Annotated in this window: 50 protein-coding genes, 2 tRNA genes and 1 pseudogene (1 of these 53 running past the window's edge); 18 read left to right on the plus strand and 35 right to left on the minus strand. The window is 63.1% G+C overall.

What is annotated here, in order from left to right:
- Positions 1-225: 225 nt before the first annotated feature.
- From NJLHNGOC_RS06495 to NJLHNGOC_RS06515, 5 genes are all read right to left on the minus strand, one after another.
- Complete coding sequence (locus tag NJLHNGOC_RS06495; RefSeq protein WP_113595645.1) at positions 226-420, minus strand: hypothetical protein; 195 nt, start codon at positions 418-420, stop codon at positions 226-228.
- A gap of 14 nt (positions 421-434) precedes the next feature.
- Positions 435-1,670, minus strand: a complete 1,236-nt coding sequence (locus NJLHNGOC_RS06500) for a tyrosine-type recombinase/integrase (protein ID WP_113595646.1) — start codon at positions 1,668-1,670, stop codon at positions 435-437.
- A gap of 115 nt (positions 1,671-1,785) precedes the next feature.
- Positions 1,786-1,860, minus strand: a tRNA-Thr gene (locus tag NJLHNGOC_RS06505).
- A 103-nt stretch (positions 1,861-1,963) separates the two neighbouring features.
- Positions 1,964-2,377 carry an RNA polymerase-binding protein DksA gene (dksA, locus tag NJLHNGOC_RS06510; RefSeq protein ID WP_113595647.1) on the minus strand — a complete coding sequence of 138 codons (414 nt, stop codon included), beginning with the start codon at positions 2,375-2,377 and terminating at the stop codon, positions 1,964-1,966.
- Between the two features lie 131 nt (positions 2,378-2,508).
- Positions 2,509-4,071: an efflux transporter outer membrane subunit gene (locus NJLHNGOC_RS06515; protein WP_113595648.1), complete on the minus strand. Its 1,563-nt coding sequence runs from the start codon at positions 4,069-4,071 to the stop codon at positions 2,509-2,511.
- 213 nt (positions 4,072-4,284) lie between these two features.
- Here NJLHNGOC_RS06515 and NJLHNGOC_RS06520 point away from each other — a divergent pair, with 213 nt between their 5' ends.
- The 3 genes from NJLHNGOC_RS06520 (at position 4,285) to NJLHNGOC_RS06530 (ending at position 7,219) form a co-directional block, all read left to right on the plus strand.
- Positions 4,285-4,992 (plus strand): TetR/AcrR family transcriptional regulator, encoded by a 708-nt coding sequence (locus NJLHNGOC_RS06520; protein WP_113595649.1) that lies wholly within the window; start codon positions 4,285-4,287, stop codon positions 4,990-4,992.
- Positions 4,993-5,171: 179 nt separating this feature from the next.
- Complete coding sequence (locus tag NJLHNGOC_RS06525) at positions 5,172-6,389, plus strand: Tm-1-like ATP-binding domain-containing protein (protein ID WP_113595650.1); 1,218 nt, start codon at positions 5,172-5,174, stop codon at positions 6,387-6,389.
- Positions 6,389-7,219, plus strand: coding sequence for a phosphoenolpyruvate hydrolase family protein (locus tag NJLHNGOC_RS06530; RefSeq protein ID WP_113595651.1), 831 nt, complete (start codon positions 6,389-6,391; stop codon positions 7,217-7,219). Before NJLHNGOC_RS06525 ends, NJLHNGOC_RS06530 begins: the two co-directional genes overlap by 1 nt.
- A gap of 166 nt (positions 7,220-7,385) precedes the next feature.
- On the opposite strand, the gene NJLHNGOC_RS06535 is transcribed toward NJLHNGOC_RS06530, so the two are convergent.
- The 3 genes from NJLHNGOC_RS06535 to NJLHNGOC_RS06545 form a co-directional block, all read right to left on the minus strand.
- A complete protein-coding gene (locus NJLHNGOC_RS06535; RefSeq protein WP_133258679.1) occupies positions 7,386-7,856 on the minus strand; it encodes a hypothetical protein in 471 nt (156 codons plus the stop codon).
- A gap of 129 nt (positions 7,857-7,985) precedes the next feature.
- The gene (locus tag NJLHNGOC_RS06540) at positions 7,986-8,492 is read right to left on the minus strand and encodes a MarR family winged helix-turn-helix transcriptional regulator (RefSeq protein ID WP_113595653.1); all 507 of its coding nucleotides are present in this window, start codon (positions 8,490-8,492) and stop codon (positions 7,986-7,988) included.
- A 31-nt stretch (positions 8,493-8,523) separates the two neighbouring features.
- On the minus strand, positions 8,524-9,480 hold the full coding sequence (locus NJLHNGOC_RS06545) for a S41 family peptidase (protein ID WP_165837859.1): 957 nt from the start codon (positions 9,478-9,480) through the stop codon (positions 8,524-8,526).
- A gap of 371 nt (positions 9,481-9,851) precedes the next feature.
- Between NJLHNGOC_RS06545 and NJLHNGOC_RS06550 the strand changes: the two genes are divergently transcribed.
- Positions 9,852-11,345 (plus strand): FAD-dependent monooxygenase, encoded by a 1,494-nt coding sequence (locus NJLHNGOC_RS06550; protein ID WP_113595749.1) that lies wholly within the window; start codon positions 9,852-9,854, stop codon positions 11,343-11,345.
- Positions 11,346-11,349: 4 nt separating this feature from the next.
- Here NJLHNGOC_RS06550 and NJLHNGOC_RS06555 read toward each other — a convergent pair whose 3' ends face one another.
- Complete coding sequence (locus NJLHNGOC_RS06555) at positions 11,350-11,952, minus strand: TetR/AcrR family transcriptional regulator (RefSeq protein WP_113595655.1); 603 nt, start codon at positions 11,950-11,952, stop codon at positions 11,350-11,352.
- An 88-nt stretch (positions 11,953-12,040) separates the two neighbouring features.
- Between NJLHNGOC_RS06555 and NJLHNGOC_RS06560 the strand changes: the two genes are divergently transcribed.
- Both NJLHNGOC_RS06560 and NJLHNGOC_RS06565 read left to right on the plus strand, forming a co-directional pair.
- Positions 12,041-13,474, plus strand: coding sequence for a coniferyl aldehyde dehydrogenase (locus NJLHNGOC_RS06560; protein ID WP_408890642.1), 1,434 nt, complete (start codon positions 12,041-12,043; stop codon positions 13,472-13,474).
- A gap of 138 nt (positions 13,475-13,612) precedes the next feature.
- Positions 13,613-14,932: a S41 family peptidase gene (locus NJLHNGOC_RS06565; protein ID WP_113595657.1), complete on the plus strand. Its 1,320-nt coding sequence runs from the start codon at positions 13,613-13,615 to the stop codon at positions 14,930-14,932.
- 258 nt (positions 14,933-15,190) lie between these two features.
- On the opposite strand, the gene NJLHNGOC_RS06570 is transcribed toward NJLHNGOC_RS06565, so the two are convergent.
- Entirely contained in the window at positions 15,191-16,357 is a 1,167-nt protein-coding gene (locus NJLHNGOC_RS06570) for an acyltransferase family protein (RefSeq protein WP_165837860.1), read from the minus strand.
- 609 nt (positions 16,358-16,966) lie between these two features.
- Here NJLHNGOC_RS06570 and NJLHNGOC_RS06575 point away from each other — a divergent pair.
- Positions 16,967-17,665 carry a DUF3047 domain-containing protein gene (locus tag NJLHNGOC_RS06575; protein ID WP_239021375.1) on the plus strand — a complete coding sequence of 233 codons (699 nt, stop codon included), beginning with the start codon at positions 16,967-16,969 and terminating at the stop codon, positions 17,663-17,665.
- 71 nt (positions 17,666-17,736) lie between these two features.
- Positions 17,737-18,297 (plus strand): GNAT family N-acetyltransferase, encoded by a 561-nt coding sequence (locus NJLHNGOC_RS06580; RefSeq protein ID WP_239021376.1) that lies wholly within the window; start codon positions 17,737-17,739, stop codon positions 18,295-18,297.
- Positions 18,298-18,350: 53 nt separating this feature from the next.
- On the opposite strand, the gene NJLHNGOC_RS06585 is transcribed toward NJLHNGOC_RS06580, so the two are convergent.
- Together NJLHNGOC_RS06585 and NJLHNGOC_RS06590 are read right to left on the minus strand one after the other, a co-directional pair.
- Entirely contained in the window at positions 18,351-18,830 is a 480-nt protein-coding gene (locus NJLHNGOC_RS06585) for an Hsp20/alpha crystallin family protein (protein WP_113595661.1), read from the minus strand.
- A gap of 425 nt (positions 18,831-19,255) precedes the next feature.
- Positions 19,256-19,498: a hypothetical protein gene (locus NJLHNGOC_RS06590; protein WP_110531820.1), complete on the minus strand. Its 243-nt coding sequence runs from the start codon at positions 19,496-19,498 to the stop codon at positions 19,256-19,258.
- 423 nt (positions 19,499-19,921) lie between these two features.
- On the opposite strand from NJLHNGOC_RS06590, the gene nhaA reads away from it, so the two are divergent.
- Positions 19,922-21,094, plus strand: a complete 1,173-nt coding sequence (gene nhaA, locus NJLHNGOC_RS06595) for a Na+/H+ antiporter NhaA (protein WP_113595662.1) — start codon at positions 19,922-19,924, stop codon at positions 21,092-21,094.
- Positions 21,095-21,139: 45 nt separating this feature from the next.
- On the opposite strand, the gene NJLHNGOC_RS06600 is transcribed toward nhaA, so the two are convergent.
- A complete protein-coding gene (locus tag NJLHNGOC_RS06600) occupies positions 21,140-22,513 on the minus strand; it encodes an MFS transporter (protein ID WP_113595663.1) in 1,374 nt (457 codons plus the stop codon).
- A gap of 72 nt (positions 22,514-22,585) precedes the next feature.
- Here NJLHNGOC_RS06600 and NJLHNGOC_RS15630 point away from each other — a divergent pair, with 72 nt between their 5' ends.
- Together NJLHNGOC_RS15630 and NJLHNGOC_RS06610 are read left to right on the plus strand one after the other, a co-directional pair.
- Positions 22,586-23,131, plus strand: a complete 546-nt coding sequence (locus NJLHNGOC_RS15630) for a hypothetical protein (RefSeq protein ID WP_133258681.1) — start codon at positions 22,586-22,588, stop codon at positions 23,129-23,131.
- 203 nt (positions 23,132-23,334) lie between these two features.
- On the plus strand, positions 23,335-24,045 hold the full coding sequence (locus tag NJLHNGOC_RS06610) for a hypothetical protein (RefSeq protein ID WP_133258682.1): 711 nt from the start codon (positions 23,335-23,337) through the stop codon (positions 24,043-24,045).
- Between the two features lie 178 nt (positions 24,046-24,223).
- Here NJLHNGOC_RS06610 and NJLHNGOC_RS06615 read toward each other — a convergent pair whose 3' ends face one another.
- From NJLHNGOC_RS06615 to NJLHNGOC_RS06630, 4 genes are all read right to left on the minus strand, one after another.
- Positions 24,224-24,736 carry a M23 family metallopeptidase gene (locus NJLHNGOC_RS06615; RefSeq protein ID WP_165837861.1) on the minus strand — a complete coding sequence of 171 codons (513 nt, stop codon included), beginning with the start codon at positions 24,734-24,736 and terminating at the stop codon, positions 24,224-24,226.
- A gap of 521 nt (positions 24,737-25,257) precedes the next feature.
- On the minus strand, positions 25,258-26,535 hold the full coding sequence (locus tag NJLHNGOC_RS06620) for an outer membrane beta-barrel protein (protein ID WP_408890658.1): 1,278 nt from the start codon (positions 26,533-26,535) through the stop codon (positions 25,258-25,260).
- 267 nt (positions 26,536-26,802) lie between these two features.
- Positions 26,803-28,125 carry an ammonium transporter gene (locus tag NJLHNGOC_RS06625; RefSeq protein ID WP_275399388.1) on the minus strand — a complete coding sequence of 441 codons (1,323 nt, stop codon included), beginning with the start codon at positions 28,123-28,125 and terminating at the stop codon, positions 26,803-26,805.
- A gap of 59 nt (positions 28,126-28,184) precedes the next feature.
- Positions 28,185-28,523: a P-II family nitrogen regulator gene (locus NJLHNGOC_RS06630; RefSeq protein WP_110531372.1), complete on the minus strand. Its 339-nt coding sequence runs from the start codon at positions 28,521-28,523 to the stop codon at positions 28,185-28,187.
- 335 nt (positions 28,524-28,858) lie between these two features.
- Between NJLHNGOC_RS06630 and NJLHNGOC_RS06635 the strand changes: the two genes are divergently transcribed.
- Positions 28,859-30,214 (plus strand): chloride channel protein, encoded by a 1,356-nt coding sequence (locus tag NJLHNGOC_RS06635; protein WP_239021377.1) that lies wholly within the window; start codon positions 28,859-28,861, stop codon positions 30,212-30,214.
- A gap of 148 nt (positions 30,215-30,362) precedes the next feature.
- Here NJLHNGOC_RS06635 and NJLHNGOC_RS06640 read toward each other — a convergent pair whose 3' ends face one another.
- The 4 genes and pseudogenes from NJLHNGOC_RS06640 to NJLHNGOC_RS06660 all read right to left on the minus strand — a co-directional run bounded on the left by NJLHNGOC_RS06640 (position 30,363) and on the right by NJLHNGOC_RS06660 (position 36,380).
- A complete protein-coding gene (locus NJLHNGOC_RS06640) occupies positions 30,363-30,836 on the minus strand; it encodes a hypothetical protein (RefSeq protein ID WP_113595668.1) in 474 nt (157 codons plus the stop codon).
- 8 nt (positions 30,837-30,844) lie between these two features.
- Positions 30,845-32,563 carry a putative bifunctional diguanylate cyclase/phosphodiesterase gene (locus tag NJLHNGOC_RS06645; RefSeq protein WP_113595669.1) on the minus strand — a complete coding sequence of 573 codons (1,719 nt, stop codon included), beginning with the start codon at positions 32,561-32,563 and terminating at the stop codon, positions 30,845-30,847.
- Between the two features lie 138 nt (positions 32,564-32,701).
- Positions 32,702-34,968 (minus strand): annotated as a pseudogene (locus NJLHNGOC_RS16290) (EAL domain-containing protein).
- 242 nt (positions 34,969-35,210) lie between these two features.
- Positions 35,211-36,380, minus strand: a complete 1,170-nt coding sequence (locus NJLHNGOC_RS06660) for a lysophospholipid acyltransferase family protein (RefSeq protein ID WP_113595670.1) — start codon at positions 36,378-36,380, stop codon at positions 35,211-35,213.
- A gap of 420 nt (positions 36,381-36,800) precedes the next feature.
- Between NJLHNGOC_RS06660 and NJLHNGOC_RS06665 the strand changes: the two genes are divergently transcribed.
- The gene (locus NJLHNGOC_RS06665) at positions 36,801-38,057 is read left to right on the plus strand and encodes an ABC transporter substrate-binding protein (RefSeq protein ID WP_113595671.1); all 1,257 of its coding nucleotides are present in this window, start codon (positions 36,801-36,803) and stop codon (positions 38,055-38,057) included.
- Between the two features lie 145 nt (positions 38,058-38,202).
- On the opposite strand, the gene NJLHNGOC_RS06670 is transcribed toward NJLHNGOC_RS06665, so the two are convergent.
- The 6 genes from NJLHNGOC_RS06670 to NJLHNGOC_RS06695 form a co-directional block, all read right to left on the minus strand.
- On the minus strand, positions 38,203-38,826 hold the full coding sequence (locus NJLHNGOC_RS06670) for a peroxiredoxin (protein WP_113595672.1): 624 nt from the start codon (positions 38,824-38,826) through the stop codon (positions 38,203-38,205).
- A 117-nt stretch (positions 38,827-38,943) separates the two neighbouring features.
- A complete protein-coding gene (locus NJLHNGOC_RS06675) occupies positions 38,944-40,128 on the minus strand; it encodes a lytic transglycosylase domain-containing protein (RefSeq protein WP_113595673.1) in 1,185 nt (394 codons plus the stop codon).
- Between the two features lie 144 nt (positions 40,129-40,272).
- A complete protein-coding gene (locus NJLHNGOC_RS06680) occupies positions 40,273-41,331 on the minus strand; it encodes a CorA family divalent cation transporter (protein WP_113595674.1) in 1,059 nt (352 codons plus the stop codon).
- 233 nt (positions 41,332-41,564) lie between these two features.
- Positions 41,565-41,981, minus strand: a complete 417-nt coding sequence (locus tag NJLHNGOC_RS06685) for a DUF3597 domain-containing protein (protein ID WP_113595675.1) — start codon at positions 41,979-41,981, stop codon at positions 41,565-41,567.
- A 79-nt stretch (positions 41,982-42,060) separates the two neighbouring features.
- Positions 42,061-43,353, minus strand: coding sequence for an adenosylhomocysteinase (gene ahcY, locus NJLHNGOC_RS06690; RefSeq protein WP_113595676.1), 1,293 nt, complete (start codon positions 43,351-43,353; stop codon positions 42,061-42,063).
- Positions 43,354-43,475: 122 nt separating this feature from the next.
- Positions 43,476-44,513, minus strand: coding sequence for a dipeptidase (locus NJLHNGOC_RS06695; RefSeq protein WP_206059729.1), 1,038 nt, complete (start codon positions 44,511-44,513; stop codon positions 43,476-43,478).
- A gap of 181 nt (positions 44,514-44,694) precedes the next feature.
- Here NJLHNGOC_RS06695 and NJLHNGOC_RS06700 point away from each other — a divergent pair, with 181 nt between their 5' ends.
- The gene (locus tag NJLHNGOC_RS06700) at positions 44,695-45,525 is read left to right on the plus strand and encodes an aldo/keto reductase (protein WP_113595677.1); all 831 of its coding nucleotides are present in this window, start codon (positions 44,695-44,697) and stop codon (positions 45,523-45,525) included.
- A gap of 219 nt (positions 45,526-45,744) precedes the next feature.
- On the opposite strand, the gene NJLHNGOC_RS06705 is transcribed toward NJLHNGOC_RS06700, so the two are convergent.
- The 3 genes from NJLHNGOC_RS06705 to NJLHNGOC_RS15880 all read right to left on the minus strand — a co-directional run bounded on the left by NJLHNGOC_RS06705 (position 45,745) and on the right by NJLHNGOC_RS15880 (position 48,445).
- Entirely contained in the window at positions 45,745-46,293 is a 549-nt protein-coding gene (locus NJLHNGOC_RS06705; protein WP_113595678.1) for a hypothetical protein, read from the minus strand.
- A 313-nt stretch (positions 46,294-46,606) separates the two neighbouring features.
- Positions 46,607-48,004 carry a siroheme synthase CysG gene (gene cysG / locus NJLHNGOC_RS06710; protein ID WP_113595679.1) on the minus strand — a complete coding sequence of 466 codons (1,398 nt, stop codon included), beginning with the start codon at positions 48,002-48,004 and terminating at the stop codon, positions 46,607-46,609.
- 291 nt (positions 48,005-48,295) lie between these two features.
- Entirely contained in the window at positions 48,296-48,445 is a 150-nt protein-coding gene (locus NJLHNGOC_RS15880) for a hypothetical protein (protein WP_165829365.1), read from the minus strand.
- 225 nt (positions 48,446-48,670) lie between these two features.
- On the opposite strand from NJLHNGOC_RS15880, the gene panC reads away from it, so the two are divergent.
- Positions 48,671-49,537: a pantoate--beta-alanine ligase gene (panC, locus tag NJLHNGOC_RS06720; protein WP_113595680.1), complete on the plus strand. Its 867-nt coding sequence runs from the start codon at positions 48,671-48,673 to the stop codon at positions 49,535-49,537.
- Positions 49,538-49,712: 175 nt separating this feature from the next.
- Here panC and NJLHNGOC_RS06725 read toward each other — a convergent pair whose 3' ends face one another.
- The 3 genes from NJLHNGOC_RS06725 to NJLHNGOC_RS06735 are packed head-to-tail and all read right to left on the minus strand — an operon-like array spanning position 49,713 to position 51,664.
- On the minus strand, positions 49,713-49,907 hold the full coding sequence (locus NJLHNGOC_RS06725; protein ID WP_113595681.1) for a Trm112 family protein: 195 nt from the start codon (positions 49,905-49,907) through the stop codon (positions 49,713-49,715).
- A gap of 33 nt (positions 49,908-49,940) precedes the next feature.
- A complete protein-coding gene (locus NJLHNGOC_RS06730; RefSeq protein ID WP_113595682.1) occupies positions 49,941-50,690 on the minus strand; it encodes an LON peptidase substrate-binding domain-containing protein in 750 nt (249 codons plus the stop codon).
- The gene (locus tag NJLHNGOC_RS06735; RefSeq protein WP_113595753.1) at positions 50,687-51,664 is read right to left on the minus strand and encodes a tetratricopeptide repeat protein; all 978 of its coding nucleotides are present in this window, start codon (positions 51,662-51,664) and stop codon (positions 50,687-50,689) included. The genes NJLHNGOC_RS06730 and NJLHNGOC_RS06735 overlap by 4 nt, the downstream gene beginning before the upstream one ends.
- A gap of 246 nt (positions 51,665-51,910) precedes the next feature.
- Between NJLHNGOC_RS06735 and NJLHNGOC_RS06740 the strand changes: the two genes are divergently transcribed.
- Positions 51,911-51,985, plus strand: a tRNA-Gly gene (locus NJLHNGOC_RS06740).
- Between the two features lie 170 nt (positions 51,986-52,155).
- Here NJLHNGOC_RS06740 and NJLHNGOC_RS06745 read toward each other — a convergent pair.
- Complete coding sequence (locus NJLHNGOC_RS06745) at positions 52,156-53,064, minus strand: LysR family transcriptional regulator (RefSeq protein ID WP_113595683.1); 909 nt, start codon at positions 53,062-53,064, stop codon at positions 52,156-52,158.
- Between the two features lie 159 nt (positions 53,065-53,223).
- Entirely contained in the window at positions 53,224-53,466 is a 243-nt protein-coding gene (locus NJLHNGOC_RS16295) for a hypothetical protein (RefSeq protein WP_239021378.1), read from the minus strand.
- Position 53,467: 1 nt separating this feature from the next.
- Here NJLHNGOC_RS16295 and NJLHNGOC_RS06750 point away from each other — a divergent pair, with 1 nt between their 5' ends.
- Entirely contained in the window at positions 53,468-55,762 is a 2,295-nt protein-coding gene (locus tag NJLHNGOC_RS06750) for a TonB-dependent receptor plug domain-containing protein (protein ID WP_239021379.1), read from the plus strand.
- Positions 55,763-55,803: 41 nt separating this feature from the next.
- Positions 55,804-57,312, plus strand: the 5' portion of a protein-coding gene (locus NJLHNGOC_RS06755; protein WP_113595685.1) for an NAD(P)-binding protein. 366 nt of this gene lie beyond the right edge of the window; the window shows 1,509 of its 1,875 coding nt (coding positions 1-1,509); it begins with the start codon at positions 55,804-55,806; the stop codon falls past the right edge of the window.

The raw sequence follows: 57,312 nt of genomic DNA on the forward strand, positions 1-57,312 counted from the left end.
CAAGGCTCCATCCCATATGTTTTAGGAGATAGGAGGCAAGGTCCTGGGCATATGAACGCTNNTCATGCCCCCTACAGGGGTCATTTTCAAAAAGGCATGCCTACCTAACGCACATACCCCTTATTTTTTTGTGCGCGGTTTTTTTTGAAAAGTGGTTTCTTGGCAGTTATCCGGGAATAAATCGACGGACCAAGACTAAAGCCAATCCTGCCACATGTCTGTGGTTCATGCGCCAGCCGGGGACATCCCCGGCCATGGCTTGCCAGTGAGCAAGGGGTAGTTCTTAACCGGGTCTTCGGCAATCAGAGCCAAGGCAGTTGCCAGATATCCGCTCATGGTCCAACCGTTTTCCTTGAGGATGGCTTTAGCCTGTTCTTTGGTCTCACGCTCTATCGTGAAGCGTATGCGTGCCGTCTTCATTCCAATCCCCTATTTCAATATGAGGTTGCCCGAGGTCTCAAATCCTCACGCATGGATTCAAGCGTTACATGCGAATAGAACCGCTCTATCATATCAACCGATGTCCCGCAGTTTTTCGCCAATTTGTAAACACTCACGTTCATGTTGAGCATGCTTGTGATATGATAATGCCGAAACGAATATGCCGTGCGATTAACACCGCGATAATCCTTTTTCAGATTACATTCTTCAAGGAGCGCATTAAGGCCACTGTTATATGATTTGACTTGCTGTGCGTTTTCATCAGCAAAGACATAATCGTCAGACAGTGGGTCTCGCTGCCATATTTCTTTCTGGACAGTCCATATCAGACCAAGGTCGGGAAGGATGTTATCCTGCGGTATGAATTCACGGAATTTTCCTTTCCCATAGACTCGAATCGTGACCTTCTGCCCTTCATATTTCCTATCGGCATTGAACCCAAGAATATCACTCCATTTGAGCCTTTGGGCTTCGGTCGGGCGCATTCCTGTGCCTACCATTATGCCAATGTAGGCATACAGCATGGTGCGGTCGAATTTAACGCGAGGATGATGCTGGGCTTCGAGAATCCGCCTATAGGCAGTCGCTTGTAGAGTTTGGATTTCCGCAGGCGCAAAGGAAGGACGTGCGTTGTCAGTCGCCGTTACCTTATCAAAGGTGGGAACAGCTACGATATAGCCGTGATCCTTACAGTAGGTCAGAAACTTTTTTAAAATGACCTGTTCACCATATAGCGTCGAATCACTGGGTTCGATTCGACGCGGAGGGCGCGAGATACGCTTGCCTGCCCTCATATAGATGATCAATTGAATATCCTTGCCTGGGCCAGTGATCCAATAGGCTTTTCGCCAAGGCAAGAAATTGCTCAAGGTTTTGGTGGTAAGATGTGCGACTTCCTTACGACCACAAAATTCCACCACGTAGCGGCGCAGGAAAGCCGCGTGCGTGTCCTTTAGCGTTTTGGCCTGTATGTATTCCTCAATCACTTGGGCAACGGTCTTGGCGCGGGCCTCGAGCCCCGCTTCGGCACGGGCTTGTGCCGCATAATAGACTTTTGCTGCCCGCCGGTTAGCTTCTACCTCGTCTGCGGTTTTGAGGGATTCGCGTATCTGTCCCTGACCGGGAAGGGAAAACCGAACGGACCAGTTTCGGGTGCCCGGACGCCTGAACACGACCCATTCATTTTTTGAGAGTGCTACCGGACTGTGCTTGAAACTGTGCTTTTCCATTACCAACCCGTTGAAAACACTAGGCACAAAATCCTGTGCCAAGACTGTGCTAGTGTATTTCCAACGGCTTAAAGAAAAAAGCCTCTGCCTAATTGACTGTTTTCATTAGGTTTTCTGGTGCTGCTGGACAGGATTGAACTGTCGACCTCTCCCTTACCAAGGGAGTGCTCTACCACTGAGCTACAGCAGCGACGCCGTTGGGCGGTTGGTAGCTTTTCCCGTCCCGCGTTGCAACCCCTTTTCACGGGATTTTATGCATCCTGCGCCAACGCGGGACGGGAACGGGGCTGGAATCAGTCGTCGCGATGGATTTTTTCCATGCGTTCGTGGCGTTCCTGCGCCTCGATCGACAGGGTGGCGATGGGACGCGCCTCCAGCCGTTTCAGGCCGATCGGCTCGCCCGTTTCCTCGCAATAGCCATAGGTGCCGGCCTCGATGCGCTGCAATGCCTGATTGATCTTGGAAATCAGCTTGCGCGCGCGGTCGCGGGTGCGCAGTTCAAGCGCCCGGTCGGTTTCCACGCTGGCGCGGTCGGTAATGTCGGCTTCGTGGATGCCGCCTTCGGACAGGCTGGCCAATGTCTCGTCCGCTTCCTTCAGAAGTTCCGCCCGCCACCGCAGCAGCTTGTGACGGAAATATTCCACCTGAAGGGGATTCATGAACTCCTCAGAGTCCGAGGGATGATAGTCGGGTGGCAATGTAAGCATGTTAACTGGTCCCTGCGCCTCGGCTCCGGCATGCGGCCCCCGCGTCGGGACCGGCATGGCGGAACCGCGCGGCTTATATCAGGCGAGTTCAGGCCGCGCCAAGCATTTCCGCACGATCCGGGTCTTTTCCGCTATGCCGGGTGCGATGCGGCCGGGGGTGTGGCGGGTGTTGTGGCGGCGGTTTTCACGGCGGCCTTCTTCTTTGGCATGTTCTCGGGATAGGTCGTCTCCCACCCGCCGCCAAGCGCGTTGTACAGCCGTACGAGGTTGCCTGAAATCGCTGCGGTGCTGGTGGTCAGGTCGGATTGCGACGACAGCAGCTGGCGCTGCGCGTCGAGCACCGTCAGGTATGTCACCATCCCCCTGCCATACTGGTCCTGCGCCAGACGGAGGGAGGCACGGTTGGCCTCCACCTGGGCTGCGATGAAATCATGCCGCCGCTGTTCATCGGTATAGGCGGTCAGCGCGTTGTCCACGTCATGCCATGCCTGCAGCACCGTCTGCTGATAGGCGATGGCCGCCTCCTTCTGTTCGGACTTGCGCAGTTCCAGCTGCCCGCGCAGGCGGCCGCCCTGGAACAGCGGCAGGGTGATCGACGGGCCGACGTTCCATGCCTTTGCGTTCCAGAAGCCAAGGTCGCGGAACGACAGGGATTCGAATCCGAAACCGGCATTGATCGTCACGCGGGGATAGAATTCGGCCACGGCCTCGCCCACCTGCGCGGTGGCGGCATGCAGGCTGGCCTCCGCCCGGCGGATGTCGGGCCTGCGCCGCGCCAGTTCCGACGGCACGCCGATCGGCACGCTGGGCGGTACGGGCGGGATGGCCGACGCCACCAGCAGCTTGTCCGCCAATGCGCGCGGCGGCTCGCCCATCAGCATGCTCAGCGCGTTGACCTGCGTCACCAGCTGCTGTTCCAGCCGGGGGATGCGCGACACCGTCCCCTCCAGCTGCGCGCGGGCGCGTTCGACGTCGAGGTCGCTGCTCATGCCATGGTCGTAACGCTGCTGGTTCAGTTCCAGCATGCGTTGCGCCACGTCGCGGTTTTCCATCACGATGCGCAGCTGTTCCTGCACCCCGCGCAGTTCCATGTAATCGCGCGCAACCTCGGACTGCCGGGAAATCAGCATGCCGCGCCGTGCCTCACGCGTGACCTGCGCCGATGCGGCCGCCGCCTCGTACTGGCGGCGCACGCGGCCCCACAGGTCCATTTCCCACGTCGCGTCGATGCTGTCGCGCCACTGGTTGAACAGGGGGATCTTCGCCTGTCCGGGGGGCACGGCGCCCATGCCGGGGATCAGGCCGTCGGGATGTTCCTGGTCGATGTCGGTCACGATGCGCTGCAGGGTCTTGGTGCTGTACTGCTGGCGCGCGTACGATCCCGCGGCCGACATGGCGGGAAAGCGCTCGGCGCCGGCGATGCGCAGCTCGGCGCGGCTTTCGGCCATGCGGTAGGCAAAGCGCCGGACGTCGAGGTTGTCCGTCGCCACCCTGCGTTCCAGTTCCGACAGGACGGGATCGTGGAAACAGTCCCACCATGCGGGATCGGGCGTATCGTCCGTCACCTGGCTTGCAACCGGCTTTTCCCCGGCTGCCGTCGTGGTGTGCATGGTGGCGGGGCCGCCATACTTTTTGGGCGTCCACGGAGTCGGCTTGTGAAAATTGGGGCCGACCGCGCATCCGGCCGTCACCATCGACAACCCGACCACGGCGGTGCGCCATGAAAATCCCCTAACCACCAACGCGGCCCCCTGTTGTCCTTGTCGTCAATACGATAAACCTGTTCGTACGCAACGGTTACGCGATATCATTTACCATTGACCGATCAGTTCGGTCAGCTCCATAACCTATCCGCTTTACGCATCGGGTCAATCGAAACTAACGGACAAAAGGTCAGGATACGTCTGATGGCTGCAGCGCCCCCACCCCCCGGCCGGGATCACCCGCCGGTCCAGCCAGTGGGCACCACCGCGACGGGCACGTCACCGGCCAAGCGCGCGCAGATCCTTGCTGGCGCGGCGCGCATCTTCGCCGAACATGGATACGAAGGGGCCAGCATGTCGTGCATCGCGCGCGACGCGGGCGTGTCCAAGGGGACGCTCTACAACTATTTCGACAGCAAGGCGGTGCTGTTCTGCGCCTTCATCGAACAGTGCACGCGCGAAAAACTGCCGCTGATGTTCCGCCGCATCGACGAGGGCGCGACCCTGGCGGAATCGCTTGAACACGTGGCCACGGCGCTGATCCAGCTCATCATATCGCCCATTTCGCTGATGCTGAACCGCGTCATCGTGTCAGAGGCGGGGAATTTCCCCGAACTGGCGCAGACGTTCTGGACGCACGGCCCGCAGCAGGCCACCAGCATCCTTGCCGCGTGGCTGGCCCGCGCACCGCAGAGCGACCTGCTCGACGTGCCTGACCCGCTTTTCGCGGCGGAACAGTTCTATGCCCTGTGCCAGACGCACATCGCCGGGCGGGCGCGCATGCAGCTGCCGGTCGATACCTCCGACGAATATATCGCCTTTGTCGCGCGTTCGGCGGTGCGGGTGTTCCTCAATACCTATCAGCGCGATGGACAGCGTCTGCCGCCCCTGCCCTATCGCGCCACGCCGTGACGCCGCGGTGACAACGCGCGGCGGCGGGCCATCGGGCGCCCGGAAAACCGCGATCGGGATGACATAATATTGCTCCGTCCTTTTTCACGAAACCGTGTCCCCGCCGGGCCGGGGACGGGGGTTGCGCCGTTGTCGCCTATACGCAGACTCTGGCGCCGGACAAGGATCAGGAGGGTGACGTGGGACGTGTATATGTGGTCGGCACATGCGACACCAAGGCCATCGAGCTGCGCTATGTCCACGACCTCCTGACGGGACAGGGCGTGTCCGCCGTCATCGTGGATGTCAGCACCGCGCTGCGCGCGCCATGTTCGGAACAGTCCGATACGATCGACCCGGCCACCGTCGCCGCCGCCCATCCCGATGGCCCGCAGGCGGTGTTCACACGCCGGCGCGGCAGCTCCATCGCCGCCATGGCCACGGCGCTGCGCCGGTTCCTGTGCGCGCGCGACGACGTGGACGGGGTGCTGGGAATCGGGGGGTCGGGCGGCACCGCGCTGATCGCGCCCGCGCTGCAGGCCCTGCCGCTGGGCCTGCCGAAGATGATGGTCTCCACCGTCGCGTCGGGCAATGTCGCGCCATATGTCGGCGGGTCGGACATCGCCATGGTCTATTCCGTGACGGACATGGAGGGGCTGAACCGCCTGTCGCGCCGCATCCTTGCCAACGCCGCCAACGCCATGGCGGGCATGGCGGCCCACCTGCCGCCCGCGATACACGATACGCGCCCGGCGGTGGGGCTGACGATGTTCGGCCTGACCACGCCATGTGTCGAACGCATCGTCAGCGACCTGGAGGACACGTTCGACTGCATGGTCTTCCACGCCACCGGCACCGGCGGCCGCGCGATGGAACGCATGGCCGATTCGGGGCAGCTGGCGGGCATCATCGACGTCACGACCACCGAAATCTGCGACTTCCTGTCCGGCGGGATCTTCCCGTGCGATGACGACCGGCTGGGGGCCGCCATCCGCACGGGCGTCCCCTATGTCGGCAGCTGCGGCGCGCTGGACATGGTCAATTTCGGCGCGATCGATACCGTGCCCGCCCATTACCGCGACCGCGTGCTGGTGGAACATAATCCGCAGGTCACCCTGATGCGGACCTCGGTCGAGGAATGCCGCGCGATGGGCGAATGGATCGGCCACCGCCTGAACCAGTGCCAGGGCGAGGTACGGTTTTTCCTGCCCGAAGGCGGCTTTTCCCTGCTGGACCGCATGGGGGAACCCTTTTACGACCCGCAGGCGGACCAGACCCTGTTCGAGGCACTGGAACGCACGGTGGAACAGACACCGCGACGCCGGTTGATCCCCCTGCCCTATGGGGTGAACGACACGGCGTTCGCTGATACGCTTGCGGCCACGTTCCGCAGCCTCTTTAACGGAGAACACAGCTGATGCCTTCGATTCCACGCGCAGAAATCCTGAAGAAATTCCGCAAGATGATTGCGGACAAACATCCTATCATCGGTGGTGGCGCCGGCACGGGCCTGTCCGCCAAGTGCGAGGCGGCGGGCGGCATCGACCTGATCGTCATCTACAACTCGGGCCGGTATCGCATGGCCGGTCGCGGGTCGCTGGCCGGGGTGCTGGCCTATGGCAACGCCAACCAGATCGTCATGGACATGGCGCGCGAGGTCCTGCCGGTCGTCCCCCACACGCCGGTCCTGGCGGGGGTGTGCGGCACCGACCCGTTCGTCGATTTCGATGTGTTCCTGGATGATGTGAAGCGGATCGGCTTTTCAGGCATCCAGAATTTTCCGACCGTGGGGCTGATCGACGGGAATTTCCGCCGCAACCTCGAAGAAACCGGCATGAGCTATGCGCTGGAGGTCGATGTCGTCGCGCGCGCCCATAAAAAGGACCTGCTGACGACGCCCTATGTCTTTGACGCGGAACAGGCACGCGACATGACAAGGGCCGGGGCCGACGTGCTGGTGGCGCATATGGGCCTGACATCGGGCGGGGCCATCGGGGCGGGCACCACCATGACGCTGGAGGATTCGATCACGCTCATCAACGAGATTTCCGAGGCCGCGCGCTCCATCCGGCCGGACATCATGCTGCTGTGTCATGGCGGCCCGATCGCGATGCCCGACGACGCGCAGAAGGTTCTGGATAACTGTCCCGACTGTCATGGCTTCTATGGCGCATCCAGCATGGAACGCCTGCCGGTGGAGGTCGCCCTGACCGAACAGACCCGCCGGTTCAAGAACATGAAGCGCTGAAAGGCGGCACCCGTGGGGCCGTGCGTGCTGCGCGGCCCCGACCATGCCCTGGAATCATAAAAGTTTCCGGGTGCTACCTTTTCCCCAAAATGCCGCGTCTTTCAAAGCTTTTTGCAAAAAGCTTCACCAAAAACCTTTCGACAGCATGCAGGGGGCTGCGTGACGTCTATTTGTGGGATGGGTGAAAGATGGTGAATTGCGCATGGCAGATGGTCATGCGGCCATGTTCCGGCTGTCCCACCCATGTTCCGATCAGGGTCGTCTCACGCCCCGCATGTGCTGGATCCTGCAGGGTGTAATGCAGCTGCTCCGTCACAAGCGGCACCCCGTTGATCGAGACATCGCTCAGGATTTTCCTGTCCAGTCGCACCGCGCTGCGGTTTTCCGGCGCATAGAAGGACAGGACCTGCGCACGGTCATCAATGTCCCCCACCGGGGAAATTTCATGATACCCGGCACACAGCAGGGGGGCCATGTCCGATGGACGGAATTCGTCCTCGGCCGTCAGCAGGTGATCGACCGCCTCCGACAGGGGGGATGCGTCCGCCCGGCCTGCGAACGCCACGCAGGCCAGCGAAAGCATGAAGGCAACCGGCAGGACACGACAGCGGAACCCTGAAACACGACGTCTGTGCATAAACCGGCTTTCCTGAACCCATGAACGGACATTCAGCACGCCGCAGGAACGGCTGAACTCCTCCCGCACCTTACCCCGATTCATTTCTGTCTTGCAACAAGGCACATGAAACCGCCGGATGCCGCCCGTTCAGCCATCCGCTGTGCCAACCGGTCGGTCAAGCAGGGCGGAGATGCGGTCGAACAGCGACATCCGTTGCAACGCGTCATCCAGGCGGTCGAAGACATCCACCACGCCCCCCGCCTCCCTGTCGAGCATCGCCGCCGCCTGATCGAATACCTCCCACAGCGGCGTCAGTTCACGGACCCGGCCCTGCCCCTCGGGCGTCAGGAAAAGGACCCGGCGACGCCCGTCGTCGGGATCCGGCCGGGATGCGACAAGGCCCGCGGCCTCCAGCGAACGCACGGCCTGGCTGACGGAGACATGCGTGATATGCAGCCGTTCGGCGATCTGCCCGATCGACAGGGGGCCATTTCGCACGATCTGGTTGAGGGGACCGAACCAGCGCTGCTCGAACTTTATGCCAAGCGTCGCGTAAACGCGTGTCGCATCGCGATCTATCTGCTCCGACAGGCGCCGCAGCCGCGCGCCCAGCGCCTTGCCACGCGCATCGCGGCTGAAATCATGCCCGCTCATGACCACACCGCGACGGATATCGGGGAGGTCGTCATTTCTTCCCGCCTTCCAGTTTCTGCCTCAGAAACTCCCATGCCAGCATTTTCACGTCCGCCGGGTCCGCCTCCACGTCCGGTCGCACGCCAACACCTTCCCAGTCCGCGTGGCTCATGCGGCCCTCCTGCCGGTAGCGGGGAAGATAGAGCGTAAAGCCGCCGGGCAGCAAAACGCCGTCGCGCACCACATGCGCGGCCCCGGCGGTGCGACCGCCGACAAGGGTTGCCCGATGCTCCTCCCGCAGGGAAAAGGCCAGCGATTCCGAACCGGACGCACTGCCTCGGTCGATCAGGATAACCAGCGGCATGTCCTTCGGAAAGCGCGGCCATGCGGGTTCCCTGACGTCCTCCACACTGACCGGCTGTCCGGCGCGGTCGAAATCCTGAAACGTGGGGGGCGCCCCGTCCGGCAGGAATGTCCGTTCCACCATGCTGACCGTGCCGCCATCGCCGCCCGGATTGCCACGGACATCGATGATCAGCCCCCGTGAATCGCGCAACAGCGCGAAAGCGTTCGCCAGCCGCGCCTCCACCCACGGGGCCGGGGCCCATGCCGACAGGCGCAGGTAACCGATCCCGCCGGGCAGGCGGCTGACATCCCTGATGCCGAAATTGTCGGCCAGCGCGTCCGCATCCGGCCGCGCCGGGGGCGTAAGGGGATCGGGCGGCCCGGGCGCCACACGCAGGTGCAGGTCATTGAGCGCATCGCGCGTCATATCCGTCAGGATCGCGGCCTGTGCCGGGGCATCGCCACAGACATGCGACACATCCCGCTCACGCACGCCATGTCGCAGTCTGTCCGCTGCCTCCGCCCCCCGCGCGGGCAGGACATAGCCGCGTTCCAGCGCATCGGCGATCGCATTGACGGTGGGGCGCAGATCCGGGCATGGCGTCGCGGGGCGCGCGGCCGCGACTGTCGCCACCATCAACGTGGTCGCAAGGGACCCCGCCATCACAATTCCGCTTCGGGCGCGTGACATATGAAAAGGTCCCCGTTCATGGATCAATATACGTAGGTGCCTACATATACAGACCGGACACGTCAATCCCCCACCCGGCCCGTCAAGGCCCCCTGTCCCCCGTGGGCATATGTACGTAACTGGCGGGGCGCCGCACATGGCTGAAAGGATCTTGCAGAACCCCACCCACGAAACATCCTGTCATCATAAAGAAGTTTTTGGTGAAGCTTTTTGCAAAAAGCTTCGAAGAACGCAGGTTTCCTGGAAAAAAGGCAGCGGCCGGAACGGGCCGGACGCGTCCGGCGTTACCGGCGGGACGGTTGCCCGGACATCGGGACAGCCATTTTCCCCTGCGGGTGACAGCCATGATGAAGCCTGTTCTTGTCGTTGGCGCGGGACCTGTCGGCCTGACCATGGCTGCCGAGCTTGCACGGTATCGCATTCCCGTCCGGATCATCGACAGGGCGCACGGGCGCACCGATCAGTCCAGGGCCCTTGCCATCTGGCCACGGACCCTTGAACTCCTCAGGGCTGCGGGGTGCGTTGATGCCTTTGCCGCCACCGGGCTGCATGCCAGGGCCGTCAGCATTCATTCGGACGGCAGGGTCCTTGGCCGCGTCGCATTTGGCGAAATTGCATCACCCTTCAATTACCTGCTGATGATCCCGCAATCGGAAACCGAACGACTGCTTGAGGCGCATCTGCTGTCTCTTGGCGGAAAGGTCGAACGCGATGCCGAACTGACGGCGTTCGTCGATACGGGCGATGGCGTGTCCTGCACCATCACGCGTGCCGGAAACGGAGACGAGGTCGTGGAGGCCGCCTGGCTGATCGGATGCGACGGGGCGCATTCGTCCGTCCGCCACCGGCTTGGGCTGGCGTTCGAGGGGGATATCCTCTCCACCGCCTTCATCATTGCCGATGTCCGCGTGGCGGGCCTGCAAGTTCCGTCCGACGAACCGGCGATCTTCTGGCATCCTGACGGGGCCGTCATGTTTTTTCCGATATCGCCCGACCGATACAGGATCATTGCCGATATCGGTTCTGTCCCATCATGCGAACCGACCCTGCGGCAGGTGCAGGCGATCGTCGCGCGGCGCGGGCCGGGCGGCATCACCCTGTCCGATCCCGTCTGGCTGTCGCATTTCGGGGTCAATGAACGCAAGGTCGCGGATTACCGCGTGGGGCGGGTGTTCCTTGCGGGGGATGCCGCGCACGTCCACAGCCCCGCTGGCGGACAGGGCATGAATACGGGCATGCAGGATGCCTTCAACCTGGCGTGGAAGCTGGCGCTTGTCATGCGGCAGGAGGCCCGCGCGGGCCTGCTGGACAGTTATGGCCCCGAACGCGGCCCGGTTGCCCGGCAGGTCCTGACCGGTTCCAACCGCATGACCAGGGTTGTCCTGCTTAAAAACCGTCCGGCCCGGCTGCTGCGCGGCCTGGTCGTGCGGGCGCTCTTTCGCATCCCGGCAATCCGTCGCGCCCTTGCCAACGCGCTTTCCGGGGTCATGATCCACTATCCCGACAGCCCCCTCAACACAGGGGGGGCCACAGGGTCGCGGCACCCGCGTCCGGGGCGGCGCCTTGATCCCGGATGTGGCGTCGGCGCGGGCGACCTTCCGCGTTTCACGCTGGTGGCCCGGGACGATGCCGGGGCGCGGGCCATGATCGCGCGGCATTCCACCCTGCTGAAACCCGATCTCTGCCCGCCCCCGGATGGCAACGGCATATGGCTGGTGCGCCCCGATGGCTATGTCGCGGCGGCGGCGCGCGGCGGGGACTGGCCGGTGATCGACGCGGCCCTGACACGGCTGGCGGCAGGGACGCGCGCCGCAACAGCCCTGAAACAACGGTCCTGAAACATCAGCCACACATCCCATCAAGCAGCACGTCCAGCGCGGCGCGGACCGGCTCCGTCCCGACCTTTTCCTCCAGCAGCTGTCCGTCAATCGCCAGCATCGCCAGCCCATGCACCTGCGCCCAGCCCGCCGCCGCCAGGGCGCTGATGGCGACCGGCCGGAAACTTCCGTCACGCTGTCCCTCCTGCAGAAGATGCAGAAGAATCCCGAATGTTTCCATGGCCGCGTCATGCAGGCGCGGGTCCGCCGTCCTGTCGGCATCCGTGCTGAACATCAGGCGGTAAAGGCCGGGGTCACCCAGCGCGAAATCGATGCAGGCCCGCGCGCCGGCGATGAACTTCGCCCGCGTCGAAAGACCGTCCGACGCCATTGCCGCCGTCATCGCGCGTCCCAGCCGGACGAAACCGATCCGCGCCAGTTCGCGCAGAAGCTCCTCCCTGTCGTGAAAATGCTTGTAGGGCGCCGCGTGGCTGACGCCGGTGCGCCGCGCGACCTCGCGCAGGGTAAAGGTCCAGTTCCGGCTGGCGGCCAGCATGGCAAGCGCCGTGTCGATCAGCGCGCGGCGCAGGTCGCCGTGGTGATAGGGCCGGTCCGTTGTTTCACTCATCCGTGACACCCATGTTTACAGAAGAAACTTTCATTGACACCGGATCATTGCGCTCCATATCCTGCCCTGAGAAGTTTCTCCTGTAAACATGGAGGGCGCAATGCCCGACACGCCCCTGGCACACGCCACATCACCCGACCTGCCGGGCATCCTTGCACGGCAGCGTGCCGCCTTCATGCAGGACGGGCCGCCTGGTGCCGCGCGGCGCCGGGCCGACCTGCGCCGCCTGAAGGCCGAAATCCTGCGGCGGCGGGGCGATATCGTCCGCGCCCTGAACACGGATTTCGGCCAGCGGTCGGAACGCGAAAGCGCCATCGTGGAACTGATCCCGCTGGTGCAGTCGATCAATTACCTGACCTGCTATCTCGGTCACTGGATGAAGCCGAAGCGCCGGCATGTTTCCGCCTATTTCCAGTGCGGCGGCGCCTGGGTGGTCCGTCAGCCGATTGGCGTCGTGGGCATTATCGCGCCGTGGAACTATCCGCTTTCACTTGCCCTCGTGCCGCTGGCGACCGCCATTGCCGCGGGCAACCGCGCCATGATCAAGCCATCGGAGCTGACACCCGCCACGGCGGCGCTGATCGGGGAGATCGTGCGGGCGGTCTTTCCCCCGGAACAGGTTGCCGTCGTCACGGGGGATGCCGAACTGGGGGCCGCGTTCTCGGCCCTGCCGTTCGATCATATCCTGTTCACCGGCAGCACGGCGGTCGGCAGGAAGGTCGCTGCCGCCGCCGCGCGCAACCTGACCCCGGTCACGCTTGAACTGGGCGGCAAGTCCCCCGTGGTGATCGAACCCGGCTTTCCCATGGAACGCGCGGCGGACCGGGTGGCGTACGGCAAGCTGACGAACGCGGGACAGACCTGCATCGCGCCGGATTACGTGCTGCTGCATGAAGCGGACGAGGACGCGTTCGCCCGCGCCTACCGGCAGGCGGTGGAAAGGCTTCATCCGGGCGATTACGCAGGGTCGCCCGATTATACCGCCATCCTGAACCAGCATCATTACGAACGGTTGCGCGGCCTGATCCGCGATGCGGAGGAACACGGCGCGCGCGTCATCCGCCTGGGGGCCGATTCAGATACAGGCCATGTCCTTGCCCCCGCCCTGGTGCTGGGGACGACACCCGAAATGGCCATCATGCGGGAGGAGATTTTCGGCCCCGTCCTGCCGGTGCTGACATACCGCAACCCTGACGAGGCCATTGCCTTCATCAACGCCCGTCCCCGGCCCCTGGCGCTGTATTACTTTGGCGACAGGCGCGCGCAACGCGACAGGCTGCTGGAACGCACGGTTTCGGGGAATGTCACGATCAACGGGACATTGCTGCATTACGCCCAGGATGACCTGCCGTTTGGCGGCGTGGGCGACAGCGGCATCGGAGCATATCATGGAAGGGAGGGTTTCATGGCGCTTACCCATCCACGCGGCATTTACCGACAGGGCCGCATCAACGCGGCGACGCTTCTGCAGCCGCCGTTCGGGAAACTTACTGATATCATCACGAATTTCATCCTGAGGTAAGTGAAATCGGCTTTATGCCCGCGCATATGCGTCCGTCATAACGATACGGTTCGTGAATGAAATGTCATGCCGCGCGCCGGGGAAATGCGATAACCTCGGCATTGCTTCATCAGGGCTCATTACACGACGGGATATCGCATGAAATTACTGAAGCTGCTGGTTCTTGCCGCAGGCTGCACCATCCTTGGCCAACCCGCGCTGGCGTCATCCCCATGCCCGTCCGCCAGCGAGGGGGCACAGCTTCCCCCCCCCACCCTTGACCAGAAGATCTGGGTGGCGACGCGCATCTATGACACTGTCGGGAAATATTTCGCCCATTGGGAGGGGCTGCCGGTCGATTATGATTTCGACAGGCAGTACAAATCCTACATAACCGAGGCGGTTGCCAGTAAAACGCGCCTTGAATTCGACCTCGCCACGATGAAGCTGTTCGGGAGCCTTGCCAACGGACATACGCGTTTCTTTGACACGCGCCTGATGTGCGCGCCAAAGCTGCCGTTCCTGGCACAGCGCCTGCAGGGGAAATGGGTCGTCGTGCGATCCGCCCAGAAGGGGCTGGAACCCGGCGATACGATCGTGACGATTGACAATGTACCATTCGGTCAATGGGTGGACACGAAACTGCCCTATGTCCGGGGAAGCAACCTGACCGGAAGCGAAAGCACCCTGTTCTACCGCGCACTTGTCTGGCCGGTGCGTTTTATGTTGAAAACGCAGGATGGCCATGAGGTCAGGATCGATCGGGACAACCCGGCAACCGAACCCCCACGGGGACTGCCGACACCGCCGGGGGAGACACGCGTTTCCATGCCGGATGGTCGCATCCTGCGCATCGAAATCCCGAGTTTTAGCAAGCCGGAATACGAACGTTCGGCCGTCGATGCCATCCGGACGCACGCATCCGTACCGGTGCTTCTGCTTGACCTGCGTGGCAATGGCGGGGGCGCGAGCCCGATGGACCTTGTCCATGCGCTACTGGAACATCCGATCCGCGACATGCTTGACGCCACGCCGTTGCGCATCGGCACGATCGAGGCATGGCAGAAGGCGGGGATGACCGATTACGACGCCCTGTCGCATGCGATGCTGCGCACTGGCGGGCAGATGATCCAGCCTGACAATCCCATCTTTCACGGTCGCGTCTATCTTCTTACGGATCGCTACTGTGCCTCGGCATGCGAGGATTTCGTGACCTATATGCGTATTGCCCATCGGGCGAAAATCCTGGGCGAGACGACCGAGGGCACAACGGGACAACCCTACAGGGTCGATTTCCCGGACCTTGGCATGAATCTGATCGTCAGCACGCGTCGGGAATATTTTCCGGACTTCACACCTTTCGAGGGGATGGGGGTAAAACCGGACGTGGAGATACCTGTCACGCCGGAGATGCTGAAAGGCGGGCAGGATACTGTCCTGACGCAGGCTGAAACGATCATTCGCAACGACCTCCACTGACCCGTGGCGTGTTGCGTCCTGCGTTACGGGATTTCTGATTTTTCATGGCCGTAATGCTATGGTTTTGGTCTTGGCCCGCGCTTCGGGTATCCACCCATGCCCGCCGGTTTGATGGAAGCAGGCATAAAAGAGGTTTTTGGTGAAGCTTTTTGCAAAAGCTTCGAAAGACGTCGCCTTTTTAAAAAAAGGCGACACCCAAAAACTTTTGTTATTTTATCATGGCCTGTGGGAAATTATAGTTCCCAAGGGAGGCATGTATCAAAGCGGTCCCGACGCTGAAATTGTCCCTGATTTACAAACCTTCAGGAAACGCTGTCGAAGTGCCCTGTTCAGCGGATCGCCGAAGGTACGGGCAACACCACCCGCCACAATGACAGAAATCGCCAGAAACGTTAACAGCCAGGGGATTTGCCAGACAGTTCCAGGAGAGTTTCCCGGAACGATATCGCGCATGATGCCAAGCACGATGATATGGAACAGATATAATTCATAACTGTGCCGCCCCAGCCAACGCATGCCCTGCCCCAGAAACGAACGCCCCATGATGGTGGAGGGTCTGGAGAAGCTTCCGAAAATGATTGCCGCCGTTGAAAGGGCGATCACCGTAAAACTGAACTTCACATGCGCCCCATCAAACCCCCGCAGCCAGAAGATAACCAATATTATCCAGCCTGCAGCTTCCATGAAAATGGCCTGCCGGACCGAAGGTTGCCAATGCCGGGCCAGCATGGAAGTCAGGCAGCCAATGGAAATGGCATCGAAACATGCAGGATTGGCATATAAATAGAAAATGTCGTTATCCGCATGCGCGGCCCGATAAAAGGGCGCGATCATGATGAAAAGGAAGCACGGTATCGCAATAAGCCACTCACGCTTCAGGACAAGACATACAATCGGGAACAGGATATAGAAAACCTCTTCCACGGATAATGACCAATAGACATTCAGGGCATAGTCAAAATATCCCCAATGTTGCATCAGGATATTATGGAAAAAGGTCAGGACTGACAGGACGCCAAGCAGAAGCTCAGATGTCGGGTGCGGCCCCTCGGCAGCAAAGGAGGCCACCGAACACAGTCCCAGAATTGTAATGATGGCAAGGGCAAGAATAAGGCATGGTAAAAGCCGTGCGAACCGCCGGACATAAAATGACCGAAGTTGCACATGCCCCAGACCGCCATCCCGCCGCGCCGTGTTTGTGGCAATCAAAAAACCGGATATGACAAAGAACATCGTAACGGCGAAATTACCCCAGCCGATCAGCGAATATGTCCAGTCCCGCCCGATCAGATCCACAAGAAGGCCAGCATGCCACAACCGGTAAGTAAGGCTGAAGTGAAGCAACATGACCATGAAAATGGCGATGCCACGCAGGACGTCGATCCCGGCATTGCGTTGTTGGGGAACACCATCCCGTGGCGACATGCTGATACAGCTCCGTATTTTCCGTGGAGATTGCCCGACAGGCATCGGATTGCCAATGCGTAACGGTGAAATGAAATCTTCCATACAGGTCCGACCGGCATGACGCCTTTATTGCAGGGCAGGCTCCGAAACGAGGAAACAGCCCTTCCCGGATTCACAGAATATTGAATTAATGTGTTTTTCTATCATCATGCCATTTCCGCATAGTGATTTCCTTCTGAAAAATGACAGGTGGGGCAGCAGATGGAAACCGTCGAACGATCGGCCCTGAAAAAGGCGATTACCTTTTCCCGATTTGCGCTCCAGCAAAGGAAGGTGCGCAAAGTCAGGCTGGCTGAAATAACGCCCATCGGGCCGTCTGATGTCATACTTGATGGCAGCGAAACATCATGGTCCCCCACAGGTTTTCAGGCGACGAAGGGCAGGCGTTTTTCCGTTCGGGCGTCAGGCGCCAACATTATCGACAAACGGCTGGCGCTGTTTGTGCAGCCCAAATTTTCACTATGGATCCGGATTGGTGGGAAAGCCCCCATACATAAGGTTCTTTTCGATGAAGAAACCGTTTTCGAAGCCTGGGCGGATGGAACGGTCGAAGCATTCGCAAAAGGATTGTCCCTGTGGGCGGACGATGCGGGGACCGTCATGCCGGGGCCGCGCAAGAGGTTTGGGGATGGCATCGGCGTTCTGGTAAGTGCCACCGACAGGCCGGTGACAAAACCCGACCTGCCCGAAAACTGGAAGTTCATGCCCCTGTTTGGCGCGGTCAACATCTTTTCCGGGGACAGCAATGACATAACGGTCAGGACGTCCGAAGGGGACTGCTGCATCCTTCAGACCGATGTCGATGTTGCGTTGAATGACCAGACTGTTGCCGCATGGTCGTGGCTGGTTGAAAAGCTTCCGTCAGACCTGCCAGAAGATCTGGCGCTGACGCATGATTATATCAGCGTTGCGTTTGAATTCGATAATGGCCGCGATCTGACCTATATGTGGAGCAGGGAACTGCCTGCCGGTTATCACTTCCACTGCCCGCTTCCATGGTGGTGCCAGCGTGAGACACACTGGATTGTCAGATCCGGGACAAACGACCTCGGGACATGGCAGGAAGAGAAACGCCGTCTACTTTACGATTACCAGAAAGCCATTCCGGGCACGCCCCCATCCCGCATTACAGGCATCTGGCTGATCGCGAACTCCGTTTTCCAGCGCAGGGAGGGACGCGCGCGGTTCAGGGACATAAGGATCGAGGATCTCGGCGGGGGCACTCTGGCCAATGCCGGAAGTTATCTGAAATGCACCAGCACATGACCGATCGGGTTTTTCCCGAAGGAATGGTGTAATCGTAAAGGTTTTTTCGGTAAAGCTTTTTGCAAGAAGCGTTGAAAAGACGTCGCCTTTTTAAAAAAGGCGACACCCAAAAATTTCTACTATTTTTTATCCGGCTGTTTTCAGATAATCCCCTGCCATTGCAAGAGACGACCCATATGTTTGACATCCGCGAAGATGACCTGTCAGGGGAGCAGACGCGCGCGCTGCTCGCCCTGCATCTTGACAGAATGCACGCCTTTTCGCCCCCCGGCCATGCCCTTGATTTCTCAGGCCTCGCCACGCCAGAGGTGACAGTCTGGACGGCGTGGCATCAGGGCCATATCGCCGGGATAGGCGCATTGAAAATGCTGTCGTCCGATACGGGCGAAGTAAAATCCATGCGGACGCATCCCGATTTCCTTCGCAAGGGCGTGGGAACCGCGATCCTTGAAACCATTATCGCGACCGCGAAAAAACGGGACCTCCGGCGGTTGAGCCTGGAAACCGGCAGCGGCGCGGCGTTCGACCCGGCGCTGTCCCTTTACCATCGGCACGGTTTTGAAACTGGCGACGCATTCGGTTCCTATACATGCAACGACTTTACCCGGTGTCTGCATCTCGACCTGAGATGAACACCGGGTAAATCATTCATTCCCGGAACGGGAATCCTGAATGTCGATCGGGTTTAGTCCGCCTTGACCTCGATCTTTCGTTCCGCCGGCTTGGCCGGTTCGCGGCGCGGCAGAAAGATTTTCAGGACGCCATTCTTGATGCTGGCCGTGATGCCATCCGCGTTGATGTCATCGGACAGGGTAAAATGTTCCGAAAACGCGCCGAAGCTGCGCCCGGAGACGTGCTGCTTCTGCTCGGTCCCTTCAATCGGGCTCTTTTTTTCACCGGAAATCGTCATGACCCCGTTCGTGGTGCTCAGGGTAATGTCTTTTTCCGAACAGCCGGGAACTTCGATGAAAATGTGATAGCCAGATGCGTCTTCCGTAATATCCGTGGCCCCTATGCGCCCGGTTCCGAATGTATCGGGCGCACGGTAATCCTCGATAAGCCGGCCCATCTGGCGCTGCAGGACCGCAAAGGGATCCACGGTCCGTCCCTCACGATTGACGGAAGCATGCTGCGGCACGGCGATGAATGCAGGACGCGTGATCATGAAATCTCTCCTGACAAAATAAGAATATTATTCGATCCGGGATATGGCTTTTCCCGTCTGGCACAAAGCCTGTAACAGGCATGGCCGTCAGACAGTGATCCAGATCAATCTAGCCATGCTGCCAATTCCATGCTGAAATGATAAGTCATCAATGCAAATTTCATCATGAATACTATTGAAACAGGAAATTATATAATATTCAGAATAAAAATATTTCGGAAATGCGAAAACACCTGAAACCGGAGCCTCCGGTTTCAGGTTGACGGATGATATGGCGTTTTATGGCCTGCCACGTCATCGTCCGATGTCCCGATCGGGATCCCCTGCCGTATATTCAGGAACGAATCTCAATCCAGACATGCGTCAGGGACCGTCGCGCATGAAAAGACAGCCTGCCCTTCCATACCCATCGAACGCGGACGTTCCTATTTCTTGGCGGCGGCGCGTCGTCCCAGCAACTGGATTTCCGCTGCGTTCATGTTTTCAGGCTCGACCGTTCCCTTGCGGGCAATGGCCTGTTCCTCTTCCGTGGCATGTTCGCCACCTTTGAGGACATGCTCAGAAAGGCGGGCCCTTTCTGCCGGTGTCAGGAGATCTGGCGAATGGGTGGCCTTGCGCACCAGATCATGGATGGAACCCGCCGCATGGGGAACGCGATGCTCTTTCATTATAATCCAACTCCTTGATTGTGTAAGGATATGTGGAACGGATATGCGGATGCTCAATGTGCAAACGGAAATATTTTTTATATGAATGACGCATTAATCCATATTTATTGAATATGGCTGACCTGTCATTCCAGTCGTGGATTACCCCTGTCCCAGGAACACCGCCTGTTCCCGCCCTGCATAAAGCACGCTTCACAGCGCCCGTGGTTCCAGCGTCGCGTTCCCTATGAAATTCCGTAAATCATTACGCAGTTTCTGGCGAAGCTTTTTTCAAAAATCTTCTGGGAATAAAGCATTTTAAAAAAAGGCAGCACCTGAAAGCTTTCGTTTTCCATCCCCCACCGGGACGGCATATTCGCGATACAGGATACCCGGCATAATCATCGGCTTGTATGGCGGCCCTGACTCCTTCAACAAGGGGGAATGACCGACACCCCCATTACGCCTGCGGCGCATATCCGGCGTTTCCTGGGCTCCCCTGCCGGCGGGGCGTCCGTCCTGCTGCTTGCGTCGCTGGCGGGCCTTGCCTGGGCGAACTCGCCCTGGGCGGCGGATTATGCCGCCCTGATCGCAACGCCCATGACGCTTTCCTTCCTTGGGGAACGGGGGCCGGACAATATCGCGGCATGGATCTCCGACGGGTTCATGAGCCTGTTTTTTCTGGTGGTCATTCTTGAAATCAGGAAAGAAATCATTTCAGGACACCTTTCATCGCTGCGCCATATCGCCCTGCCGCTGATCGGGGCGCTGGGCGGGATGATCGTGCCTGCGCTGACATACCTGCTGGTGACATCCGGACATCCGGACGCAATGCGCGGCTGGGCCATTCCCGTCGCGACGGACGCGGCGTTCACGCTGCCGATCATTCTTGCCCTTGGCCGGCATGTCTCGGCCGGGGGCAGGGCATGGCTGATGGCGCTTGCCATTTTCGATGACGTGCTGGGTATCGTCGTGATCGCCCTGTTTTATGGCGGCAGCCTGTACTGGCCCGCGCTGCTGGCGACCCTGGCCGTCACGGCCACGCTGATCGGGGCGAACAGGGTCGGGATCAGGACGTTATGGGGTTACGCTGCCGGTGGCCTCCTGCTGTGGGCGTCGCTTCTGGCGTCCGGCCTGCACCCGACCCTTGCCGGGGTGGTGACCGGCCTCTGCCTGCCCGCAGCGGCGCGTGGACAGGGGGCCGCGCCGCTCGACAGGGTGGCATCCATGCTGGGGCCTTTCGTCACATGGGTGGTCCTGCCGTTTTTCGGATTCATGAACGTGGGCGTAACACTCAGGGGCATGCATGCGGGCATGATGCTGGACGCCGTGCCGCTGGGGATCATGGCGGGGCTGATGATCGGCAAGCCCGTTGGCGTATTCGGGGCGACGCTGCTGTCGGTCCGGCTGGGGATTGCGGCACGTCCCGCCGGAACGCCGACGACAATGCTGTTTGGCCTTTCGCTTCTGTGCGGCATCGGATTTACGATCAGCCTGTTTATCGCGAACCTGACATTCCCCGCCCCGGACCTTGTAATGCCGGCCAAGATGGGAATCTTTGCCGGTTCCGTCCTGTCCGCCCTGGCGGGATGGCTGTGGCTGCGTTTCACGCCATGACACGCAGCGCCTGAAGGCCGGTTGAAAAGCGCCCTTTACATATTTTCAATCGGTTTCCTTCCGATGATGTTCGCGCCGGACAATGCGGCGCGAAACACTCAGGACCGCACCCCCAAGCGCAAAGCCCGTCGCCAGTTCAAGGCAGTGAACCGCGCCCCCGCTGCCCCGCGACAGGCCAAGGACCAGGGCCACCAGCGCCGATCCCAACGCCCAGCCCATCGTTCGCGCGACCGCCAGCATGCCGCTGGCCGCCCCGCTGCGGGTTGTGGGTCCCGCGGTCATGACCGCCAGGTTGTTGGGGGTCTGGTAAAACCCGAACCCGATCCCGCACAGCCCCATGCGCCACACGACATTCCCGAACGATGGATGGGCGGGCATGATGCTCAGCATCGCCAGCCCCGTCGCCAGGATCGCAAGCCCGATGCTGCTCAGCACGGAGGCGGGATGCCGCGCGGCCAGCCGCCCAGCAAAGGGTGCCGCGACGGCCACCAGCAGGGGCCACGGGGTAATCAGCAGGCCGGTCGTCACGGCGGACTGGTGCATGACCGTCTGGAACAGGAACGGCAGCGCGACATAGGCCAGAATCTGCGCGGCATAGGCGCAGATCGACGTCAGGATCGACAGCGAGAACAGTGGAATCGCCAGAAGGTCAAGCGGCAGCATCGGCGTCTGCTGGTGCCGCTGCTGCCGCCACAGGGCGATGGCACAGGCAAGGCCCGCGCCCATCTCCATCCCCGCCAGCCACGGCTCCTTCTGTCCCAGCGCATTGACCCCGAGCACGCCCAGCCCCAGCGCCCCCACATTCAGCAGGCCGCCGGTCCAGTCGAACGCGAACGGGTGGCGCGGGCTGCTCGGGGCGACCCGCAGGAACACGAAAACCCCGGCCAGGCCAACCGGCAGGTTGATCAGGAACAGCCACGTCCATGACGCAAGGGCAAGGACGGCAGCCGCCAGGGTCGGGCCGATCGCGGCGGAAATCGCAACGGCCAGCGCGATGATGGCAAACGCCCGGTGCAGCATGGCCCTGGGATAAACGCTCCGGACCAGCGCCCCGCTCAACGCGCCCATGCAGGCCCCGCCAATCCCCTGCAGGACGCGCGCGCCCACCAGCGCGCCAAGCGACCCCGAAAGCGCGCAGCCAAGGGACGCCACGGTAAAAAGCGCCATCCCGAAACCGTACACCCGTTTGAGGCCCTGCGACCCCGCCACGGCGGCGGCGGGCAGAAGACTGACCGCGACCGCCAGCTGGTACGCATTGACGATCCAGACCGTCAGCGCGTCGCTACACGCCAGGTCGCGCGCAATCGTGGGAAGCGCGATATTGGCGATCGCGCCATCCAGCCCCGCCAGGACAATGCCAAGCACGGCGCAGAGCATGACCAGCCGGCGCTGCGTATCGGAAACAGGCTGATCGGTCATGGGACGCCGGCACGCAGGATCATTGCGGCGGCGGCAGGCACATGTTCGGACAGCTTTCGTGTCAGGATGGGCATGCAGGTCTCCGGACTGTTCAGGGCGCTTCGCATTCCTGTGCCGGAACGATACAGACAATGGACCATATTGCACAATTCGCCCGCCCCGATGGCCGCCCACGGTGGAACGCCGTTACGACCCGCATTTACAGGGCAGCCCGATGTATCAGCCTCCCGTGACGGTCATCCTGATGCCGGCTGTTCATGGGATTTATTATCGGATGCTGGAAAATTATTGTTGATCCAAGCCACAGACCGCACAGGACGCCCCATGAAAATCCGAGCGCCATTTTTCTGTCTGGCATATCTTACGATCACCTGTTCGGCCATCGCCCGGGCTGAAGACAGGTTCCCCGATGATGTCGCCGTTTTTGTCCATGATGCGGATATCTGCCGGTACCTTTCCGGCGAATGGGACAGCAGCCTGCCTGAGCGCCGAAAAGATGCGCTGACGAAGGAAATCGGGAAAAAGTGCGGTGACATATATGAAAGGCAGAAACGCATCGAAGAAAAATACAGCAAGAATCAGGACGTCATGATGAAACTAAAATCGTATGATTTTTAATGCCGCATCGGACACAGGGGGGATCCGCAAAGATTTCCTGCCAGATCCCACGGTCCCGCCGTCTGGTATGGACCTTGTGTCCGTTGGATGGAAATTATCTTCCTTGCACAGGACAGAAGATAAAAACCTGCCTGAGATTCCTGCCATCACCGTGCCCCGCAACCTCAAGTCAGGTCGCATCATGGCAAAGCGCGGGATGACGCATGATCCCGACGAAGAATTCGACCGCCCGCGTGTTCCCAAGGGTCATCGCCTTCGTCGTCATGTTCTCTATCGGCAGTGCCCTGGCCAATGGAACAGACGTACTGGTGGCAGTTACCCGCATCACGGACAGGCAATCGCACCTGTTTCTTGACCGAAAGAGAAAACCCCCTGAAGGTAAGAAAATGGTTTCGATACCGGAAAGGAAATCACCCATGCGGCCTATTATCGTTGCCGTGACCGCACTGGCCTTATCAACAACGTTTCATCTTCACGCGGCAGAAGCGCAAGACGTGCACATACTACCTTTTCCCCAGATTGAGGGGGCCTGGTCGTGTGAGGGATATTTCATCCGAAACAGGCGTCCGATCGCGTCGAACATCTCCATCACGCGCGATGCTGGCAGTGGCGCGCTGGTCCTTCATCACGACGACAGGCCGCCTGGTCCATACCATTCACTGGAGGTCTGGAGTAATGGCAAGGATGGTTCCGTGAAGTCATCAATCAGTGATGCATATGGCATGCGCTGGTTCACTGCACGCGACTGGGACGGGAAGATTCTGAAACTGGATCGAACCGATGGTGGCACGGTGGTCGAGCAGTTTACCTATGAGTTCAGAGACGCAGACACACTGAAAATCGATTGGGCCATCAGTCACAACGGAACCCCGCTGACGATTGGCGATACGCTCACATGCCACCGAACGGCCTAGGGACTGTTTCAAAAAACCTGCCCATGAAACATCCTGTAATCATCAAGAAGTTTTTGGTGAAGCTTTTTTCAAAAAGCTTCAGGTAACGCCGCATGCGTCTGTCACCCAATAACAGGGGCGACAGACACAGCAGCCCATCAGCCTCGCAGAACGCGATCACGCCAACCGACAGCGCGCCCTAATTCTGGTCAGGAAAGATCCTGTGTTCCGCACGCAGGTCCCATCGGATCTGAAAGGGCGTGGTCCCACGATATGCCCCGACATGCACATGCGGCGCGCGGGCAAACCCGTTATTCCCGTCGAGGGCCACGACCTGTCCCGCGCTCACCCTGTCGCCGATCCTGACCCTGATGTCCGTCACATGGGCATATGCCACGATCAGGTCGTCGGCACGCCGGAACACGATGAAGCTGGGCAGCGACGGCTTCATGGATCCGGGCGTATTCGTAACCGGGTTATTGGAAACCCCGACAACCGTCCCGGTGAATGGGGCCAGGACCTCGGTATGCCAGCCGTACCAGTCCTCATTCCGTTTCCCGTCAGTCCGGAACAGCCTGAAAAACCCGTTTTCCCTGTCGATCATCCCGCCGATGACAAGGCAATCCGTCCCGAGCGCATCGCCCAGTTGCCTGAGCTCGCCATCGGGATGCTCCGCGCATACGAACCGCTGGTTGAAAAGGGGCGAGAGCACGACGGATTCAATGGGCGCCGATGCCGGAAGGTCGGCCCTTGCAAAAAGGCCCGGCGCCTGCGGAAAATGGGGGAGCGTCACCGGGGCGGCGGACGCCGCGGACATGCCCGAAAGCAGGAGGAGGGCCGTGATCAAATACCGCAATGCCAAAGGGAACCTCACAGGTCGAAAATAATCGTCATGAATGCGATCAATGCCTGTGATGTATGACAGATAAACAGCGCATCAGGATATTAAACTATCGCAACGAAATGGCAACATGATGCGCCGTTACGGTGTCCCGCAAATAAATGATGGGATATCGCCAGAAGACAGGTTGTCTGTAAAAAGTAATGACAATTTCAATGCGATTTATTGTTCTGGAAATACAGCGTTATCTGAAGCTTTTTGCAAAAAGCTTCACCAAAAATCTTTTATGATTTTCAGGGTGTTTCGCGGTGTCCGCGCCCTGCCCTTTTCCAGCCGGAAGGATGCCCGACCACTCCGGGCATCCCTTTTCACGCCACGTGGCGCGCTACCCCTCAGAACCCGATCACCGCGTCGCCGCCAAAGGTGAACATGCCGTTATTGCGGCCCCCGTTGAAAGGCGTCGTGCCATTGAGCGAACGGTCGAAACGGATTTCGGGACGCAGCATGAAGACGCGGACATGATGGCCCAGGTCCGGCTTGTACGTCACGCCCAGCGTCATTTCGCCATAGGTGGTGCCATGGCCCGTCGGGCCGGGCATCACGGTGCTGCCGGGGCTGGCGCGGCCGGAAATCCCGTCCATGTAGGAGTTGTTGCCAATGAAGGTCGCGACCATCAGGTTGTTGTTGTCGCGATAGATTTCACCGCGATAATTGAAGGTCAGGACCTTGTTGATCTTGTAGCTGAGGAAGCTGACGAAGCTTTCGGCATCGGCGGCCTTGAAGTTCCCGTTCGGCCGGATGCCGTTCAGGCCCTGGTCATGGATATAGTTGAACTCCCCCGTCAGGGTCAGACGGTCGGTAACGGCATAGGTCGCGTTGATGTCGTTCCAGAAGCGTTCGGCATGATCCGCCTCGTACCGTCCCCCGGCAGAGGAATAGCGGGAGTTTTCAGGCCCGACGCGGCTGAGTTCGATGATGTTGAGCTTGCCATGCGCGAGGTTGTTCAGGTTGAACCCGAAATACCCGGCCGGGGCGTTGTTGTTGTCCGACTTGCCGAAGGAGGTCTGGTTCCCCGTATCGATCCCGAACGTCACGTCCAGCATGTCGGTGACATGCCAGTTGAACATCGCACCGATATGCTGGAACGGGACGGAATATTCAGAAGTATAGGCAATGGTATAGAACGGGCGCGTCGTGGGATCCAGCGTCTCCACCCCCATCGGGGCCTGCAGGATGCCCGCATGCATGTCCAGGCCGCCCTTGGTCGCCCAAGGCAGGTGAACGTCGGCATGGGCCTGCGCGGGGATCAACTGGTAACGCGCGTTCCATTCATGGGCGCTGACGCCAAGGATCTGGTAATAACGTGCGTCCGAACCGTACATCCCCTCCAGCGTGAAGCCGACCTGGTATCCGCCGCGCGACGGGTCGATCGCTTTCTGCAGGGTGAATTCGGCCTGGTTCAGCTGCACCTGGTTGGCGTGGTCGGCAAAGAAGTCGCCAAAGTTGTAGCCGGGCTGCGGACGGGCGGGGTTGGCCATGATGCCGCCTTCGATCTGTCCCACCAGCGTGATGTCCGACAGCCACCGCGCCAGGGCGGAATCGCTTTTTTCCATGCTCTTGAACACGGCAATCTGGGCATGGGCCTCATGTGCATCCACCACAAGCCCCATGGCCAGAGTGGCAATACATCCAATGCCGGCGCGCAACAGCGTCGCCCCCATCCCCGCCTTTTTCATCGACTGTCCCCACTGTCGTCCTGAACCGTAGGTCCTGTTTACCAGATTTCGATTTGCTTCCCCACCGTAACACTCGGCCATGCGTAACATTTCACATGCCATGTGCCAAAAAAATCACAGACCACATTGCACTTATGCAACATCATTAAAAAAGGCGGGGACATGCCCCGCCTTCCTTTGTTCCGCCATGGCGCAACAGGTTCAGGAATTGATGCGCTCCCCATGAAGGGCCATGTCCAGCCCCTCCATTTCCTCGTCCGGGGTCACGCGCAGGCCGATCGTCAGGTCCACGACCTTCAGGATCACGAAGGTCAGCACCGCACACCATGCGATGGTGACGCCCACGGATTCCGCCTGCGCCACGAACTGCGCGAACGATCCGCTGACGCCATCGGGGCTGGCGTCGGTGGCCGACAGCGGGCCATAGGCAAAGACCCCCGTCAGCAGCGCGCCGACGATCCCGCCGATGCCATGCACGCCAAAGGCGTCAAGGCTGTCGTCATAACCCAGCATGTGCTTGAGCGTGGTCGCACCCCAGAAGCACACGACCCCGGCCACAAGGCCGATCACCAGCGCGCCGCCCGGCAGGACGAAGCCGGCGGCGGGCGTGATCGCCACCAGGCCCGCCACCGCGCCGGAAATGATGCCCAGGACCGTCGGCTTGCCCGTCTTGACCCATTCGGCGCACATCCATGCGACGCCTGCGGCAGCGGTCGCGATCTGGGTCGTCGCCATCGCCATGCCCGCGCGGCCGTTCGCGCCACCGGCGGACCCGGCATTGAACCCGAACCAGCCTACCCACAGCAGCGACGCCCCGATGACGGCATAGGTCAGGTTGTACGGCGACATGTCGTCATGCCCGTACCCACGGCGGCGTCCGATCACCAGCGCGGCGACAAGGCCCGCGATACCGGCGTTGATGTGCACGACCGTGCCGCCGGCGAAATCAATGGCCCCGATCTTTGCCGCGACCCATCCATCCGGCCCCCATACCCAGTGCGCGACCGGCACATAGACCAGCAGCGACCACAGGATGGTAAAGATGCACAGGGCGCTGAACTTCATGCGTTCGGCAAAGGCGCCGGCGATCAGGGCGGGGGTGATGATGGCGAACGTCATCTGGAAGGTCATCCAGACGCTTTCGGGAATGGTCATGGTCGTCGCCGCCGGCGTGCCCGCCGCCATGGTGAACGCCACGTCGGACCCCTTGGAAATCGCGGCACCCATGCCGTTGAGCATCACGCGCGACAGGCCGCCGATGAACGAATTGCCCGACGTGAAGGTCAGGCTGTAGCCCACGACCATCCACACCACCGTCATGATGCAGCAGATCGCGAATGACTGCATCAGCGTCGCCAGCACGTTCTTCTTGCGGACCATGCCGCCATAGAACAGCCCGAGGCCGGGAATGGTCATCATCAGCACCAGCGCCGTGCTGACCAGCATCCATGCCGTATCGCCGGTATCGATGGCGGGGGGCGCTGCGGGCGCGGCATCAGCGGCAAGGGCGGACGCACCGCCCATCGCCACGGCAAAGGCAGCCACCGGCGCGCAGGCGCGCGACAGTCTGGCGTATATCTTACTCACAGCGCGTTTTCTCCCGTTTCCTGGGTCCTGATCCGCATGGCCTTTTCCAGATCGAGGACAAAAATCTTCCCATCGCCAATCTTGCCCGTGCTCGCCGCCGCCTGGATGACCTCCATCACCCGGTCGGCCAGCGCGTCCGGCACCGCGATTTCCAGCTTGATCTTCGGCAGGAACTGAATGTTGTATTCCGCCCCGCGATAGATCTCGGTCTGGCCCTTCTGCCGGCCATATCCCTTGACCTCGGTCGCGGTCAGGGCATCGACACCGATCGAGGAAAGCGCCTCCCTGACCTCATCAAGCTTGAATGGCTTGATGACCGCAATGACGAACTTCATGTCTGTGTTTCCTTCCCCAACCTACGTCCGCGATCCGTCGGTGGTGCGTGTCCGGCAGCAACGGAGACGGGCATGATACATTCCGAATACGAAACCGGTCCGGGCCCTGCAACAGCCTGCACCTTGTTCGTGGACCGCAACAAACCGCCGTCCTGCCATATTCCTGACAAGACAGAACCATGCAAGCGGTCATTGCGATTCTGAAGGGGGGTCAGTGTCTTTTCCATCACGCCGCGCAACATGAATGCAACAGTCGCGGCATTCGCCCTAACCCCCCGATGACACGAGGTCTTTTTTTGCATCCACCCGGCACTTCCTGCATAGAATTGGCCGCCATGACCTTACCCGCGCCGCGTCCGTCCACCCCTGCCGCCCCCATCCCCGCCATGCCGGTCAACACGCCGGGCGCGCGAATGTTTCTTGCCGTTGTCCTGACCGGGATCATGTCGGGACTGGGCGGGATGATGCTGGCATGCCTGCTGCATGACGTGCAGCATATGGCCTATGGCTATGGGCAGGCGGGCGGTCCCCACGACTTCCTGCACGGCGTCATGGCCGCGCCGCCGTGGCGGCGGGTCGCGGCCCTGTTCACCTGCGGGCTGGTGGCGGGATTTGGCTGGTGGCGGCTGCAGCGCACGGGCATCCGCCTGGTCAGCGTCAACGCGGCGGTGGGCCGGGGCGACGCGCCGGGACGGGTGATGCCCGCCGGCGCCACCTTTACCCATGTCATGCTGCAGATCGTGACCGTCGGGCTGGGCTCCCCCCTCGGGCGGGAGGTCGCGCCCCGCGAACTGGGCGCGATGCTGGCGACACGCGGCGCGCGGCTGCTGGGGCTGGCGGCGGGGGACGCGCGCATCATCGTGGCGTGCGGCGCGGGCGCGGGGCTGGCGGCGGTCTATAACGTGCCGCTGGGCGGGGCCCTGTTCATACTTGAGGTGCTGCTCAAGGCATTTTCGCCACGTGCCGCGCTGGCCGCGCTGGCCGCGTCGGGCATTGCCGCGCAGGTGCCGTGGTGGGCGCTGGGCAATGTGCAGCAATATGATATCGGCCCCATGACCCTGACCCCCGCCCTGATGGCGTGGGCCATGTGCGCGGGGCCGCTGATCGGGGCGGGCGCCCATGTGATCAGGACGCTGGGCACGGCGGTACAGAACCGCGCGGCATCGGGGGCCGCGCGCATCTGGTGGTGCATCCCGGTCTTTACCGGCCTTGGCGTGCTGGCATGCATGTTTCCGCAACTGCCGGGCAACGGGCGCGGCCCGATGCAGCTGGCGGTGGCAGGCAGTGTCGGCGTGGCGCTGGCGGCGGAGCTGCTGGGGCTGAAGATTCTCGTCATCATGGGGGCGCTGCGCTCGGGGGCGGCGGGCGGCCTGCTGACGCCAAGCCTGACGATGGGCGCGCTGCTGTCCACCGTGCTGGCGGCGGGGTGGAACGCGGTCCTGTTTCCCATCCACGCGGACGCGGCGGCGCTGGTGGGCGGGGTGGCGTTTCTGGGAACATTCATGTCGATGCCGGTGACGGCGCTGGCGCTGGGGATCGAGTTCACGCGCGTCGGCCACGACATGTGGTTTCCGATGTGCCTTGCCATGACGCTGGCGGTGGCGACCGGCCGGACATGCGCGCGCCTGACCCGCCTGCCCGCGGCCCTGACCCAGCCCAACGCACCGGGCAGCGTATCCGCCCGTTCATAAGCACGGGCATTCCCCCTATCCCAAGGTAAAAGTCCAAAAGATTTTTGGTGAAGCTTTTTGCAAAAAGCTTTGAAGAACGCCGCCTTTTTAAAAAAAGGCGGCACCCAAAGACTTCTGTTCCATTAATGAATTCCGGTCCAAAATCCGCTTACGAACCCGAAGGCAGCGGCGGCAGGTCCAGCGCCGCGATATCGGACGCCATGCCCGCAATCACGCAGGCCACGCCGGTTTCGCGATCCACCACGACCCGCAGTTCCACCGGCCCGCCCGCCGGGTCGAACAGGTCGGATTCCACGACATAGCCCGCCGCCAGCGGCCGGCCCGCGCGGGCATCATCCCCCGCCGCGACCTCCATCAGCCGCCCGATCGCGCGGTCCAGCCCCTGCATCACGCGCGTGGGCGACAGGCGCCCGCCCGCGCCATCCACCGGGCCGTCGCCCGTGCAGTACCGTTCCAGCAGACGCGCCCATGCGGGCGTCGGGACAAAGGCGGGCATCACCGTGCCTTCGCCTTCGTGGCGGACATGCATGATGCGCCGGGTATTGGCCAGTCCCGCCACATCGACACGCGGCGCGGCACCGTCCAGCCGCACCGTCACAGGGGTTTCATCAGGCTTGTTCATGTCGCTGCTCAGGCCGCGATTTCAAAGCGCGGCGGCAGCTTGGTCAGCGCGGAGGAGGACAGCGCCGGGGAAATGAAGAATCCCTGCACCCGGTCGGGCTTCATCGCCTGGACAAGGTCAAACTGCGCGCGCGTTTCCACCCCTTCGACCGTGACCTCCAGCCCATAGACCTGACCCAGGCTGACAAGGCTGGCAAGCACCTCGCGCTCGCCCGGGTTGTCCACGATGCCCGCGACCAGCGACTGATCGATCTTGAGCTGACTGAACGGCAGGTCGTGCAGGTGGCGCAGCATCGTCTCGCCCTTGCCGAAATTGTCCATCGCGATCTGGAAACCCGCCTCGCTCAGTTCGCGGATGTTGCGCATGCTGCGCCCCGCACGGCGGCCCTGCAGCATCTGCTCGGTCACCTCCAGCACGAAATCGGATGGCGACAGGCCGAATTCACGCAGCGAATGTTCCAGTTCCACGCGATATTCCGTACGGCCCAGATCCATGCGCGACATGTTGATCGCCAGCTGGCGCGGCGGCTGGCCCGTGCGTTCCCACAGCGCGATGTCGCGCTGGAACGAGGCGATCATCGACGGCCCCATCGCCTGCGTCAGGGTGGAATCGGTAAAGACGTCGGCAAAATCCTCCGCCGCCAGCAGGCCGCGTTCGGGATGGTGCCAGCGCAGCAGGGCCTCGATCTGGTCCAGCTGGCTGGTGTGGCAGTTCAGGATCGGCTGGTAATAGACCTCGAACTGTCCTTCCTTCACGCCGCTGCGCGCCTCGATCAGGATCTGGCTGCGCACCTTGGCGCGCTGGCGCAGGGCATCGGTGAACATCTGCGCCTGCTTGCCGCCCGCGCGCTTGGCCGCGTACAGCGCCATGTCGGCGTTTTTCTGCATGTCCTCGACGCTTTCGCGCGCGTCGAGGAACACCGCGCCGATGCTGCCGGCGATGCTGACGGTCACCGTCTCGATATCGATGGGCCGTTCCAGCGCCGCCTGAAGCCGGTCCATGTATTTTTCCAGCGGCATGCTGCGCAGCGTCTTGTTCAGGACGATGGCGAATTCATCCCCGCCAAGGCGGCTGACCGGATCGTCGGGGTCCGTCAGTTCCACCAGCCGCGACGCCACGACACGCAGCACGATGTCGCCCGCATGATGGCCGTGGACGTCATTGATCTGCTTGAACCCGTCAAGGTCGAACATCACCAGCGCGCGCGACTGCGGCGGCTCCTTGCTCGACAGGCCAAGGGCGGCGGTCAGCGCGGTGTTGAACCCCCCGCGGTTGAGCAGCGCCGTCAGCGTATCCGTCTCCGCCAGTTCCGACAGACGCTCCTTCGTCTTCATCAGCTCGGTGATTTCGAAGCGGCTGGCGACATAGCCACTGATTTCGCCATCGGAGCCGACATGGGGAATGATGGTGGTCGCGACCCAGTAGATCGTGCCGTCCTTGGCGCGGTTGCAGATGTTGCCCCGCCACGGCTGGCCCGCCTTGATGGTGCGGTACATGTCCTGGAAAAAGGCGGCGTCGTGATAGCCGGAATTGAGGATGCGGTGGGTCGATCCCAGAAGTTCCCCGGCCGAGTATTTGCTGACCTTGCAGAACTTCTCGTTGACATAGGTTATGACGCCATCAAGGTCCGTGATGGCGACAATCAGGACATCATCAACCAGATCGGCCCAGAAATCCGCATCCTGACGTGTTAGGGCGCGCAGCCGATCATCGTGTTGCAATGACATGTTTCCCTCAAACCTGAAAATGGGGGATCAAAAATTCAGACCGTAATCTCTAATCTTGATCATAAAAAACCTGACCGTAAAACCCCGGCCATAAAAACCCTGACCATCCCCCATTCCGCATGGCGGCGCCCCGGCGCGTCACTTCGTCTCCGTCGGCGTGGCCGCGACCGGGGCGGCCTGCGCCTCCTCCGGTTCCTTCTGCACGGCGCCCGGCCGGTCGGCGGGGGGCGGCACGAACGTGCCCCGCGCCTTGCCCGCGCGGTACCATTCCTCCAGCTCAAGCGCCGGCAGCGGCTTGGCGAACAGGTAGCCCTGCATCACGTCGCACTTCAGCTCCTCCAGCAGCAGGCGCTGCTGTTCGGTCTCCACCCCTTCGGTCACGACCGTCATGCCCAGGCGCGANCCCGATGCCGATGACGGCCATCGTCACCGCCTGCGCGTTGGTGTCATGTTCGAAATCGTTGATGAAGCTGCGGTCGATCTTGATNCTCGCTCAGCGGCAGGCGCGTCAGCCGCGACAGCGAGGAATAGCCCGTGCCGAAATCGTCCATCGACAGGCCGCAGCCCATGTTGCGGATGGAGTGAAGCACCTCGATCGTGTCGCTGCTGCTGTCCATCATGACGCTTTCGGTGATTTCCACCGTCAGCCGCTCCGGCGTCAGCTTGTACTGCTTGAGCAGGCCGGAAATGTACTGCGGCAGGGCGCGGTTGCGGAAATGCACCGCCGACAGGTTCACCGCCACGGTGGGGACATGCACGCCGTCATCGTCCCACGCGCGCATCTGGCGGCAGGCCTCCTGCAGGGACCAGCGGCCGATGGCCTCGATCTGTCCGGTTTCCTCCGCCACCGCGATGAAGCGGGAGGGGAAGATGTTGCCCAGGTGCGGATGGTGCCAGCGCGACAGCGCCTCCACCCCGTACAGGCCGCCACTCGCCGCCTCGACCTGCGGCTGGTAATGCAGGTTGAGCATCCCCTTCGCCAGCGAATCGCGCAGTGCGGAGCCCAGCACCAGCCGGTCCTGCGCCACCTGGTTCTTGCCCTGCCCGGCAAAGCGATAGACCCTGCGCCCGTCCGCCTTGGCCTGCCGCATGGCCGCGTCCGCGTTGCTGAGCAGGGATTCGCTGTCGGGCCCGTTGTCGGGGAAGCTGCTGATGCCCACGCTGCACGAGATGCTGAGGGTGTTTTCGCCCACCTGCATCGGCTTGGCGATGGTGTTGATCAGCAGTTCGGCGAACTTGACCGCCTTGGCATGGGTGCAGTCGGGCACGATGACGATGTATTCGTCCCCGCCCGAACGGCTGATGATATAGTCGTCCTGCACCAGTTCGCGGATGCGCTGCCCTATTTCCACCAGGAATTCATCGGCATAGACATGGCCCAGCGCGTCGTTGATGTCGCGGAAGCGGTCGATGTCCACCATGAACAGGTAGAAGTGGTTGTCCCCCTCGCGCATGATCAGCGCGTCGATGATCTTGTGCAGCGAGGCGCGGTTGAGCAGCCCGGTCAGGGAGTCGAAGTTCGACAGCTGTGAAATGTGCTGCCGCGTCATGTTCTGTTCCACCGCCAGCGCGCAGAACGGGATGCAGGCCTCGACAATGCGTTCGGGCCATTCCTGCGGGGCGTTGGGGTCGCGCGAATACAGCGCGAACAGGCCCGAAATCTGGTTGTCGTGCGTGCGGATCGGGGCGGAGCGGCAGTGTTCCAGCCCCAGCGACATCGCGATCGACTGGTAATTGTGCCACAGCAGCTGGTTGCTGTAGGCGGGATCGCGCTTCAGCCGGTCCAGATCCGCCGGCGACAGCTTCAGCCCGTCGATCGCGTTGAAATACCGCTTGGGCAGGCCGGGGGCGGACAGGATCTGCAGGCGGCTGTCGGCATCCACCAGGATCAGGCAGCCGACGGAATTGGGGACGAAGCTGTCCACGCGGCGGCACAGCAGGTCGGCCACGTCCTGGATCAGCAGGTCGCTGGCAAGCGCCTGAAGCACGTCGTTCTGGAGGATGAGGATCTTGCGCCTCTGGCTTTCCTCCGTCGCGTCCTTCATCACCGCGATATAATAAATCTTGTCCGTGCCCGGCAGCCGGACCTTGGAGATCGACAGTTCCCCGCAGACGTACTGTCCGTCGGCGCGGGTGAACTCCACCTCGCGCGAGGTGCCGACGATCTTGTTGATCCCGGTCCTGCGGTTATGGGCAATGAACCCGTCATGGTCCTTGCGGAATTCCATGGGGACAAGGCAGCTGACATTCTGCCCCACCACCTTGTCGCGGGGCAGGCCCCACATGCGTTCGGCAGCCGGGTTGAAGAAAACGACGCTGTTGTGCTCATCGATGATGACGATGGGGTCGATCGCCTGTTCCATGGCAGGCAACAGGATCTCGGCCTTGATATTGGGCTGACTCACCACGTTCTCCAGATCGCCCGTGCGGGACGTCCCACACGTTTCAGGTTTCACATCATCTCGCACGGTCGGGGCGCGAAACATTCCGCGCCCCCTTCAGCCCACTTGACTGCCTTGTGGATCGACATTTCCCACCACGTGCGACACATGCACGGGGCCGTATCCTGCTTCCAAGGATATCCGCAACCGGGATGACGGCCAATGATATGCCTCAATGTTAACGATGTTTACAATATTGCCGCTGACTATTTTTGTGGTACGCGGCATGCATCTGATGCATCAGGGGGGCCATCAAGGTCCTGCGGCAGCAGCCCTCCCAGCGGCCGGCAGGCATATTCGCACTCCGCCGCGTCCTGCTCCGCGTTCTGCCGCAATTCGGCCGCCCCCTGCGACACGGCGCGCCACGCGGCCTGCGCCAGCGCCTTGCGGCTGGGGAAATCATCGGGATCCAGCGCGGGATGCAGCATGACGCTGGCGCGCATGGACCGCCATTTCACCAGCTGCCACACGTGCGGGCCCAGCTCCATGTCGCCATACCATGCGAAAACCGGGCGGCGGGCACGGTTGACGGGCAGGCCTTCCAGCCGGTCGTACACCACCGACACGGGCTGGATCAGCGGCGTCATGCCCGGCGGATGCTGGCGCATGGCCTGTGCCTCGGGCGTGTTTTCGCGCCCGCGCGGCACGCGTGGCAGCTTTGCAATGGCGAAGAAGGCCGACATGAACGGCAGCACCCGCGACCCGTCGGACGACGTGCCCTCGGGGAAAAGGACAAGGTTGTCGCCGCCGATCAGCCGGTCCATCATCTCGTCACGTTCCCGCCCGGTCGTGCTGCGCTGGCGGCTGACGAAGATGGTGCGCCCGATGCGCGACACCAGCCCCATGATGGGCCATTTCTCGATATCGCCCTTCGCCACGAAATTCGACGGCAGCACGGTGCCCAGCACCGGCACGTCGAGCCACGAGGAATGGTTGGAGACATAAATCACCGGCCGTTCGCCGCGCGCCCGCGCCCGCGCGCCGCCGACCGAACCGGCCCTGCGCCCGATGACGCGGATTTTCATCGACAGCAGGAAGCACAGCCCGCCCCAGACAAAGCGCGTCCAGCGGATTTTCGCCGTGCCCGGCACCAGCAGCAGCACCGCCTCGAACCCGACCGACAGGGGCACCCACACCGTAATGGCCGCCAGCCGCCCGATCCCGCGCGCGGTACGCAGCCGTTCGCGCCACGGTCCCGACGGCAGCACCCGCAGCGCGGCGATATCGGCGATGTCGCGCGCCGTCACGGGCGCGAGCGAGCGGCGCTGCCGCGTCACGCGCGGTTCGGACTGCTGCGGGGAAGGCTGCGACTTTGGGAGGGGGGAGGAGGTATCGCGACGTCGCAGGATGCGGCGCTGAATGAAATCGGCAATCATGCCCTATCCATAGACCGGTGGGACAGACCGCGCCGACAGGCGTCGCGATCACGTGGCAGGACCGACACACGCTGTCAGATACCGCGTCGTGGGTGCGCGGTGGCCCTTCCCGGACGTAGCCGCCGCCTACGGGCGCGTCAAGTACGTGCCCCCGCCCGCGCATCACGGCCCGCGCCACATGCCGCGAACGTCCCGGCACATGAAAGGGAGGATGACACGTTACGTAACGATAAAGGTCCCCCGCATGCGGTTACATAAAATATTTTTTTGTCGCATCGTGCCCACGCGGCATTATCAGGTATGAAGGACACCATTTCGCGATCGACCGTCGCAGCCCGCACCCCTCGCCGCGACAGGCCCGGCATGCCACGGGGCCGCCTGTCTGCCTTCATTCCTTCCTTCTTCCCAGGAGTGCCCCTGATGTCCGGATGGTCCGGTCACGGCCTGTTATCCGCCGCCACGGCTGTTCTGCTTGCCACGACACCCCTCGCCTGCCCTGCCGCCCATGCCCGCGATGACGTTCTGAACATCCTGACCAGCTGCGATCACGAGGATCCCGAACTGCTGCGCCCGTTCGAACGCGACAACGCGGTGCAGGTGCATTTCCGCGACATCGACACGGTGGATTCCGTCATGTCCATCATCCAGCAGGCCCAGCCGGGCGACTGGGACCTGGTGGTCACAGATGAAACCGTCCTGATGCCCATGGCGCGCAGCGGCATGCTGACGCCGCTGAGCGCGTCGGATTTCCCCACCACGGGCATTCCCGCCGCCGTGGCGGACCCGCGGGCGGGGTCGTATGACAATGTCCTGTACGCCGTGCCGGAAAAATTCGGGTATTTCGCGCTGGCCTTCGATCAGGCGCGGGTGTCCGCGCAGGCGCTGTCCGACATCAACGAAATCTGGAAGCCGCAGTACCAGGGCCGCCTTGCGATCTATGATTCCTACCTGCCGGGCATTTCCTACGTCGCGCTGGCGCTGGGCAAGGACCCGTCGCAGCTTGATGAAACCGACCTGCCCGCCCTGCATGACAGGCTGGTGGCGCTGAAGGCGAATGCGTCGATCGTGGGCGACATGGCCACGACGCAGCAGGCGCTGGCCGACGGGCAGGTGGACATTGTCGTCGGCGGCGGCGCATGGACCACCGCGGGCATCGGCAATGACGGCATGGTGCAGAAGGGCGAACCTGCCCCCGCCACGCCACAGGACAGCGATGACGACGCGGATGACGGCCCCCCGCCGCCGCCCGGCGCGCATCCGCCCGCAACGCCCCCCGGCAATGCCGCCACGCCCGCAGCCACGCCTGCCGCGCCATCCGCCGCCCCCGCGCCCCAGCTTGCGGCGCATCCGACGCTGACCTACCTGATCCCGCGTCAGGGGGCGCTGCGCTGGCAGCAGGCGATCTCCATCCTCTCCGCCTCGCAGCGCAAGGACATGGCGCTGCGCTTTGCCAGATACCTGCGCACGCCACAGGCACAGGCGCATCTGGCGACCTCGTCGTGTTACTGGGGCATGCCCGCGAACATGCAGACGCCGCTGTCGCCCGAAATCAGGGCCGCGCTGCACTGGGATGAACAGCCTGCGCAGATCGCGGCGACGCGCCTGCTGCCGCAGCTTTCACCCGACATGCGCCAGAAGCTGAAGTCCCTGTGGGACAGCGTGATACAGGCCCCCTGAACAGCAGCCTGAATCCACAAAGGTTTTTGGTGAAGCTTTTTGCAAAAAGCTTCGAAGAACGCCGCCTTCCCGAAAAAAGGCGACACCCGAAAACCCTTTGCTGTTCTGAAACGGGCTTCCGCAACACCCGTCAGGGCACCGGGGATCAGGGCGCGGGCTGCATGCCCTGAATGGCGGCCTTCGTGGCGCCCCCCTGTTCCGCGCGCCATCCCCGGATGGCGTCAAGGGTGCGGCGGACATGTTCATCGGGGGACAGGGCGCTGTAGGCAAAGATGATTCTGCCGTCCGGCGCGATGACATAGGATGTGCGGCTGGCGTAATGGTTCACCGGCATGCGCGAATCATAGGACTGCGCGATCCTGCCCCCCGGATCGGACGCGACGGGGAATTTGCCGTGGCACTCGCTGACGGAAAAACGGTCCAGCGTGGCGATGTCGTCCATCGACACCCCGATCACGCTGGCGCCAAGCTGATGATAGCTGTCCATCGCCTCGGCAAAGTCATGGGCCTCTATGGTGCAGCCGCGCGTAAAGGCGGCGGGATAGAAATAGACCACCACCGGCCCCCTGCGCAGCGCATCGGCCAGGCGGAAGCTGAATTCCTTTCCCGCCAGGCTGGCCTGCGCCACGAACATCGGGGCGGTGCTGCCGATCGGCAGGGCGGCGCGCGCGCTGGACCACGCCACGACACCGGCAAAGGCCAGCACCCCCATCAGGGGCACGAATATGCCCATCCATGACCATCGTGGACGCCTGTAGAAATATTTCATTCACTTCATCCCGTCATGTGTCGTGTCGTGGCGCGGCGCGGAACGCCATGTCCCGGCATGCCGCCTGCCGCTTGCGTATCATGGGCCGGCGCGTCGCCAGCGGGGCGCATCGCCATGTCATGAGGTCGACATCGGTCCCATGACCTGACAGGCCCGGCTGCCGAGGCGACGGCACGCCTGCAGCGCGGTGGCATGCGACAGGCCCGTCAGCCGCGCGCGATAGACATGGCTGCGGCCCGTCGTCACGGCCTCCACCTGTTCGCGCGCGCTGTGCAGGGCGGCGCTGCTGCGGGCATGCGCCAGTGCCTGCAACGCCTGTCCCCGCGATCCGTATGCCCCGACCTGCACCGCCCAGCTGGCTGTATCCATCACAATGACGGGATGCGCCCCGGCCGGCGACATCGGCATCTGCCCCGCCTTTTCACGCGCGCTCCACGCCGCGCGGACGGCGGCACTTTCGGCCGAAGGGGCCTCGGCCACCTGCAGCGGCTGGTCCGCGCCGATCACCTGACGCCCGCGCCGCCCTGACGCAAGGGTGCGTCCCTGCGCCCGGGCCTGCGCGCGCGCCTGTGCCCGGGCCTCGATCATCAGGTCGGCCTGCGAGCGGTTGACGGGCGACACGCCGGCGATGCGCGGGCCGATGAAGGCCACGTATTCGCGCGTCTCCCGCGGGAGGGTGTGGCTGCGATCAAGGAAATCGTCCAGGCGCCCCGGCCCGCTGTTGTACGCCGCAAGGAATCCGGGGGAGCCATAGATATCGTACATCTCCCGCAGGTAGGCGGTACCGGCGATGATGTTGTCATGCGGTTCGTACGCATCGGGACCAAGGTCGTAGCGGTTGCGCATTTCGTCATAGGTCGGCGGCATGAGCTGCATCAGCCCCATCGCGCCGGGCTGCGACGTCACGAACTGCCCGTTATGGAAAAGCTGGCCGCCCGACTCGCGCTGCATGACGGCGCGGATCCACAGTTCGGGCACGTCGAAACGCTTTCCCGCCTCGGTGATGTAAGGGCCCCACGGATCCTCCGGCGGGCCGGGCGGGGTATAGTTCTGGCGCGCGCGGGCGCGATAGCTGTCGGCTTCCTGCATCATCTGGGCTTCGGACATGTCGTGCGTCCGGGGCTGTCCGGCGCAGGCGGCAAGTGCGGCCGCAAGCCCCAGCGAAAGCCAGCGCGCGGCCGACCCGCGTCCCGCCCGCCCCCGTTCCGGGGAAGAATGCCATTTCCGCCAACGCGACCGGAAAGAACATGGCCATAAAGAACATAGCCAGACAGGAAGTTCCGCCAGAAGCGAAGATGACATGGGCCGCTATGATCCTGTTGCGATGGTCCGGACTGCCCGGACGCGGGCCACCATCGCGTCGAAATGGCGGTGGCGCGCACTGTACAACACGCGGCGCGACCGATGCAACGCCGTCAGTCCTGCCCTGCGCGTCATGGCGGCCCGCTACAGCAGCTTCATCAGCTTGAGCAGCAGCCACGTGATGACCATGAACAGGAAGCAGATGCACCCCGCCTCGATCGTGCCGGCGCGCCCTTCGGCCAGGAACATGCCGCCGGTATTCATGCCGAAAAACCCGGTGACGAAGGTGGCGGGCAGCATCAACGTCGTCACGATGGACACGGTGTACAGCCGGCGGTTGGTCTCTTCCGCCTGTCCCGACGCCAGTTCGTCCTGCAATGAGCGCGCGCGGTCCTGCAGCGCCAGAAGGTCATCCAGCGCGGCGTGGATCTGGCGCTGCGAACGGTCGCGCAGGTCGTCCTCCGCCCATTCGGGCAGTTCGAGGTCCTCGCTGCGGAACATGCGGTCCACGGGGGAGATGACGCGCCGCAGTTCCGTCGAACGCCGCCGCACCCGCCCGATCAGGCCGCTGATGCGCCCGAAATCGGTATGCTGGTCCAGCGTCAGCAGAAGGTCCTCCGCCCGGTCGAGGTGATCGTCCAGCAGCGCGATGTTGCGACGGACCGTATCGGCGAATTCCAGCAGTGTGCGGTCCACCACCTCCGCCGGAGAGGCAAACGGCTCCCCCCGCTGCATATAGCGGTAGATCAGGCCAAGGGCGGGCACCGGCTGGCGGCGCGTGGTGATCAGCAGGTCCGGCAGCACCGCGAAACGCCATGCCGAAAGGTTCTTGTCATCCTCCGACATGCTGTCGTCGAAACCGGGCAGCGCGCCATAGACGATGTCGCCCTCCACCTCCAGCCGGGTGCCACGGTCGATATTGCCCAGCGCGGCGCGCGCCTCCTCCGGCAGGCAGGCAATCGCCTGCACCCGCGCGCGCGTGGCGGTATGGACGATATCGTAATGCAGCCAGACCCATGCATCGGGTTCATCGGGCGGCGCCCCCGCCAGCGCGCGGGCGATCTGTTCGGCATCCAGCTTTTCCGGCCTGTGGCCCGGGCGGCACGCGATGGCCCAGACCAGTCCGTCGGCCTCCGGCGGGAGGGAGGGCGCGGGGCCGGGTTGCGTCGGGGCGTTCGGGACAGGGGAAAGCATGTCGGACATGGGCGGGGTATCCGGAAAGCCTCGGGCAGTCGTGCCCCCATCTTGCACGATGGCCGGGGTGGCGCAACCGCGCCCCGGCGACACCGGCCCATCACGCAAGGCGCGCGCCGGGGCGTGGCGCACGGGCGGGCGGGGACACGGAAAACGGGTGGGTACATAAAACGGGGGCGGAACCCGGCGGGCCAGTGATGGCCGCCCGGTCCCGCCCCATCAGGTCCGCTCAACCGTGAAGGTTACTTCATCAGGTCGGGCGAAACCTTGCCACCATTCTCGGCCAGCTTCTTCATCACCTGGCCCTGCAGCCAGATGTTCATCGCGGCGGAGTCATTGGTGTCGCCGCTGTAATGCAGTTCCGCCGCCAGTTCCTTGCGCGCGGAAAGCGAGCTGTCGAGGCCCAGCAGCTTGAGCAGGTCGACGATGGACGTCTGCCAGTTCAGCTTTTCCGGGTTCTTCGCGGCCATGGCACTCAGCACCGCGTCAACATCGACGGGCTGCGGCGGCGGGGCGGCAGGCGCGGCCGGAGCCGGGGCGGCAGCAGCCGGGGCAGGTGCCGCGGCGGGCTTGGCGGCGGCGGCAGGCGCGGCCGGGGTTGCGGCCTTCGCCTCGGAAGAGCCGAAAATCCTGGACAGGATGGAGCCAAAAATGCTCATGCAATCGTTCCTTGTTTCCTAAGGCGTCCCGGCCGGAAGGCCGGGACTCTCGGATCCGTGATAACAGACGCGACGCGTCTCAGTAACGATACAGATCATTCTTGAACGGCCCGTTGACGGGCACGTCGATATATTCCGCCTGCTTTTTCGTCAGCTTCGACAGGTGCGCGCCGACCTTCGCCAGATGCAGGAAGGCGACCTTCTCATCCAGGTGCTTGGGCAGGGTATAGACCTTGTTTTCGTACTTGCCCTCGGGCGCGGTCCACAGCTCGATCTGCGCCAGCGTCTGGTTGGTGAACGACGCGGACATGACGAAGGACGGATGGCCCGTGGCATTGCCAAGGTTCACCAGGCGGCCTTCGGACAGGATGATCAGGCGCTTGCCATCGGGGAAGATGACCTCGTCCACCTGCGGCTTGATGTTGTCCCACTTGAAGTTGCGCAGCGCGCTGATCTGGATTTCGGAATCGAAATGCCCGATGTTGCACACGATGGCGCGGTTCTTCATCTCGCGCATGTGGTCGATGGTGATGACGTCCTCGTTGCCCGTCGCGGTGACGAAGATGTCGCCACGCGGCGCGGCCTCTTCCATCGTCACGACCTCATAGCCTTCCATCGCGGCCTGCAGGGCGCAGATGGGATCGACCTCGGTCACCTGCACGCGGCAGCCCGCGTTGCGCAGGGACGCGGCCGACCCCTTGCCCACGTCGCCATAGCCCGCGACGACCGCGATCTTGCCCGCCATCATGACGTCGGTGCCGCGACGGATCGCGTCCACCAGGCTTTCGCGGCAGCCATACAGGTTGTCGAACTTCGACTTCGTCACGCTGTCGTTGACGTTGATGGCCGGAACCTTCAGCAGGCCCTTCTTGGTCATTTCCCACAGGCGGTGCACGCCCGTCGTGGTCTCTTCCGACAGGCCGCGCACCTCTTCAAGCATATGGGGATACTTGTCGTGCATCAGCGTCGTCAGGTCCCCGCCATCGTCGAGGATCATGTTCGGCGTCCAGCCATCGGGACCCTTGATGGTCTGTTCGATGCACCACCAGAATTCGTCTTCCGTCAGGCCCTTCCACGCGAACACGGGCACGCCCGTCGCCGCGATCGCAGCCGCCGCCTGGTCCTGGGTGGAGAAGATGTTGCACGACGACCAGCGCACGGTCGCGCCCAGCGCGGTCAGCGTCTCGATCAGGACGGCGGTCTGGATGGTCATGTGCAGACAGCCCGCGATGCGCGCACCCTTGAGCGGCTGGGACTTGCCATATTCCGCGCGCAGCGCCATCAGGCCGGGCATTTCCCCTTCGGCGATGGCGATTTCCTTACGTCCCCAATCGGCGAGGGAGATGTCCTTGACCTTGTAATCTGTCGTCATGACCTGTCCTGAATTTATTGTTTGACGGAGGTGGGTATAGCCTCTTCCCCCCGATGGATCCAGAGCGCGCGGCCATGTACGCCCTGGGGAGACGGGGCCTGACGCATGCAACGCGCAAGGGGTCATCGCGTTTGCGCGGCGACCTCCTCGGCCTGTCGCAGGATGCGCACGAAGTTGCCGCCCCACAGGGCCGCGATCTGCGCGTGGTCATAGCCACGGCGCATCAGCTCCGCCGTCAGGTTGGGCGCCTGCGCCGCGTTGGCCCATCCCTCGATCCCGCCGCCGCCGTCAAAGTCGGAGGAGATGCCGACATGCGCGATGCCGATGCGCCTGACCGCGTAATCGATATGGTCGACGAAGTCCGCGACGCCGACGCGATGGGTCTGGCGCACGTCGCGCGGGCACAGGAACGCATCCATCGCGGTGATGTGGATCACACCCCCACATGCCTTGAGCGCATCAAGCTGCCCGTCATCGAGGTTGCGCGGATGGTCGCACAGGGCGCGCACGCATGAATGGCTGGCGAAGACCGGCGCGCGCGACAGTTCGACGGCCTGCATCATCGTCTTGCGCGACGTGTGCGACACGTCCACCAGCATGCCCAGCCGGTTCATCTCCGCCACCGCCGCGCGGCCCAGCGCCGACAGCCCGCCATGGGGCTCCGCCTCGTCGCCGAGGTGGGCCATCGGGCGCGCCGAATCCGCCAGCGCGTTGTGCCCGTTATGCGTCAGCGTCATGTAACGCGCGCCGCGCGCCCGGAACTGCGCCAGCAGGCCCAGGTCCTCGCCAATGGTGTATCCGTTTTCCACCGCCGGGATGATCGCGACCTCCCCCGCCGCATGCGCCGCCAGCAGGGCGTCGGCGGTGTCGCACACCCGCACGCCCGGCACGTCGCCCGCGCGCGCGATGACGTCGAGCATCGCCAGCGCCTTGGCCGACGCGCCGGCATGGCCCGCATCGCTGACCGGCCCCTGCCCCACATAGGCGACAAGGCACGCGGCCCCCATGCCGCCCTCGCGCATTTTCGGCAGGTCCACGCAGCGCGAGGACGCGCCGGTCGCGAAATCGCCCCGGTCGGGCCAGGGGATATCGACGTGGGTGTCGAGTGTCAGGATCGAACGGTGCATCGCCTGCACCGCGGAGATGGTTGGTTCATTCATGGCTGTCATCCTTTTGCCACAATGAAGCATACGCAGGGCTGTCCTGAAAACCGGGCATTAAACCGATATGCCCCGGGGGCGTTAGTCTGGGGACTGGCTACTCCATCCCTCCGGTCGATCCACGCCGGTGCGCCCCCGCGCGCCGGCAGGCCGGACACTCAGCGAGGCGAAGGAACCAAAAATGCAGAACATTCCCCTGTTGCGCCTGAATGACGGGCACAAGATCCCGGCCATCGGCTATGGCACGTATCCCCTGGACAACCCGCAGGCCGAAAAGGCCGTGCGCGAGGCACTGGACTGCGGATACCGCCTGTTCGACACGGCCGCCAACTATGGCAACGAATCCGGGGTCGGCACCGGCCTTATCAGCTATGACGTGGGGCGCGGCGACATCTTCGTCACCACCAAGCTGCGCGGGCGCGACCAGGGGTATGACAGCACCCTGCGCGCCTTTGACGCCAGCCTGCAGCGCCTGAAGATGAGCTATATCGACCTCTACCTGATCCACTGGCCCCTGCCGATGAAGGACCAGTATGTCGAAAGCTGGAAGGCGCTGGTGCAGCTGCAGAAGGACGGTCGCGTGCGCTCCATCGGGGTGTCGAACTTCCTGCCCGAACATATCGAGCGCATCATCGACGCCACCGGCGTGACGCCCGCGGTCAACCAGATCGAGCTGCATGTCGATTTCGCGCAGAAGGAATCCCTTGCCCTGCACAAAAAGCTGGGCATCCTGACCGAGGCATGGAGTCCGCTGGGCCGTGGCAGCGTGCTGGAAAACCCGGTCGTTGGCCGGATCGCGCAGCACCATAACCGCACGCCCGCGCAGATCCTGCTGCGCTGGATCATTCAGGTCGGGGCCGTTCCCCTGCCCAAGAGCGCGCATCCCGAACGCATGAAGAAGAATATCGAGGTCTTCGATTTCGAGCTGTCGGATACGGACATGCGCGACCTCGACGCGCTGGACGGCAACAACCGCACCGGCCCCGACCCCGCCACCTGCACCGAGGAATAAGCACGCGGACCGGGACGTGATGCCCCGGTTCGGGCAACGGTCCCGGCCCCGGTTACGGTCCTCGACACCATCTCGGTGGTCGGCGACTGCCCCGGCCTGAAGGACGCCGCCCGCCCATGATCCCGTTCCGCGCCGCCTGCGTGCCGGACGGGGTTCAGGGCGGGCGGCCTTTGGCCATTCCCGCCCTGTCGGGGGCAATGCGCCCCGGTCAGGGCCGCGTCAGGCCATCCCGGCGGACGGCGTGGCGCATGGCCGCATCGCCGTGGCGTAAAGCGGCGCGCGATGCAGCGCCGGTCGCGTCACCCGCGCCCCCAGCCAGTATCCCGCCCCCGCCAGGCACGCGCCCAGCAGCGTGATGGCCGGCATCAGCCGCGCGGCCACGCCCTCATGCGCGCTGACGTCATGCAGGGCGGCGCGGGCGTCATCATCATGCCCGGCCTGCGCCGCCGCCGTGGCCGCCAGCAGGCGGCGTTCGGTTTCGGTAACGCGCATCACCCCGGCCATCGCGATATCAGGCAGCGGCAGGCGCTGGCGCGACATCCATCCCAGCGCATTGTCGAAAGCCCGCGCGACATCGGCGAATTCACGGCGATTGCACGGCAGGAACAACCCGAGTGGCGGTCGCGCGTTCACCGACAGGCCAGCACCGTGCGCATCCACGGAACATGACGGTATCTGTCGTGCGGGGCCGACCAGACGGCGGACGGTCCATACCGCCAGTCGTTCACCACAGGGAAGATCGGACAGAACGGTTGCATAACAGGACATGGCTTTTCCGGACACGGGATGTCCGGCTCCTTGAGGGTTCATCCTGTTCCCGACCTTAGATGATAATAATTCTTATTTTCAATAGAAAAATCGCCCTGTCCCTCACTTTCCCCTGAACATGAAAACGCCCCGCGCATCAGAACGGCGCGATGGCCCGAAACCAGTCCGGCGATAAAAGTTCAAAAGTTTCTGGGTGCCGCCTTTTTTTCAGAAATGCGGCGTTCTCCGAAGCTTTTTGCAAAAAGCTTCACCAAAAACTTCTTCCGGATTTACAGGGCGTCCCATACGGGGGCGGGTCGAAACGCCGCTGCCATCAGGGCGAGATCACGCGATGGCTGACCACCTGCCCCACGATCACCAGCGCGGGGCTGCCCACGTCACTGTCACGGGCTAGCGCCGGCAGGGTCGCCAGCGTGCCGGTAAAGACGCGCTGGTCCGGGCGGGTGCCGCGTTCGATGATGGCGGCGGGCCAGTCGCCCGGCAGGCCATGACGCGTCAGCCCGGCGCACAGCGCGGGCAGGCTGGTCACCCCCATGTAAATGACGATCGTCTGTCCCGGACGCGCCATGCTGTCCCACGGCAGGTCCAGCACGCCATCGGCGCGGGCATGGCCGGTGACGAACATGCAGGACTGGGCACAGTCGCGGTGCGTCAGCGGAATCCCGGCATAGGCGGCGCACCCATTGGCCGCCGTGATGCCGGGGACGACCTGAAACGGCACGCGCGCCGCCATCAGGGCCTCGATTTCCTCCCCCCCGCGCCCGAAGACGAACGGGTCCCCGCCCTTGAGCCGCAGCACACGCTGGCCCAGCCGCGCGCGACGGACCAGTTCGGCATTGATGTCGGCCTGCGGCATGGTGTGGCGGTCGCGCTGCTTGCCCACGAACACCAGTTCCGCATCCCGCCGCACCCGGTCCAGCAGGTCAGGGGACAGCAGCTGGTCATACAGCACCGCATCCGCGTCCTGCATCAGGCGCAGCGCCCGCAGCGTCAGCAGGTCCGGGTCGCCCGGCCCCGCGCCGACCAGCCAGACCTCGCCCCCCGGCGCCTTCCCCGCGACCAGATCGTCCAGAACCCGGCCCGCGCGCGCCATATCGCCCGCGCGGGCGGCCTGCGCCCCCGCCCCGTCCAGAAAGGCCTCCCACACGCGGCGGCGACGCGTGATGTCGGGACACGCCGCGCCCACGTCCTGCCGCCGGGCACGCATGAACTCGGCCAGCGCGCCGGTGCCGTCGGGGATCATCGCCTCCACCTGCGCGCGCAGCCGCCGGGCAAGGACGGGGGCCGCGCCGCCGGTGGAAATGGCGATGCGCACCGCCCCGCGATGGACCTGCGCCGGCGTGATGAAGGTGGAGGGCTGGGGATCGTCCACGGCGCAGACCGGCACGTTCATCCCGCGCGCGATCGCCGCCACATGCCGGTTGAGCGCCCGGTCATCGGTCGCGGCATAGACAAGGCGGGATCCGGGAATGGCGGCCCGCAACGCGTCGTCCGACGCCTGCGCCGCGATATGGGTCAGCCGCCCCTCCTCCGCCCAGCGCCGCATGTCCGCCACCAGCCGCGTGGCGATGACGGAAATGCGCGCCCGGTGCGCCAGCAGCAGCCGCGTCTTGTTCACGGCAATGTCGCCGCCGCCGACCACCAGCACCGGCGCATCGTCAAGGCGCAGCGCCAGCGGAAACCATGCGGAATCGGAAGAGGACTGGGTCATGCATCATTCCCCGGCCCCGGCCGGTGGCTCCAACACACTGTGGGACTGTCTGAAAATAACCTGCTGATAGAAATAACAGAAGTTTCCGGGTGTCGTCCGTTATCCAAAAAGGCGACGTCGTGCGAAGCTTTCTGAAAAAAGCTTCACCAGAAACTTTCCATCATTCCGGTGCATTACCGGACCTGGCGTTACCGGGCCTGCCTTTTCAGGCGGCCTCCAGACGACGCACGCCCTGCCCGCGCCCCGGCGCAGGGACGACGCGGCAGGCGGCCATGCCGGGCATGGGATGGGTCAGTAGGAGGAGACTTTCTTCAGCCCCTCGGCATAGCCCCAGCGCTGCCAGTCGGCGCGGCGGTCCACCTTTCCCGGCGTGACAGAAGAACAGGCCGCCAGCGCAAGCACGAAGGCAAACAGGCCAAGAACATGGACAAAGCGGGTCAAGCAAGCCTCCAGCACGACAGGGTGGGCAACATAACAGAAAAGCATCCCCCCGGTCACGACCCATCATGCCACGACCCGCGATACAGCGGATGTTTGCATATTGCGCCCGCCGCGCTGATACCCCAAAGGAAAGGGAAAGGGCCCGCGCCGGCATGGCGAAATCCCGCCGCGACGGGCCATGTTCCGACACCGACCCGCCTTCCGGCACTGACTGAGGACAGCCCCATGACCACCCCGCACATGACCATCGCGCGCACCGTCCGTGGCCTGCGCATCATTGCCACGCCATGGAAACGCGCCGGGCTGCGCGTGGGCGTGGTCCCCACGATGGGCGCCCTGCACGAAGGGCACCTGTCGCTGGTCCGTGCCGCGCGCGCGATGTGCGACCGGGTGATCGTCACCATATTCGTCAACCCGAAGCAGTTCGACGATGCCTCCGACCTTGCCGCCTATCCCCGCACGGAAGAAGCCGACGCCGCCCTGCTGCGCGAGGCCGGGGTGGACGTGCTGTATGTCCCCGACGCGGCGGAGATGTATCCCCCCGGATTCGCCACCACCATTTCGGTGCGCGGCGTGTCCGAAGGGCTGTGCGGCGGGGCGCGGCCCGGCCATTTCGACGGCGTGGCGACGGTGGTGTGCAAGCTGCTGATGCAGACGCTGGCCGACCATGCCTTTTTCGGGGAAAAGGATTTCCAGCAGGTGCATGTCGTGCGCCGCATGGTGACCGACCTGAACCTGCCGGTGGATATCGTCACCTGCCCCACCCGGCGGGAGGAGGACGGGCTGGCGATGTCATCGCGCAACCGCCGCCTGTCGGCCGATGCCCGCGCCCGCGCCCGCGCCCTGCCGCAGGTTCTGCAACGCTGCGCCGGACGCATCACGGCCGGGGAGACCCCATCCGCCGCGATGGAACAGGCGCGCGCGGACCTGCTGGCGGCGGGATTTGACGCGGTGGATTACCTCGAACTCCGCGCCGCGTCCGACCTTGTGCCCCTGATGGACACCCCCACCGCGCCCGCGCGCCTGCTGGCGGCGGCATGGCTGGATTCGGTGCGGCTGATCGACGGGGTGGATGTCGCGCCGGTCGGCTGAGCGGGACGGAGGGAGCATCGTTATCCCCTCATCCCGGCCTGCCTTCGGGATGAAAGGAATTGCCGAAGAAGTTTCCGGGTGCCGCCTTTTTTCAAAAGGGCGGCGTTCTTTCGAAGCTTTTTGCAAAAAGCTTCACCAAAAACTTCCTGCTGTCTTATCGAAGCCGCGTGGGCGATCAGGGGGCGAGACGACGCGCCTCGTCCGGCAGCATGATGGGGATGCCATCGCGAATCGGGAACGCAAGGCCCGCGCGTCTGCTGATCAGCTCGCCCGCCTCGCGGTCATAAATCAGCGGCCCCTTGGTCACCGGGCACACCAGCACCGACAGAAGCCGCGGGTCAAGCGGGGGAGAAGTGGGCTTATCGGTCATGAGGACGCCTCCGGCATAAGTCACGATGGGAATTCACGATGGGGATGCACCCTCGTCCGGCTCATGTCCAGCCATCTCCAGCAGCATGCGCAGCGTATTGGCGCGTTCCGCCAGGCTGCCCGATTCCAGAAGCGCCTGTTTTTCCGCCGTGGCAAAGGGACAGATCATCGGCAGCATCACCAGCAGCGTCGCGTCGTCCATTTCATGCAGCGCGTCCCACTGGGTACTCAGCCCCTGCTGCGCGCAGAACCGGCGCAGCGACTCCAGCAGGCGCTCGCGGTCATAGACGACCTCCTCTTCCGGGTCGGTCAGGTCGGCCGCGAACCCCGACACGTCGATCCGCGCCACGCGATACCCCCGCCGCAGCCCCGCCTCCCGCAGGAGGCGAAAGCGCGCCAGCCCCGTCAGCGTGATGCCATAGGTGCCATCGGCCCGTTCGGTCATGGAGGTGATGCGCCCGATGCATCCCACGGAATAAAGCGGGGGGTTGTCGTCGGGATCGCCATGACTGTCGTCGGACACCACCATGCCGCGCCGTTCACGCGGCTGGATCATGCCGATCATCCGCCCCTCCCGCAGGGCGTCCTCCACCAGCGCCACGTAACGCGGCTCGAACACGTTGAGCGGCAGCTTGCCATGCGGCAGCAAAAGCGCCTCGTCCAGAGGAAACAGGCCGATTTCCGCCGGAAAATCCGCCAGCGTCATGTCCTGGATCAGCGGGATGCGGCGGGGGATGCCGTCATGTTCGACGACAGTGCCCAGCGGGTCATGGCGTGGCGTCATGAAAACAGCAGCGAGGACATGCGCCGGCGCGCGGCGACGGTGGCGGGATCGTCATGGCCCCATGCCTCGAACAGGCGGATCAGCTGCAGGCGCGCGGCATCGTCATTCCACGACCGGTCCTCCTTCATGATCGTCAGCAGTTCGTCCGCGGCCTCGGCCTTCTTGCCCGCCGCGTTCAGCGCGCTCGACAGTTCGAATCGGGCCGCGTAATCCTTCGGGTTGGCGGCAAGGCGGGCGCGCAGGCTCTCGGCCTCCTCCGCAGCCTTGCGTCCCTCGCGCTTGAGGTCGAGGGCCGCGCGCGCGCCCTTGATTTCCGCATGATCCGCGATCGCGGCCGGCACGTCGCGCAGGGCGTCGGCGGCCCCTTCCTCATCACCCATGACGATCAGCGCACGCACGAGGCCACCCCACGCGACGGGGTTTTCGGGCTCGATCTCCAGCACCTGCGAATAGGCGCTGGCGGCGGCCTCCGCCCGGCCTTCGTCGAGTTCCTTGCGCGCCATGTCGATCAGGTCGGCCGCCGGAAGCGCGCCGCCCGCGGCCTTGAGCACGCCTTCCACGAAACGGCGGACCTCGCTTTCGGGCTGGGCGCCCTGGAACAGGTCAAGGATCTGCCCCTGCCAGAAGGCGGCAACCAGCGGGATCGACTGCAGCGGCAGGCCGATCTTGCCCAGCTGCTGCGCCAGCGCCTGGTTGGCGTCCACGTCGATTTTCACCAGACGCACGCGCCCGCCCGCCGCCGTCACCACCTTTTCGATGACCGGCGTCAGCTTCTTGCACGGCCCGCACCAGGCCGCCCAGAAATCGACAAGGACCGGGACCGTGCGGCTGGCATCGACCACATCACGCATGAAGGTGTTCTGGTTGCCATCCGAAATCACGCCCCCCCCCGGCGCGGATGCGGCACCCGGCGCGGCGGCCGGGGCGCCGGGACGCGCGTTGGGGGACGGGGACTGACCGATGATATAGTCCATGGAACCTTGATCCTGCCTTGGCTGTGTCACGGCCATCCGCGCCCCGGTGGCATCGGCCCGCGCCCTGCGGCACGGCCCCGCCTGCATCCCCGGACGGGATGGCATCATTTCATACCGATAGATTGTCATTCCCACCGCGTCACGCAACCTCCGCCGCGTCAGATGAAAAAAAACATGCGCGGATGCATTTTTCCCCCTTGCGCAACAGGCGCCTATTCCGTAAACACCCCTTCACCGACACGGAGCGCGGGCGTAGCTCAGGGGTAGAGCACAACCTTGCCAAGGTTGGGGTCGTGGGTTCGAATCCCATCGCCCGCTCCAGATTTTCCAAAAAAAATCAGACGGTTAAAGACGGTCCCTTGGGGACCGTTTTTTGTTTGCATTGTGTCGTGGCACAATGTCCTGGCACGAAACGCCAGCATCCCGGCCGTTTCCCGGGACCGGTCCGCACAGGGGCCTGACAGGGACCGGCTTCTCGCGACCGGGGCGGGTCAGCCCATGACCTCGCGGTTGATCCGCTCGATCCGATCCGTGCAGAGCGCGGCCAGGCGACCGGCGTCCCTGCCGGGTGATCCCCCGGGTGGCACGATGACCTGAACGGGAAAGACACATTCCACATCCAGCGGCCGGATTTCCAGATGCGCGCGGTGGGCAAAGGCGGTCACGATATCGACCACGGCCACGCCCAGTTCGTTCTGCACCATGGCGCAGGCACAGGCGCTGTTCTGCGTTTCGACGAACGATGTCGCCTCCAGCCCGTTCTGGCTGAAATATTCCCCGATCGGGTTCCCCAGCGCGAACTGTTGTGAAAAGAAGATCAGCCGATGCCGCACCAGGTCCCTGACCCGGACCCGGCGCGCGCGCGTCAGCGGATGGCCCGGCGGCGCGACCACCGCGGCATGGATCATCAGCGTGCGGTCCACCGTCACGCTGCCGGTTCCCTGTACCGGCAGGGCAAAGCCGATATCGGCGCCATTGCTGCCGACCATGTGATGCACGTCAAGCGAACTGAGCACCGACAGCGCGAAACGCAGTTCCGGCCGGACGGCAATGCACGACGGCAGCACGTCAGGCAGCAGATGGGTGCCGATCGCCGGCATGGCTGCGATGCGGATCTGCACCCCCTTTGCATGGCGCAGCCCGTTCAGCGTCACATCCACGTTGCGCATGGCGCCGAACAGGCCCCTGAGGTCCGCCATCAGCACGTGGGCCGATTCGGTCGGCGTCAGCCGACGTCGCGCGCGGTCGAACAGGGCGGTGCCGGTTTCGGCCTCCAGATGCCGGATCAGCTTGGTGATCGCAGGCTGCGACAGGTGCATCGTCCGCGCCGCCGCACTGACCGAACCTGTCTGGCAGACGGCCATGAAGGCCCGAAGCTGGTGGAAACGTTGGGGTGTCATCGACTTCGCTACCTGCAGCTATGAAAAGGTAAATAAAAAGAATTAGCAGTTATCATGACTTACCCGTAACAAACAAATTCAGAAAATCCTTCGTTTCTGTAACGAAGAGCATATTTCAGCATGCGGGGAGCCAGGGAACATGTCTGTTCGGTCGTCCAGTCAGGCAAAGCTGTTACTGTCCACTTTCTTTTCATTTTCCGTGATATCGTCCCTTTCCGCGGCACCCACGAAAGACACCGGCGCCGATCCGGACAAAAGCAGGGGCAAGGACATCCACGCATCCGGCAGGGCGGGCAGGAAGACCCCGCCGCAGGCAAACGGCAGGGCGGCCGCCCCGTCCCGCAGCGCCAGCAGCATCTCCCGCCCGGCGCCGGAGGCCCATGCCGCCCCGGAAGCCATCATCGTGACCGGCACGCATGCCGGAAACCGTCGCGTCTATGATTCCGTCAGCCCCATTTCCGTCATCTCGTCCCAGGCCCTCATGCAGACCGGCCAGGTCAACCTGATCGACGCCATCGTGAAGCTGGACCCCTCGATCACGGCGCAGCAGGTCGGCAAGGGCGGCGCGAGCCTGGCCTCCACATTGCGGATGCGCGGCCTCAGCCCCAACGAGGTGCTGGTACTGGTCGATGGGAAGCGGCGTCATACGACGGCCACCATCAGCACCTCATCCGGCCCGGAAAAAGGGTCGAGCGGCGTTGACCTGAACATGATCGCCACCAGCGCCGTCGACCATATCGAGGTCCTGCGTGACGGCGCGGCGGCGATGTACGGGTCCGATGCGATTGCCGGCGTCATCAACATCGTGCTGAAGAAAAGGACGACCGGATTTTCCGCCAGCGCCCAGACCGGGGCGAATGCCTATAACGGTGACGGGTGGCAGACGCAGATCAACCTCGGCTACGGCCTGACATTCGGCAATAACGGTTATTTCCGCGTTGATGGCCAGTACATGCATACCGACCACATGATCCCGCCGACATATGACGTGGGCGCGAAAACCTATCATTTCCCGCCAACCAGCAATCACATCACCAGCACGCCAGAGGAAACGCGCGGCAACATCGTCCTGTCCTTCGGCACCGACCTTACCGAGGGCATCCAGGGATACGGCAATATCCTGTACACCCACCGCCATAACGAAGCGTATGAAAATTACAGATATCCCAACGCCCTTCCGCAACTCTATCCCGACGGCTATTCCCCGATCGAGACGAATGACGAAAACGACTATTCCGCCACGCTGGGCCTGAAGGGGAACAGGTTCTTTGGCTGGACATGGGATCTCAGCACCACCTACGGGGCGGACAACAGCCGGATCGGCACCGTCAACAGCGCCAACGTCGATCTGTACCAGAATACCGGATCCACCCCGACCAGCATGATGGACACCCGGTACAACCTTGCACAATGGACAAATAATTTCGACATCAAGAAAGAGTTCAACATTGCACGCACCGTCCCCGTCACCGTGGCGGCCGGGGCGGAACACCGGCTGGAAACCTATCAGCTGTGGGCAGGCGACGTCGCGTCCTATCTGCTTGGGGGGGCGCAGGGCTATGGCGGGCTCATGCCCTCGAACGCGGGCAAATGGGGACGCGACATCTGGGCCGGATACCTGGATGGCGATTTCCATTTCACGAAGAACTGGGAAGTCGATTTCGCGGGCCGGTTCGAACATTATACCGACGGGTCGGGAAATACCGAAACCGGCAAGGTCTCCACGCGCTACAACATCACCAGACGGGTCGCGATCCGCGGCACCTTCAGCAACGGGTTCGAAGCCCCCACCCTGCTGCAGGAACATTTCAGTTCCACCAACACATCCGTGACAAGTGCCTCCGCCCTGCTGTCCCCCAACAGCCCCGGCGGCAGGTATCTTGGCGGGCAGGCCCTCAAGCCCGAACGCTCCACCAGCGCGGAAGGCGGCATCATCATAGAGCCCATCAACAGGCTTCACATGTCCGCCGACGTCTATCAGATCAATATCCGCGACCGCATCTATGTCGGCGGCTCCACCTATGGGCAGGCGGCGGAGGAGGCGATCACCCTTTCCGGCGCGGCACTTCCGACGACCGTCTCCCCCCAGCAGGTCAGCGCCTTTTATTTCGCCAATGTCGGCAGCACCAGAACGCAGGGGCTGGATATCCGCTCCGACTATTCATACGTCTCCCGGCGTTTCGGAACGTTCACGCCTTCCCTTTCGCTCAGCCTCACCCGCACCCGCCTCCAGCATGTCAATACGGATGCCAACGGGAATCCCTACCTGAACGAACAGACGGCGGCCTATCTGACGACCACCTCGCCACGCAGCAAGATCATCCTTCAGTTGCACTGGCATTATCACGACTGGGACGCCACGATCCGGCAGACCCGGTATGGCGAGACGTCGGACATGCTGACCTATGAGGACCAGACGCCCGCCAGCGCCACCTGCAAGGGGCAGCCCCTGGCCTATTCGAATGTCTGCTGGTCCAAGTTCACCAATACGCCGGCCTGGCTTACGGAGCTCGAGGTCGGCTACCGCCCCATTCCCGTCCTGCATGTCGCCATCGGCGCGAACAACATCTTCAATGTCAGGCCCCGGAAGGTGCCGCTGGATGTCAATTACCGCGGTGCCAGCCCCTATGACCTGAACCTGTCGGGAATTCCCTTCACGGGTGGGTATTACTACGGCCGCGTCGACCTGACGCTTTAGAAAAAACAAGACATAAAAACAGGGTTTCAGAAGGAAACGACATGGGTAACGGCAGCAGCGAGGATCGCCGTCTGGGCATGGGTGGGGGCACCACGCGGCGGGACTTCCTGAATGGCAGATCGCGCCCGGTGGGGGGGTGTCCGGTCGCGGGGCACGATCCGGGCGGGATCGACGACTTTTCGGGCTATGGCGGCATCGGGGATTATGCGCGCGCCAACGGCAATACCCTGTCGGTCCTGACGGCGGCGCACCGCGTGCGCGACGGAGCGTACGATGCCCTACCTGCCGACCCGGACCCCGGCGGGGATGTCGAATCCCATGACCTGGTGATCGTCGGCAGCGGCCTGACCGGCCTGATGGCGGCAAAGGAATACCAGGCACGCACCGGGGGCGCCCGGCGCTGCCTGATACTGGACAACCACCCGATTTTTGGGGGCGAGGCCCGGCAGAACGAATTCATGGTCGACGGCACCCGCCTGCTTGGCCCGCAGGGATCGAACGATTTCCTGGCCCCCAGGCCCGATGCCGACACGCCGATCGGCGCCCTGTTCCGCGAATGCGCCATCCCGTACGATTTCACCGTGCAGGACTGGGATGCGTCGCTTAAGAAACTGCGTTTCTCGTTCGACAATTATTCCAATATGGATGGCTTCAACGAAAAGCAGGTCGATATCGCCTACCGTTTCCAGACCCGCGACGGCGCGCAGCATCCCTACTGGGCCGAAAATATCTGGCGCGACGATCTGGCGCGCACGCCCTTCCCGCCGGAAGCCCGGCAGAGCCTGCTGCGCTGGCGGCGGGGCGACGGCGCGGTCCATGCCGATGACCCGCGCGCCCTGGACCAGGTCGATTACCGTACCTATCTGGAAAAGATGTGCGGCTACCGGCCCGAGGTCACGGCCTTCCACCAGCCGGTGGTGGGCCTGCTGGGCGGTGTCAGCGCCGATGCGATCTCGGCGCGCTACGGCATGCACCTCGTCTCGCATTCCAGCCGGATGACCTATTCCTTTCCCGGTGGCAACGCGCTGCTGGGCCGCTATCTCGCAGCGCAGCTCATCCCCGGCCTGTTTCCCGGCGGCATGTCGTTTTCGGCCATGCAGTGGGGACGCATCGACCCCGCCCGGCTGGATGCGGAGGGGCCGGTACGCATCCGCCAGAACGCCACCGTGGTTTCGGTCCGCCATCGCGGCGGCGACCCGGCATCGGGCATTGTCGACATCGCCTATGTCCACGCCGGCTGCATCCGGCGGGTACGCGCGCGCGCCGTCATCATGGCGACAGGCGGATGGATCACCAAACATGTGGTGCGCGACCTGCCGGCCGATATCCGTGACGCCTATGACGGGTTCAGCTACGCACCGGCGCTGGTGGCGAACGTGGCGCTGAAGAACTGGCGCTTTCTCTACCGGCTGAACGCGACGGCGGCCCGCTGGATGGATGACGGCACGATGTTCGGCTTCTGCGCCAATATCCGGCAGTCGATGGTGACCCCGGATTACAACCCGCCGCTGCACCCCGACCGGCCGGCACTGCTGACGTTCTACATGGGG

The organism is Novacetimonas cocois (genome assembly GCF_003311635.1).
Taxonomy (GTDB): domain Bacteria; phylum Pseudomonadota; class Alphaproteobacteria; order Acetobacterales; family Acetobacteraceae; genus Novacetimonas; species Novacetimonas cocois.

Bases quoted from the DNA above. Each gene is read 5' to 3' on its own strand.
- NJLHNGOC_RS06495 (WP_113595645.1), bottom strand. From the start codon at position 420: ATGAAGACGGCACGCATACGCTTCACGATAGAGCGTGAGACCAAAGAA.
- NJLHNGOC_RS06500 (WP_113595646.1), bottom strand. From the start codon at position 1,670: ATGGAAAAGCACAGTTTCAAGCACAGTCCGGTAGCACTCTCAAAAAAT.
- dksA (WP_113595647.1), bottom strand. From the start codon at position 2,377: ATGCTTACATTGCCACCCGACTATCATCCCTCGGACTCTGAGGAGTTC.
- NJLHNGOC_RS06515 (WP_113595648.1), bottom strand. From the start codon at position 4,071: ATGGTGACGGCCGGATGCGCGGTCGGCCCCAATTTTCACAAGCCGACT.
- NJLHNGOC_RS06520 (WP_113595649.1), top strand. From the start codon at position 4,285: ATGGCTGCAGCGCCCCCACCCCCCGGCCGGGATCACCCGCCGGTCCAG.
- NJLHNGOC_RS06530 (WP_113595651.1), top strand. From the start codon at position 6,389: ATGCCTTCGATTCCACGCGCAGAAATCCTGAAGAAATTCCGCAAGATG.
- NJLHNGOC_RS06535 (WP_133258679.1), bottom strand. From the start codon at position 7,856: ATGCACAGACGTCGTGTTTCAGGGTTCCGCTGTCGTGTCCTGCCGGTT.
- NJLHNGOC_RS06540 (WP_113595653.1), bottom strand. From the start codon at position 8,492: ATGAGCGGGCATGATTTCAGCCGCGATGCGCGTGGCAAGGCGCTGGGC.
- NJLHNGOC_RS06545 (WP_165837859.1), bottom strand. From the start codon at position 9,480: ATGGCGGGGTCCCTTGCGACCACGTTGATGGTGGCGACAGTCGCGGCC.
- NJLHNGOC_RS06550 (WP_113595749.1), top strand. From the start codon at position 9,852: ATGATGAAGCCTGTTCTTGTCGTTGGCGCGGGACCTGTCGGCCTGACC.
- NJLHNGOC_RS06555 (WP_113595655.1), bottom strand. From the start codon at position 11,952: ATGAGTGAAACAACGGACCGGCCCTATCACCACGGCGACCTGCGCCGC.
- NJLHNGOC_RS06560 (WP_408890642.1), top strand. From the start codon at position 12,041: ATGGAGGGCGCAATGCCCGACACGCCCCTGGCACACGCCACATCACCC.
- NJLHNGOC_RS06565 (WP_113595657.1), top strand. From the start codon at position 13,613: ATGAAATTACTGAAGCTGCTGGTTCTTGCCGCAGGCTGCACCATCCTT.
- NJLHNGOC_RS06570 (WP_165837860.1), bottom strand. From the start codon at position 16,357: ATGTCGCCACGGGATGGTGTTCCCCAACAACGCAATGCCGGGATCGAC.
- NJLHNGOC_RS06585 (WP_113595661.1), bottom strand. From the start codon at position 18,830: ATGATCACGCGTCCTGCATTCATCGCCGTGCCGCAGCATGCTTCCGTC.
- NJLHNGOC_RS06590 (WP_110531820.1), bottom strand. From the start codon at position 19,498: ATGAAAGAGCATCGCGTTCCCCATGCGGCGGGTTCCATCCATGATCTG.
- nhaA (WP_113595662.1), top strand. From the start codon at position 19,922: ATGACCGACACCCCCATTACGCCTGCGGCGCATATCCGGCGTTTCCTG.
- NJLHNGOC_RS06600 (WP_113595663.1), bottom strand. From the start codon at position 22,513: ATGACCGATCAGCCTGTTTCCGATACGCAGCGCCGGCTGGTCATGCTC.
- NJLHNGOC_RS15630 (WP_133258681.1), top strand. From the start codon at position 22,586: ATGCAGGTCTCCGGACTGTTCAGGGCGCTTCGCATTCCTGTGCCGGAA.
- NJLHNGOC_RS06610 (WP_133258682.1), top strand. From the start codon at position 23,335: ATGATCCCGACGAAGAATTCGACCGCCCGCGTGTTCCCAAGGGTCATC.
- NJLHNGOC_RS06620 (WP_408890658.1), bottom strand. From the start codon at position 26,535: ATGGGGCTTGTGGTGGATGCACATGAGGCCCATGCCCAGATTGCCGTG.
- NJLHNGOC_RS06625 (WP_275399388.1), bottom strand. From the start codon at position 28,125: ATGGGCGGTGCGTCCGCCCTTGCCGCTGATGCCGCGCCCGCAGCGCCC.
- NJLHNGOC_RS06630 (WP_110531372.1), bottom strand. From the start codon at position 28,523: ATGAAGTTCGTCATTGCGGTCATCAAGCCATTCAAGCTTGATGAGGTC.
- NJLHNGOC_RS06635 (WP_239021377.1), top strand. From the start codon at position 28,859: ATGACCTTACCCGCGCCGCGTCCGTCCACCCCTGCCGCCCCCATCCCC.
- NJLHNGOC_RS06640 (WP_113595668.1), bottom strand. From the start codon at position 30,836: ATGAACAAGCCTGATGAAACCCCTGTGACGGTGCGGCTGGACGGTGCC.
- NJLHNGOC_RS06645 (WP_113595669.1), bottom strand. From the start codon at position 32,563: ATGTCATTGCAACACGATGATCGGCTGCGCGCCCTAACACGTCAGGAT.
- NJLHNGOC_RS06660 (WP_113595670.1), bottom strand. From the start codon at position 36,380: ATGATTGCCGATTTCATTCAGCGCCGCATCCTGCGACGTCGCGATACC.
- NJLHNGOC_RS06665 (WP_113595671.1), top strand. From the start codon at position 36,801: ATGTCCGGATGGTCCGGTCACGGCCTGTTATCCGCCGCCACGGCTGTT.
- NJLHNGOC_RS06670 (WP_113595672.1), bottom strand. From the start codon at position 38,826: ATGAAATATTTCTACAGGCGTCCACGATGGTCATGGATGGGCATATTC.
- NJLHNGOC_RS06675 (WP_113595673.1), bottom strand. From the start codon at position 40,128: ATGTCATCTTCGCTTCTGGCGGAACTTCCTGTCTGGCTATGTTCTTTA.
- NJLHNGOC_RS06680 (WP_113595674.1), bottom strand. From the start codon at position 41,331: ATGTCCGACATGCTTTCCCCTGTCCCGAACGCCCCGACGCAACCCGGC.
- NJLHNGOC_RS06685 (WP_113595675.1), bottom strand. From the start codon at position 41,981: ATGAGCATTTTTGGCTCCATCCTGTCCAGGATTTTCGGCTCTTCCGAG.
- ahcY (WP_113595676.1), bottom strand. From the start codon at position 43,353: ATGACGACAGATTACAAGGTCAAGGACATCTCCCTCGCCGATTGGGGA.
- NJLHNGOC_RS06695 (WP_206059729.1), bottom strand. From the start codon at position 44,513: ATGAATGAACCAACCATCTCCGCGGTGCAGGCGATGCACCGTTCGATC.
- NJLHNGOC_RS06700 (WP_113595677.1), top strand. From the start codon at position 44,695: ATGCAGAACATTCCCCTGTTGCGCCTGAATGACGGGCACAAGATCCCG.
- NJLHNGOC_RS06705 (WP_113595678.1), bottom strand. From the start codon at position 46,293: ATGTCCTGTTATGCAACCGTTCTGTCCGATCTTCCCTGTGGTGAACGA.
- cysG (WP_113595679.1), bottom strand. From the start codon at position 48,004: ATGACCCAGTCCTCTTCCGATTCCGCATGGTTTCCGCTGGCGCTGCGC.
- panC (WP_113595680.1), top strand. From the start codon at position 48,671: ATGACCACCCCGCACATGACCATCGCGCGCACCGTCCGTGGCCTGCGC.
- NJLHNGOC_RS06725 (WP_113595681.1), bottom strand. From the start codon at position 49,907: ATGACCGATAAGCCCACTTCTCCCCCGCTTGACCCGCGGCTTCTGTCG.
- NJLHNGOC_RS06730 (WP_113595682.1), bottom strand. From the start codon at position 50,690: ATGACGCCACGCCATGACCCGCTGGGCACTGTCGTCGAACATGACGGC.
- NJLHNGOC_RS06735 (WP_113595753.1), bottom strand. From the start codon at position 51,664: ATGGACTATATCATCGGTCAGTCCCCGTCCCCCAACGCGCGTCCCGGC.
- NJLHNGOC_RS06745 (WP_113595683.1), bottom strand. From the start codon at position 53,064: ATGACACCCCAACGTTTCCACCAGCTTCGGGCCTTCATGGCCGTCTGC.
- NJLHNGOC_RS16295 (WP_239021378.1), bottom strand. From the start codon at position 53,466: ATGATGGCTTCCGGGGCGGCATGGGCCTCCGGCGCCGGGCGGGAGATG.